Origin of the sequence: Paraburkholderia sp. CI3 (genome assembly GCF_050436505.1) — a bacterium.
Lineage (GTDB): Bacteria > Pseudomonadota > Gammaproteobacteria > Burkholderiales > Burkholderiaceae > Paraburkholderia > Paraburkholderia tuberum.
This window is the reverse complement of record NZ_JBNDMI010000002.1, coordinates 115,344-173,014: the sequence shown is the minus strand read 5'-3', so window position 1 is coordinate 173,014 and position 57,671 is coordinate 115,344. Positions and strand designations below refer to the sequence as shown.

The 57,671-nt window shown below is 64.9% G+C and carries 45 protein-coding genes and 2 pseudogenes (2 of these 47 cut by a window edge); 26 read left to right on the top strand and 21 right to left on the bottom strand.

Annotated elements, in window-relative coordinates; all coding sequences use genetic code 11:
* Positions 1–782: the start of a hypothetical protein gene (locus tag OKW29_RS03645; RefSeq protein WP_429290018.1), read on the bottom strand. The gene continues 1,015 nt to the left of window position 1, outside the view; only the first 782 of its 1,797 coding nucleotides appear in the window; its start codon is at positions 780–782; the stop codon falls past the left edge of the window.
* 381 nt (positions 783–1,163) lie between these two features.
* Between OKW29_RS03645 and OKW29_RS03640 the strand changes: the two are divergent.
* The 3 genes and pseudogenes from OKW29_RS03640 to OKW29_RS03630 form a co-directional block, all read left to right on the top strand.
* Positions 1,164–1,412 (top strand): annotated as a pseudogene (locus OKW29_RS03640) (alpha/beta fold hydrolase); the annotation flags it as partial.
* Positions 1,413–1,417: 5 nt separating this feature from the next.
* The gene (gene lipA, locus OKW29_RS03635) at positions 1,418–2,386 is read left to right on the top strand and encodes a lipoyl synthase (protein ID WP_429290017.1); all 969 of its coding nucleotides are present in this window, start codon (positions 1,418–1,420) and stop codon (positions 2,384–2,386) included.
* Positions 2,387–2,574: 188 nt separating this feature from the next.
* Positions 2,575–3,978: a DNA-binding protein gene (locus tag OKW29_RS03630; RefSeq protein ID WP_429290016.1), complete on the top strand. Its 1,404-nt coding sequence runs from the start codon at positions 2,575–2,577 to the stop codon at positions 3,976–3,978.
* A 180-nt stretch (positions 3,979–4,158) separates the two neighbouring features.
* Here OKW29_RS03630 and OKW29_RS03625 read toward each other — a convergent pair whose 3' ends face one another.
* The 6 genes from OKW29_RS03625 to OKW29_RS03600 all read right to left on the bottom strand — a co-directional run bounded on the left by OKW29_RS03625 (position 4,159) and on the right by OKW29_RS03600 (position 10,602).
* The gene (locus OKW29_RS03625; RefSeq protein ID WP_429290015.1) at positions 4,159–5,571 is read right to left on the bottom strand and encodes a purine-cytosine permease family protein; all 1,413 of its coding nucleotides are present in this window, start codon (positions 5,569–5,571) and stop codon (positions 4,159–4,161) included.
* 148 nt (positions 5,572–5,719) lie between these two features.
* Positions 5,720–7,189 (bottom strand): aldehyde dehydrogenase, encoded by a 1,470-nt coding sequence (locus OKW29_RS03620; protein WP_429290014.1) that lies wholly within the window; start codon positions 7,187–7,189, stop codon positions 5,720–5,722.
* A gap of 12 nt (positions 7,190–7,201) precedes the next feature.
* Entirely contained in the window at positions 7,202–8,239 is a 1,038-nt protein-coding gene (locus tag OKW29_RS03615; RefSeq protein ID WP_429290013.1) for an LLM class flavin-dependent oxidoreductase, read from the bottom strand.
* Positions 8,240–8,251: 12 nt separating this feature from the next.
* On the bottom strand, positions 8,252–9,211 hold the full coding sequence (locus OKW29_RS03610) for a flavin reductase (RefSeq protein ID WP_429290012.1): 960 nt from the start codon (positions 9,209–9,211) through the stop codon (positions 8,252–8,254).
* A 1-nt stretch (position 9,212) separates the two neighbouring features.
* On the bottom strand, positions 9,213–10,031 hold the full coding sequence (locus OKW29_RS03605; RefSeq protein ID WP_429290011.1) for an alpha/beta fold hydrolase: 819 nt from the start codon (positions 10,029–10,031) through the stop codon (positions 9,213–9,215).
* Positions 10,000–10,602 carry an amino acid synthesis family protein gene (locus tag OKW29_RS03600; RefSeq protein WP_429290010.1) on the bottom strand — a complete coding sequence of 201 codons (603 nt, stop codon included), beginning with the start codon at positions 10,600–10,602 and terminating at the stop codon, positions 10,000–10,002. The genes OKW29_RS03605 and OKW29_RS03600 overlap by 32 nt, the downstream gene beginning before the upstream one ends.
* Before the next feature lie 235 nt (positions 10,603–10,837).
* Between OKW29_RS03600 and OKW29_RS03595 the strand changes: the two genes are divergently transcribed.
* The 15 genes from OKW29_RS03595 to OKW29_RS03525 all read left to right on the top strand — a co-directional run bounded on the left by OKW29_RS03595 (position 10,838) and on the right by OKW29_RS03525 (position 26,950).
* Positions 10,838–11,128, top strand: coding sequence for a DUF1330 domain-containing protein (locus OKW29_RS03595; protein WP_429290009.1), 291 nt, complete (start codon positions 10,838–10,840; stop codon positions 11,126–11,128).
* 101 nt (positions 11,129–11,229) lie between these two features.
* Complete coding sequence (locus OKW29_RS03590) at positions 11,230–11,916, top strand: GntR family transcriptional regulator (protein WP_429290008.1); 687 nt, start codon at positions 11,230–11,232, stop codon at positions 11,914–11,916.
* Between the two features lie 286 nt (positions 11,917–12,202).
* Complete coding sequence (locus OKW29_RS03585) at positions 12,203–13,114, top strand: alpha/beta fold hydrolase (RefSeq protein ID WP_429290007.1); 912 nt, start codon at positions 12,203–12,205, stop codon at positions 13,112–13,114.
* Positions 13,107–14,075 carry a flavin reductase family protein gene (locus OKW29_RS03580; RefSeq protein WP_429290006.1) on the top strand — a complete coding sequence of 323 codons (969 nt, stop codon included), beginning with the start codon at positions 13,107–13,109 and terminating at the stop codon, positions 14,073–14,075. The genes OKW29_RS03585 and OKW29_RS03580 overlap by 8 nt, the downstream gene beginning before the upstream one ends.
* Before the next feature lie 124 nt (positions 14,076–14,199).
* Entirely contained in the window at positions 14,200–15,231 is a 1,032-nt protein-coding gene (locus OKW29_RS03575; RefSeq protein ID WP_429290005.1) for a polyamine ABC transporter substrate-binding protein, read from the top strand.
* Between the two features lie 75 nt (positions 15,232–15,306).
* Positions 15,307–16,191, top strand: a complete 885-nt coding sequence (locus tag OKW29_RS03570) for an ABC transporter permease (RefSeq protein WP_429290004.1) — start codon at positions 15,307–15,309, stop codon at positions 16,189–16,191.
* Position 16,192: 1 nt separating this feature from the next.
* Positions 16,193–16,987, top strand: a complete 795-nt coding sequence (locus OKW29_RS03565) for an ABC transporter permease (RefSeq protein WP_429290003.1) — start codon at positions 16,193–16,195, stop codon at positions 16,985–16,987.
* 16 nt (positions 16,988–17,003) lie between these two features.
* Complete coding sequence (locus tag OKW29_RS03560) at positions 17,004–18,101, top strand: ABC transporter ATP-binding protein (protein ID WP_429290002.1); 1,098 nt, start codon at positions 17,004–17,006, stop codon at positions 18,099–18,101.
* Positions 18,102–18,112: 11 nt separating this feature from the next.
* Positions 18,113–18,820 carry a GntR family transcriptional regulator gene (locus OKW29_RS03555; RefSeq protein ID WP_429290001.1) on the top strand — a complete coding sequence of 236 codons (708 nt, stop codon included), beginning with the start codon at positions 18,113–18,115 and terminating at the stop codon, positions 18,818–18,820.
* Positions 18,821–18,890: 70 nt separating this feature from the next.
* On the top strand, positions 18,891–20,351 hold the full coding sequence (locus tag OKW29_RS03550; protein WP_429290000.1) for an NAD-dependent succinate-semialdehyde dehydrogenase: 1,461 nt from the start codon (positions 18,891–18,893) through the stop codon (positions 20,349–20,351).
* A 94-nt stretch (positions 20,352–20,445) separates the two neighbouring features.
* Positions 20,446–21,360 carry a LysR substrate-binding domain-containing protein gene (locus tag OKW29_RS03545; RefSeq protein ID WP_090811571.1) on the top strand — a complete coding sequence of 305 codons (915 nt, stop codon included), beginning with the start codon at positions 20,446–20,448 and terminating at the stop codon, positions 21,358–21,360.
* 122 nt (positions 21,361–21,482) lie between these two features.
* The gene (locus OKW29_RS03540; RefSeq protein ID WP_184073154.1) at positions 21,483–22,778 is read left to right on the top strand and encodes a dicarboxylate/amino acid:cation symporter; all 1,296 of its coding nucleotides are present in this window, start codon (positions 21,483–21,485) and stop codon (positions 22,776–22,778) included.
* A complete protein-coding gene (locus OKW29_RS03535; RefSeq protein WP_429289999.1) occupies positions 22,775–24,241 on the top strand; it encodes an aspartate/glutamate racemase family protein in 1,467 nt (488 codons plus the stop codon). The genes OKW29_RS03540 and OKW29_RS03535 overlap by 4 nt, the downstream gene beginning before the upstream one ends.
* 95 nt (positions 24,242–24,336) lie before the next feature.
* Positions 24,337–25,755, top strand: coding sequence for an aspartate ammonia-lyase (gene aspA, locus OKW29_RS03530; protein ID WP_429289998.1), 1,419 nt, complete (start codon positions 24,337–24,339; stop codon positions 25,753–25,755).
* 73 nt (positions 25,756–25,828) lie between these two features.
* Positions 25,829–26,950: an asparaginase gene (locus tag OKW29_RS03525; protein WP_429289997.1), complete on the top strand. Its 1,122-nt coding sequence runs from the start codon at positions 25,829–25,831 to the stop codon at positions 26,948–26,950.
* 36 nt (positions 26,951–26,986) lie between these two features.
* On the opposite strand, the pseudogene OKW29_RS03520 reads toward OKW29_RS03525, so the two are convergent.
* Positions 26,987–29,226, bottom strand: a pseudogene (locus OKW29_RS03520) (SulP family inorganic anion transporter).
* Positions 29,227–29,474: 248 nt separating this feature from the next.
* Between OKW29_RS03520 and OKW29_RS03515 the strand changes: the two are divergent.
* Positions 29,475–32,768 carry an adenylate/guanylate cyclase domain-containing protein gene (locus OKW29_RS03515; RefSeq protein ID WP_429289996.1) on the top strand — a complete coding sequence of 1,098 codons (3,294 nt, stop codon included), beginning with the start codon at positions 29,475–29,477 and terminating at the stop codon, positions 32,766–32,768.
* Between the two features lie 20 nt (positions 32,769–32,788).
* Here OKW29_RS03515 and OKW29_RS03510 read toward each other — a convergent pair whose 3' ends face one another.
* Positions 32,789–33,094 (bottom strand): hypothetical protein, encoded by a 306-nt coding sequence (locus tag OKW29_RS03510; RefSeq protein ID WP_184073165.1) that lies wholly within the window; start codon positions 33,092–33,094, stop codon positions 32,789–32,791.
* Positions 33,095–33,379: 285 nt separating this feature from the next.
* Here OKW29_RS03510 and OKW29_RS03505 point away from each other — a divergent pair, with 285 nt between their 5' ends.
* The gene (locus OKW29_RS03505) at positions 33,380–34,168 is read left to right on the top strand and encodes a class I SAM-dependent methyltransferase (RefSeq protein WP_429289995.1); all 789 of its coding nucleotides are present in this window, start codon (positions 33,380–33,382) and stop codon (positions 34,166–34,168) included.
* 34 nt (positions 34,169–34,202) lie between these two features.
* Here OKW29_RS03505 and OKW29_RS03500 read toward each other — a convergent pair whose 3' ends face one another.
* From OKW29_RS03500 to OKW29_RS03450, 11 genes are read right to left on the bottom strand one after another with little or no spacing between them, the layout of a single operon-like run.
* The gene (locus OKW29_RS03500) at positions 34,203–35,762 is read right to left on the bottom strand and encodes an efflux transporter outer membrane subunit (protein WP_429289994.1); all 1,560 of its coding nucleotides are present in this window, start codon (positions 35,760–35,762) and stop codon (positions 34,203–34,205) included.
* A gap of 2 nt (positions 35,763–35,764) precedes the next feature.
* Positions 35,765–39,019 carry an efflux RND transporter permease subunit gene (locus OKW29_RS03495; RefSeq protein WP_429289993.1) on the bottom strand — a complete coding sequence of 1,085 codons (3,255 nt, stop codon included), beginning with the start codon at positions 39,017–39,019 and terminating at the stop codon, positions 35,765–35,767.
* Entirely contained in the window at positions 39,016–40,119 is a 1,104-nt protein-coding gene (locus OKW29_RS03490) for an efflux RND transporter periplasmic adaptor subunit (RefSeq protein ID WP_429290726.1), read from the bottom strand. Before OKW29_RS03490 ends, OKW29_RS03495 begins: the two co-directional genes overlap by 4 nt.
* 2 nt (positions 40,120–40,121) lie before the next feature.
* A complete protein-coding gene (locus OKW29_RS03485; protein WP_429289992.1) occupies positions 40,122–41,792 on the bottom strand; it encodes a fatty acyl-AMP ligase in 1,671 nt (556 codons plus the stop codon).
* A 31-nt stretch (positions 41,793–41,823) separates the two neighbouring features.
* The gene (locus OKW29_RS03480; protein ID WP_184033318.1) at positions 41,824–42,813 is read right to left on the bottom strand and encodes a fatty acid desaturase; all 990 of its coding nucleotides are present in this window, start codon (positions 42,811–42,813) and stop codon (positions 41,824–41,826) included.
* 51 nt (positions 42,814–42,864) lie between these two features.
* The gene (locus OKW29_RS03475; protein ID WP_429289991.1) at positions 42,865–45,609 is read right to left on the bottom strand and encodes a phosphoenolpyruvate synthase; all 2,745 of its coding nucleotides are present in this window, start codon (positions 45,607–45,609) and stop codon (positions 42,865–42,867) included.
* A 15-nt stretch (positions 45,610–45,624) separates the two neighbouring features.
* Positions 45,625–47,286 (bottom strand): nucleotidyltransferase domain-containing protein, encoded by a 1,662-nt coding sequence (locus tag OKW29_RS03470; protein WP_429289990.1) that lies wholly within the window; start codon positions 47,284–47,286, stop codon positions 45,625–45,627.
* An 18-nt stretch (positions 47,287–47,304) separates the two neighbouring features.
* Entirely contained in the window at positions 47,305–48,387 is a 1,083-nt protein-coding gene (locus tag OKW29_RS03465) for an SDR family oxidoreductase (protein ID WP_187615755.1), read from the bottom strand.
* Positions 48,388–48,413: 26 nt separating this feature from the next.
* Positions 48,414–49,331: a hypothetical protein gene (locus tag OKW29_RS03460; RefSeq protein ID WP_429289989.1), complete on the bottom strand. Its 918-nt coding sequence runs from the start codon at positions 49,329–49,331 to the stop codon at positions 48,414–48,416.
* Positions 49,328–49,657, bottom strand: a complete 330-nt coding sequence (locus OKW29_RS03455; RefSeq protein ID WP_429289988.1) for an acyl carrier protein — start codon at positions 49,655–49,657, stop codon at positions 49,328–49,330. The genes OKW29_RS03460 and OKW29_RS03455 overlap by 4 nt, the downstream gene beginning before the upstream one ends.
* Before the next feature lie 17 nt (positions 49,658–49,674).
* Positions 49,675–50,445, bottom strand: coding sequence for a Coq4 family protein (locus tag OKW29_RS03450; protein WP_429289987.1), 771 nt, complete (start codon positions 50,443–50,445; stop codon positions 49,675–49,677).
* Between the two features lie 592 nt (positions 50,446–51,037).
* Here OKW29_RS03450 and OKW29_RS03445 point away from each other — a divergent pair.
* From OKW29_RS03445 to OKW29_RS03425, 5 genes are all read left to right on the top strand, one after another.
* Positions 51,038–52,147: a hypothetical protein gene (locus OKW29_RS03445; RefSeq protein WP_184073184.1), complete on the top strand. Its 1,110-nt coding sequence runs from the start codon at positions 51,038–51,040 to the stop codon at positions 52,145–52,147.
* Between the two features lie 49 nt (positions 52,148–52,196).
* Positions 52,197–53,729 (top strand): B12-binding domain-containing radical SAM protein, encoded by a 1,533-nt coding sequence (locus tag OKW29_RS03440; RefSeq protein WP_429289986.1) that lies wholly within the window; start codon positions 52,197–52,199, stop codon positions 53,727–53,729.
* A gap of 68 nt (positions 53,730–53,797) precedes the next feature.
* Positions 53,798–55,225: a tryptophanase gene (locus tag OKW29_RS03435; RefSeq protein WP_429289985.1), complete on the top strand. Its 1,428-nt coding sequence runs from the start codon at positions 53,798–53,800 to the stop codon at positions 55,223–55,225.
* A gap of 9 nt (positions 55,226–55,234) precedes the next feature.
* Complete coding sequence (locus tag OKW29_RS03430; RefSeq protein ID WP_429289984.1) at positions 55,235–55,987, top strand: dTMP kinase; 753 nt, start codon at positions 55,235–55,237, stop codon at positions 55,985–55,987.
* A 136-nt stretch (positions 55,988–56,123) separates the two neighbouring features.
* Positions 56,124–56,321 carry a hypothetical protein gene (locus OKW29_RS03425; RefSeq protein ID WP_429290725.1) on the top strand — a complete coding sequence of 66 codons (198 nt, stop codon included), beginning with the start codon at positions 56,124–56,126 and terminating at the stop codon, positions 56,319–56,321.
* A gap of 259 nt (positions 56,322–56,580) precedes the next feature.
* On the opposite strand, the gene OKW29_RS03420 is transcribed toward OKW29_RS03425, so the two are convergent.
* Positions 56,581–57,054: an Lrp/AsnC family transcriptional regulator gene (locus OKW29_RS03420; protein WP_187629301.1), complete on the bottom strand. Its 474-nt coding sequence runs from the start codon at positions 57,052–57,054 to the stop codon at positions 56,581–56,583.
* 270 nt (positions 57,055–57,324) lie between these two features.
* Between OKW29_RS03420 and hppD the strand changes: the two genes are divergently transcribed.
* A protein-coding gene (gene hppD / locus OKW29_RS03415) for a 4-hydroxyphenylpyruvate dioxygenase (protein ID WP_184073194.1) crosses the window boundary here: on the top strand, positions 57,325–57,671 show its start. 727 nt of this gene lie beyond the right edge of the window; only the first 347 of its 1,074 coding nucleotides appear in the window; it begins with the start codon at positions 57,325–57,327; its stop codon lies beyond the right edge, outside the window.

Sequence of the window (57,671 nt, the reverse complement as noted above, 5' to 3'; positions counted from 1 at the left end):
GCCCAGAACTTGCCGCCGTACCACAGCAGAAGCGCAGCATTCGACATTGTGCCGACGGCACTCCGATTGCGGTACACGACACCGTTCACGACGGTCCATATCGCGCCGACCTTGTCGATCAGATACGACGCGGGCGGGATCATGGTGCCGTCGACGGAGGTGCCGCCCAAACGTGGGTCATTGCACGACTGCCATCCCGAACCATTCCATCCGTAAAATTGGCCGCCGGTTCCCTCGTGATAGATCGTACCCCCGTACCAGAGTATCAACGAGACGTTGTAGGTGTTGCCCGCCGCGACACCGTTCCTGTAGACAGATCCGCCGACCAGGGTCCACGACGCGTTCTGGCTGTCGATAATCACCGTCGCCGGGGGGATGGTCGTGTTCTGTGGCGAAGCGTTCGAAGCGTTGCCGGGTGACCCCGAGTTCGGGTCCGATGGAGCGCCAGAACTGTCGCCCGAGGTCGAGCCGGACGTACCGGTGGAGGCCGTTCCAGTCGAGGCGGTCGGCGACGAGCCGTTCGCCACCGTCGTCGTGCCGCTAGTCGAAGTCGTAATACCGGAGCTGGTCGTGCCCGTCGAGGTCGCGATACCGGAGGTTGCCGTGCCCGTAGAGGGTGCCGCCGTCGTGCTCGACGGGTTCGTGGAATTGCCCGTGGAAGAGCCGCCGGCATCCGCAGTACCGCTATCACCACCACTACCGCCACCACCGCCGCACGCGCTCAAGACGACGCTTCCGCCGAGCGCAGTGAGACAACCAAGAAATTGACGTCGCGCAATCATGACAATAGCGCGAGCTGCCGCGAGGCGGCCCGCAAGGAATCCGGAGAGAAGTTGGGGAGTCCTTCGGGTCGCGAGTGCGTCGCGTGAGCCGTTCAGGACATTCGATGCGCGGTCGTGGGTGGTCTCTCGTTGCGACCGATCACTGAGTCCGGCAAGTCATGCCTGTCTGTCGGCACAAACTGCGCATGGGAGCAGGGTTGTGCCGAAATAGAGTCTTTTCGCTCGCGATGGACGAACTGCGAAAAGATTTCACTCTGCGGGTGAGGGCGTGGGAATCGGACGCTGTCTGCACAGTGGCAGACTCAGACGGGCGATCGCGATGCCGCTTATGTGCGATGCGGCCCGACGATGCCCAGCCGCGCGATGCGCCGGTACAGCGTCGCGCTTCGCAAGATTGCCGCGTCCGCGTTCGAAGGCGGGGTGCAAAGCCGCGTCTATCGCGAGCGGCTCGACACGCTCGCGCCTCGCACGCTGGTGATCTGGGGGGCGCAGGACCAGATCATTCCTGCCGCGCACGCGCAGGGGCTGCCCGCTCAGGTGCGTGTGCACGTGATCGACGGCAAAGGACACATGGTGCAGATGGAGGCTGCATCGGAGGTGAACCGCCTGCTCAACGAGTTCTTCGGATAACCGCGATGGACGCCGCTCCTCATACCGACAGCCTCACGGCGCTTGGCCAGCATGGCAAGCGCAACCGCGACAAGCTCGCCCGCATTCCGGTGAAGATCGTGCCGGCGGACCATTCGACCGTATTGCCGAAGCCGCCCTGGCTGCACGCGCGGCCGATGATGAGCGAAACCGTCGCGGGCATGGCGGCGGTGCTGCGCGAGCACAGCTTGCATTCGGTCTGCGAAGAGGCGATGTGTCCGAACATCGGCGAGTGTTTCGCGCAGCGCACCGCGACATTCATGATCATGGGAGGGATCTGCACGCGGCGCTGTGCGTTCTGCGACGTCGCGCACGGACGGCCGCAAGCGCTCGACGACGACGAGCCCGCGCGGCTTGCCGACGCCGTCGCGGCGCTCGGGCTGCGCTACGTCGTGATTACATCGGTGGACCGCGACGATCTGCGCGACGGCGCCGCCGCGCACTTCGCGCGTTGTATTGCGCTCGTGCGCGAGCGCGTGCCGGGCATTCGCGTGGAAATCCTGACGCCGGATTTTCGCGGGCGAATCGACCGCGCGCTCGATGCTCTGTCCGTGGCGTGGCCAGACGTTTTTAATCACAACATCGAGACGGTGCCGTCGCTGTATCGGGCGGCACGGGCCGGCGCGGACTACCTCGGCTCGCTCGAACTGCTATCGCGCGCGAAACGCCAGAACGCGACGGTGTTGACCAAATCCGGCCTGATGGCCGGGCTCGGCGAGACCGACAGCGAACTGCTCGCGACGATGCGCGATCTGCGTGCCCATGACGTCGACGTGCTGACGATCGGCCAGTATCTCGCGCCGTCGCGGTTTCACATGGCGGTGCGGCGATACGTGCCGCCCGCGACGTTCGACATGCTACGCGACGAAGGTTTGAAGATGGGGTTCATGGAAGTGGTGTCGGGGCCGCTCGTGCGGTCGTCGTATCACGCGGATCGGATCGCCGGGAAGCTCTGAATGCATGTGTGCCGGACCTTTGGTGGCGCAATCCGACGAATACCTCCCCGTAACCTCGGCTTTTCGAACGATTGACCGCCGGGGAAGTACTCGACAATTCGTAGGTATGCGAGGCGAGTCCCAGCGCGGGGCCGCCTCCCGAACGACGAAACGGTATTCGTCACCACGTGCACTTTGTCGAGGCAGGCATGTCAAGCAACATTACGATCACGGACGAACTCGTCGCTGAAATCGCAAACCGGATGGCCGAAGAGGGCGAGAAGGTGTCTCCGGTAGCCATCTGGTCCGAAGTCCATACAGGCTCGGTGGTCGCGGTGGCAGCGGCATTGCGCAAGTGGCGTGAAACGCGCGCCCCGCGGGTGCCGCAGGTCGTCGAACGTCCTGCGTTGCCGGAAGCCGTGACCGACACCATGCGCGATGCGCTCGACCGGCTGTGGAGCTCAGCGCAGGATGAAGCTGAACGCGCAGTGGCGCGACGCCTCGCCGCGATGCGCCAGCGTGTCGAGGATGCCAGCGACGAGCGCGACGACGCGCTTGCGGAACTGCAAACCACCGTCCAGGAACTCGATGCGCTGCAAGTCCAACTGGATAAGATGACGAGCGCCTACGACGAGAAAGTCGACGCAGTCGCCGGTCTCGAAGAGGACATTGCGCTCGCCGTGCAACGGACCGACGCGGCGGAGAAGCGCGCGCAGGAACTTGCTGAGCGCGTTTCGCTCCTCGAAGCGGAACTGCAGAGCGCGGAACTGGCCGCAGAGCGCCGAGCGGTTTCGCACGAGGAGACCGACGCCGCGGGCGAGGGCGAGGTGGCGAACGAGTCGGCTGGGTCAGTCGTCGAAACGCCGGCCGACGAAACGGAGCGTGCGGGGCTGGAAGCGGCGCATTCCGAAGCGGTCGCTCGTCTTCAAAGCGAGCTCGAAGCGATTCGCGCGGAGCTGCAGGCCGAGCAGGAAGCGCACGCGGCCCGCCGGGAAGAGGTCGCGGGCGCGCAGGCTGAACGCAATGCCGCCGCACTTGAATTGCAGAATGTCCAGACGCAGATCGCCAGCCTGACCGATGAGCGTGACGCGGGCGCCTCCGAAATCGCGAGACTGTCGGCCAGCTTGTCGGAGGCGCAGGAGCGTGCCGACGCGGAGCAGCAGCGCGCGGCCGAACTGGCCGAAAGCGCGGTGGCGAGCGAGAACGTCGCGGGCCTGGAGTCGGCGTCGCCGGTGACTGCCGACTCTCAGCAGCTCGAGGCATTGAAGGCGCAGATGACGCGCGACGCGGACGCGCATGCCGCCGCGATTGCCGAAGCGCGGGAGACAGTCAGGAAATGGTCCGACTACTCGAACGCACTGAAGCAGCAACTGGCTCAGGCGAATGAAAAAATGGTCGTCGTCCTTGCCCGTGGCGCAGGTGAAGCGACATTGAGCCGCCGGCTTGCCGCTGAACTGGGCCAGATCAAGCCGGAGCATGCATTGCTGCGCAAGGAGATTCAGCAGCAAGTGGTCGTCGAAACGATCAACGCTCACCTCGAGAAACAAGGCTACCGCTACGACGAGAAGACGGGTTTGGTGTCAAAGCTGAACACCGAAAGCTCGCCGGCGTGACGGGATCGTTGATGGGATGGCGCGCGTCGCGAGCATGGCGACGCGCAATGGGCTCGTAGGGAGGGCGGGGATGTTGGGTCGTTCGCATCGGCGATACGGCTCGGCAGCGCCGATTGGTTTTCCATCGCCGCGAAGTCGCCGGGATATGGCGTTCTGTTGAGCGAATAGAGCTGGGTCCGCTCATTCGGAAGCGGCAACACCTGCCGGAGCAGTGTGGCGGGAGCGCGAACCGTCGTTCGATCCAAACAGGTAGTAGGTCACTGCCGTCGCCACCAGTCCGACGATCCAGGAGACGTCCGCACCGCCCATGATCGATGCCCACGGACCGTGGAAGAAGCTCTCTTCCATGAACGGGACCTGAATCGCAATGCCGAAGATGTAAATCCCGATGGCCTTGAAATTGAACGAGCCGTACACGCCACCGTTACTGCTGATGATCTCGGACACGCGGTAGCGCCGGTTGCTGATCAGGTAGAAGTCGACCAGATTGATCGCTACCCAGGGCGCGAGCACGATACGCATCGCGAAGATCGCGGTCAGGAAGATCGCGATAAAGTTGCTCGAAGCCCACAACGCGGTGACGGTAGACGAAACCAGCAGCACCGCCGACACGACGATGCGAACGTTGCGGCACGGCACCCAGTTCGGACGGAACGTTTGCGCGGCGGTAATGAACGACAACACTCCGCCATACAGATTCATGCCGTTGTGGCCGATGATATTGACCAGGAACAGCAAGATCAGAACGTAGCCGAACAGGCCGGTTTGCGCGCGGATGGCTTCCATCGCATCGGTGGCGTGGCTGGTGCTGATCGCCAGTACGCCGAACAGGAACGCGAAGATCGTGCCGAGCGACGTGCCGAAATACGTGAACGCGAAGGTCTTCGCGAAGCCGGTGGTGGCCGGAAGGTATCGCGAATAGTCGGACGTGTAGGGCGCAAAGCTGATTTGCCAAACGGCGCACAGTCCAAACATCGCGAACCAGTTCGACACATCGAAATGGCCTTGCTGGAAAATCCGCGCGTCGAGACCAGGCGCCATCATGATCATGCCGATCAGCAGCGCGCTGCCCATGAACCATGCGCCCACCTTGTTGAAGCGGTGGATGAAGTGATAGCCGATTACGCCGACCAGCGTGGCGAGAATCGCGCCGAGCACCGTGCCGACCGCCACGGGCACCGCGGGGGCAGCGGTGTGCAGCGTCTTGCCCGCGAGAATGATGTTCGAGACGAAGAAACCGAGATAAATCAGCGTGGTGAAACCGACCACGAGCAGGGAGCCGTAACGGCCGAACTGGGCGCGGCTTTGAATCATCTGCGGCACGCCGACGAGAGGACCTTGCGCGGAGGTCAGCGCATGGAAAATGGCGCCGAACAACTGGCCAGCGGCGATCGCGAGAATCGCGCTCACCACGTCGAGGTGAAAGACCAGTACCGAAGTCGCACCGGAAATCACCGCAAGCGGCGCGACGTTCGTGCAGAACCACAGGGTGAATAGATCGACGGGATTGCCATGCCGATCCGCGGGAGCGACGTACTCGATCGAGTTGCTTTCAATGGTCAGAACGCTGTTGTCGTTCGACTGGTTTTTCATAGTGTCTCCATCTTTACTACACAGGCTGCGCCATGCCACGTTCGATAGACGTGACACAGCGTTGCCCTCTACGGCTTTGAAACGGTGCAGCGGGGGAATGGATCGCGGCCCGTTGCTCGTGACAATGAGCGCGGACCGCGCGCTGAGCTCAACGCATCACGAACGGATCGCCGATCGGCTCGTCCGAGGTGCGCAGCCATACCGACTTCGTCGTCGTGTATTCGAGCGCGGCGGCCATGCCGCCTTCGCGACCGTGGCCGGAAAGACCGAAGCCGCCGAACGGCACGAGCGGCGACACAGCGCGATAGGTGTTGATCCAGACGATCCCCGAGCGCACGCGCCTCGAAACGCGATGCGCGCGAGTCAGGTTGGTGGTGAAAATGCCCGCGGCGAGGCCGTAGGCGGTGCTGTTCGCCTTCTCGACCGCTTCCTGCTCCGTGGCGAACGTATCCACCGAAAGCACCGGCCCGAACAGCTCCGTCGTGATGCTGTCCGCGTTGCTCACGCCGGTGCAGTCGAGAATCGTCGGCGCGTAATAGTAGCCGTCGCGCTCCAGCGCCTTGCCGCCGGCGAGCACCCTGGCGCCCTGGCGCACTGAGTTCGCGACGACCTTCTCGATGTTGCGCAGTTGCCTCTCGGTGCAAAGCGGCCCGTATTCGGTCGTCATCTCGTTGGGTGAACCCACGCGTATGCGCGACACGCGCTCCACGAGCAGTGCGAGAAACGGCTCTTTCAGGGAGGCTTCGATCAGCAGCCGCGAGCCCGCCACGCAGCTTTGCCCGCTCGCCGCGAAAATGGCCGCGACCTGCGCGTTCACGGCGCTCTGAATGTCAGTATCGGCGAACACGATGAAGGGCGACTTGCCGCCTAGTTCCAGCGATACCTTCGCGAGGTTGTTCGACGTGTTCGAGACGATGTGCCGCGCAGTTTCCGGGCCGCCCGTGAAGGCGACCTTGTCGACCTTCGGATGGCTGCTGAGGACCGCGCCGCATTCCGGCCCGAAGCCGGTAATCACGTTGACGACGCCCGGCGGGAAGCCGGCCTCGTGCACGAGCTTCGCGAATTCGAGCAGCGGACCCGGCGCTTCCTCGGAAGCCTTGAGCACGACCGTGCAACCGGCGGCGAGCGCCGGCCCGAGCTTGACGGCGGATAGAAACAGCTGGCTGTTCCATGGAACGATGGCGGCGACCACGCCGACGGGCTGCCGTTCCAGCCAGACCTGCATGTCCGGCTTGTCGACGGGAATGCTGCTCCCTTCGAGCTTGTCGGCGATCCCCGCGTAGTAGCGATAGTACTCGGCGACGTAAGCGATCTGGCTGGACGTCTCGCGAATGATCTTGCCGGTGTCGTTCGTTTCAATTTCAGCGAGTCGCGACGCAGCCTTTTCGACGACCCCGGCCAGCTTGTAGAGCAGCTTGCCGCGCGCCGAGGCGGTGAGGCCGGCCCATGCGGAATCGGTGAGCGCGCGCTTGGCCGCCTCGACCGCGCGGTTGACCTGCTCCGTGCGCGCTTCGGGCATCTGGGCCCACGCTTGGCCGGTGGCCGGGTTCACGCTCGCGAACGTGGCGGCGCCGGGTTCGAACTGTCCGTCGATATACAGCTGAAAATGAGAATCCATGGAGTCAGCCCCTTACTTGAACGCAGGCATCACGTCGTTGATCATGCGTTCGAGGGACGCCTTCTTGCGCTCGAAGCTCATGCCGGTATCGATCCAGAACGAGTACTCGTCGAAGCCGAGCGCCTCGTATGCCTGCAGGCGCGCAATCACTTCCCCGGGTGTGCCGATCACGTTGTTCTTGCGCATCGCCGCGGGCGTGTAGAACGGATGAGCGGCGATCTCTTGCGGGCTCAGCGTCTTGATCATGCCGCGGCTTACCGGTCTCTCGTTCTTGAACCACGCACCGAAGTAGTTGTAGAACGTGTTCACTTCGTCGGCCGCGATCTGCGCGTCGTCCTCGCTGCTCGCGACATAGGTGTGACGCAGCAGCATGATCTGCGGGCGCGGCATGTTGCTGAACTTCTCGCACGCGGCGTTGAAGTGGCCAACCAGCTTCTCGACCTCTTCGTCGCCCAGATGCAGCGGCGTCACCTGCACGTTACAGCCGTTGGACACCGCGAACTCGTGGCTGTTCGGGTCGCGCGCGGCCACCCAGATCGGCGGGTGCGGGCGCTGCAGCGGCCGCGGTGAAGAGGTCGTGGAAGGGAATTTCCAGAACTCGCCTTCGTGCGCGTAGTCGCCTTCCCAGAGCCTTTTCACGGCCGGAATCAGTTCGCGCATGCATTGACCCGCGCCCCACGCGTCGAGCCCCGGATGGAGGCGTTCGTATTCGAACGAATACGCGCCGCGCGCGATGCCCAACTCGAGGCGGCCGTTCGAAATGATGTCGGTCATCGCGGCTTCGCCGGCGAGCTTGATCGGATGCCAGAACGGCGCCACCACCGTGCCGGTGCCGAGCCTCACGTTCTTCGTCTTGTTCGCGAGGTCCGCGAGGTTGATGAACGGATTCGGCGCGATCGTGAAGTCCATGCCGTGGTGCTCGCCGGTCCAGACGGCGTGCATGCCGCCGCGATCGGCAATCTGGCAAAGTTCGATCATTTCGTCATACAACTGCTTCTGACTGGTGTGCTCGGAGACGCGCTCCATGTGAACGAAGAGGGAAAATCGCATGATGTGGACCTTTCAGGAATGAAGCGGGCGGACTGTGCCGTTGCTATGGTCGCCGAAATACAACCCGTAGCTCTTCAACTGGCTTTCCTTGCGGTAGCGGTGGAGCATGCTGGCCAATGTGCTGTCCTGCAACGCTTCGGTCTCGATGTCGTCGAGGCTGATGAATTTGCCCGAGGCGTCACCCGAAGCGGCGAGTTCGTCCGGCGCGCTGCACAGGAACGAGATGTACTGGTAGTGGGTTTCGGTGTTGTTGTAGGCCGAATAGATGAAGCTTGCCGATGCGTCGGGCCGGTACTTGCCGAAGATCTCGGCGAGTGCTTTGTCGGCGCCTTCCTTGCCGATCTCCTTCGACGGGAGTCCCCATTTGTCGTCTGCTGTTTTCACGAGCAGCACTTTGTCGTCGCGCGCGATGATCGCGCTGACGATGACCTTCGGGCCCGCGATGACCTCGGCCGACACCCTGGCCGGCGTGAAATAGCCGCCGCGGTAGTAGCCGAGGCCCGCGTATCCGGCCGAATGGAACGCCTCGACCTTGCCGACGATCAGCGCATGGTCGCCCGCGTCGATCACCGCGTGCGTCGTGCAGTCGAACCACGCGCTGACATCGTCGAGCAGCGGGTTGCGGTTTTGGCTCAGGTGCCAGCCCAGGTTGGCGAAGCGATCGTGGCTCGGTCGCGCGAACGTGTTGGACAGATCTTTTTGCCCTTCCGCGAGAATGTTGATCGCGAAATGCCCGGTGCTGGAAAACGTCTGGTAGTTGCTCGACGTCTTCGCGATGCTCACCAGTAGCAACGCGGGGTCGAGCGAAACCGACGAAAACGAATTGGCGGTGAAGCCGAGCGGCTTGCCGTCGTCACCGGCGGTGGTCACGATCGTCACGCCGGTCATGAATGCACCGAATGCGTCGCGCAGCTCGCGCATGTTGAGTCTCGCTGCTTCCAGGCTGGCTACCTGGCTCGTCTGTTGGCTCATTTCACACTTCCACTTCGTGGTTTTCCGCCTGCGGCGCCGTCTGCAACCAGACGCGCAGCGCGCGATTGACTTCCTGAGGAGCGGTCAGATTCACCATGTGGCGCTCGTTCTCGATCACGACGGCGCGGCCGTGATGGGCGGCTTGCGCCATCTGTCTGGCCATCGCCGGCGTCGAGTTCGGATCGTCGGTACCGGTGAGCACGAGGGCAGGGCAGGCGATCGTGTTCCAGCCGTCGGCATACACGTCGTCGCCGTTCGCGAAGGCCGTGTAGGCGGTCGCGTAGCCACAGAGGTTCACCGACTTCAGCCACGACTCGACCCGTAGCGCGGCAACCCGTTGCGACTCCTCGGCCGTGAACCAGCGCTGCAACGGCGTTGCAACATCGATGGCGCCCGAGCGCAGTCCGGCCGCGCGATGCAGCACGGCGTCACGCGCTTGCGCGGTGCGCCGATACACGCCGTTCAACACGGCGACGCGCTTGACCAGATCGGCGCGCGTGAGCGCGACGCCCGCGGCGATCAGCGAGCCCATCGAATGGCCGGCCAGATTGACGGAGCCCAAGTCCAGCGCCTCGATGAAACTCGCTGCCCACTCGACGAACTGCGGCAAGCCGGCGCCCGGCTCGAGCGGATCGCTTCGACCGTGGCCCGGCATATCGACCGAGATCACCCGGAATTCGGGCGACAGGTCTTCGATTTGCGGATACCAGGCCAGCGCCTGCATGCCCACGCCGTGGATCAGGACCAGCGGTTCGCCGGTGCCCTTCTCCAGATAGTGCGCGACGCGCTTATTTGACAGCCGCAGGGTTCTTGAGGTCATTTCCGAGCTCTGCGAGGTCTTTGTAGCGATCGCCGATGCGGTGATGCGGACGGCCACCGGTGGCGGCGCCAATCGCGATCACGAGTTCGTCCGCGGCCGGCGCGTCCGCAATCGCAAACTGCAGCGTCAGGTAGTGCGAACGGCGGCCTTCGTCGTTCTTGTCCATCATCGGAATCAGCAGCGGCGCGTTGGCGGGGCCGCGCGTGTTGTTGAACGCCAGATACGACTTCGCACCGACGGCCGACCGATACGTGTTGCCGAAGTGCAGCGTGTGGATCAGCGCGGACGCATGTTCGATCTCACCCGCAAGGCCGACGATGGCGCTCTTGCCGAACGCTTCGACCGCTTCGCCCGAACCGGCTTCGTCGATGATCAGCCTGGTCAGGTGCTCGCTCAGTTGCGGCGCGAGCGCGCGAATCTCCGGCGACAGGTCTTCCACATAGCCGCGGCCCGCCCACGGGTTCTTGATCACGGCGGCCGCGCCGATCATTTTCAGCGGCTTGGCGGCGGCCTTGTCGCCGTCGACGAAGACGGTCTCGACATGGAGGATGGATTTGCGAATCACGCTCATGGCAACTTCCTGAGTGGGTTGGATGTGTGAGGCATTGTGGTATACCATCTTACGGCATGCCATGAGTGTTAACCCAGGGCGTCGCTGCGAGCCGCGTCCGGTGGGGAACCAGGGCGTTTTTGCGAAGGATTTGATGACGATCTTCGACGCCCAAAAGACGTGGCGCGCGGTTCGTCAGACCATCCGCGAAGCGGCAGGCATTGCGCAAACCATTCTGGATTTAGACGGAGGAGATATGACTGCATATTGGATCGCCCACGTGAGCGTGCTTGACGCCGCGAAATACAAGGACTACACGGACATCGCACCACACGCGTTCAACAGGTACGGCGCCGTGTTTCTCGCGCGCGGGGGTGCTGCGGAGGTTCTGGAAGGCGAGTCGTTCGAACGGCACGTCGTGATCCAGTTCAAGGACATGCAAACGGCGCTCGATTGCTATCACTCGCCCGAGTATCAGGCCGCCAAACAGAAGCGCGATGGACATTGCCGGGCCCAGATCACGATCGTCGAGGGCCTGGGCGGCTGATTTTGCCCTTGCGTGCAAGCCTGGATGTCAGATAAGTCATAATATGGCATCCCACGCCCGCCCCTGTGTGCGGGCCTTCGTCCATCGTCCCACTGCCGCCTATGCAAGACCTCAAAATCGACCGCAATGTCAAAACCTTGCGTGAGCTCACGCTCGACAAACTGCGCGCCGCGATAGTCCAGGGATATTTCCGGCCGGGCACGCGCCTCGTCGAACGCACGCTGTGCGACGAGCTTGGCGTGAGCCGAACCGTCGTGCGCGAGGTGCTGCGGCATCTGGAGACCGAAGGACTGGTCGAGATCGTCGCGCGGCAAGGACCGATCGTTGCACGCCTCGACCCCGCCCAAGTCGGCGAGATTTATGAATTGCGCGGGCTTCTCGAAGCGAACGCCGCGCGTGCCTGCGCCGAGGGTGCCACCCCTGAAGTGGTGCGGCAACTGCGCGAGATCCGCGCGATCATCGAAGATGCGTTCGAGAAACGCGATCTGCCGCGCGTGCTGGAGTTCACCGAGCGCTTCTACGAGATGCTTTTCGAAGCCGCGAACAAGCAGGTGTCGCTGGCGGTCGTCACGTCGCTCAACGCACGCATCAATCGCCTGCGCGCGTTGACCATCGCGACGCCGGGGCGAGGCAGCGACTCGAACCGCGAAATGAACCTGCTGCTCGATGCGATCGAGCGGCGCGACGGCGACGCGGCTGCCGCAGCGTCGTTCGCGCATATCAAGCGGGTGTCGGAACTGGCCTTGACGGTTCTTGCCTCGCAGAACGAGGCGGCCGGCGACGCCTGAGCCCGTCTGTAGCCCTCCCCATCAAGGCCGCCGGCACATGCCGGCGGCCTTTTCTTTGGTCTGTTTGACCGGGCAAACACGCGCGTAGCCCAAAGCGTGCCAGCGCAACTCTCCGCAATATCATGGTATTCCATAATACGTTGGACATTGTTGAGGGCAATAATATGGAATACCATAATCTCATCGATTGTGATTTGCGGCTCGAAGCCTGAAAGGAGAACCCTATGACGTTGGAAGCGTGCACGCTGCCTGGCTGCGGTCCGCATCGCCATCTGGAGCGTGTCTGATGAAGCCCGATCTGTCGCCGACGCGCGCGACTTCGCATGGCCAGCGGGGTCGAACCGCGGGCACCTGCTACAGCGTGTACGCGCCGCAATCGGACGCCGCCCCCGAAACCGTCGTGCTGATCCACGGCGTGGGCATGAATCAGAGCGTGTGGGCGCCGCAGATCGATGCGCTATCCGAATCGTTTCGCGTCGTTGTGTACGACATGCTGGGGCACGGCGACAGCGTGCTGCCGAGCGCGGAGCCCACGCTCGACGAATACGCGGCGCAGCTCGCGTCGCTGCTCGACGCACTGCAGATCGACCGCGCGCACGTGGTGGGGCATTCGATGGGCGCGTTAGTCGCGCTCGAATTCGCGCTGACCCACCCCGAGCGCACGCTGAGCGTCGTCGCGTTGAACGCGGTGTACGACCGCACGCCGGCACAGCGCGAGGCGGTGATGACGCGCGCGGCCTTGCTGAGCGATGCGCCCGCCGACACTGGGGTGGACGGAACGCTGTCGCGCTGGTTCGGCGATCCCATTCCAGGACACCTGACGCAGGCCGCGCGGGCGGTGCGTGCGCTGCTGCTTGCCGTCGATCCGGTGGGCTACGTGCGCACCTACCGTCTGTTCGCATGCTCGGACGACGCGCATGTCGGGCGTCTCGCGAGTCTCGCTGTTCCCGCGCTATTTCTGACGGGCGAGCGCGATCTGAATTCGAGCGCGCAGATGTCGCGGGCGATGGCGGCAGCGGCACCACGCGGCCACGCCGAAGTCATCGCGAACGCGCGCCACATGATGAACGTCACCGACCCGGAGCGCGTGAACGCAAGCCTGCTCGCGTTCCTTGTCGAAGCTTCGCCGGGGCAGGGGACGAATGCAGCAACGAACGTGACAACTACCGCAGTACCAACCGGAGAACGCCATGGCTGAGTCGATCACCGCCCCAAGGGCGGTACCCGCTTTCGATATCGCCGAATTTCGTCGCGCGCTCGGCGCATTCGTGACGGGCGTGACCGTCGTCACGACGATCCAGGCAGACGGCTCGCCGCGCGGCTTCACGGCGAACTCGTTCACGTCGGTGTCGCTCGATCCGCCGCTGATTCTCGTGTGCATCGCGAAGACGGCGGCGAGTTATGCGGTGTTCTCGGATACCCGCCGCTTCGCGGTGAGCGTGCTCGCCGAAGACCAGAAGCAGGTGTCGGGCGTGTTCGCATCGAAGGCCACGGACAAGTTCGCGCAAGTGCCATGGAGCACGCGCAAAACGGGCGCGCCGGTGATGGACGGCGCGGCGGCGAGCTTCGACTGCACGACGCATGAAGTGGTCGATGCGGGCGATCACATCATCCTGATCGGTCGCGTGGTGGACTTCGTGCAAACGAGCTCGTCGCCGCTTGGCTATTGCCGCGGCGCGTACGTGAACTTCAGCCTGTCGCAGGACGCGCTGGCCGCGGCCGGTGCGCGCGCGAGAGTCGGCGCCATCCTCGAGCATCGCGACGGGCTCGTGCTCGTCGACACGGGCAAAGGCTTGGGGCTGCCAACGGGCCTCAAGCTCGAACCGGCCAGCGACCCCGCGAGCCTGCACGGCGTGCTCGCCAAGCTGGGCCTGCGCGTGCATCTCGACTTTCTATTCGCGGTGTTCGAGGACGGCAGCGGCAAGGAGCCCGGCGTGCAAATCTACTATCGCGGCCGCGTGATTCCCAACGGCTCGCCGTGGCTCGACAGCAGCGTGCGCATCGTGCCGCTGTCCCAGATTCCGTGGGACGAAGTGAGCGACGCCGCCGTGTGCTCGATGCTCGAACGCTATGAGCGCGAACGCAGACAGGACGCGTTCGGCATTTATGTCGGCGATTGCGAAGCCGGCACCGTGCAGCCGCTCGGCCTCGCTCAATGAGAGCGCGGCACCGCGGCAACCAGGCATCGAAGTGCTGCAACCCGCAACTTACAAAGATGAAGCCGGCGCGTTTTCTCGCCGCTGGACCGACCAGGCAACACCCAACCGCATCCCGGAGACAGACATGAGCAGCAGAAGCATCCCGTTTATCGCGCCGTTGTTCGTTGCTTGCGCGACGACGCTCGCGGCAGCGCCCGCACTCGCGGCAGACCCGATCGTGTTTACCAGCTGGGGCGGCACCACGCAGTCGTCGCAACAGAAGAACTGGGCGCAGCCGTTCACGCAGGCGAGCGGCATCACCGTGTTGATGGATGGCCCGACCGACTACGGCAAGCTGAAGGCGATGGTCGATAGCGGCAACGTGAGCTGGGACGTCGTCGATGTGGAAGGCGACTTTGCATACGCTGCGCAAAAGGCCGACCTGATCGAGCCGATCGACTACTCGGTCGTCAAGAAGGACGAACTGGACCCGCGCTTTGCAACTCCCGACGCAGTGGGCAGCTTCTATTACTCGTTCGTGCTCGGCTACAACAAGTCGAAGTACACGGGCGCGCAGCCGCAGACGTGGGCAGATCTGTTCGACACGAAGAAATTCCCCGGCAAGCGCACGTTCTACAAGTGGTCGGCGCCGGGCGTGCTGGAAATCGCGCTGCTTGCCGATGGCGTGCCGCCGAACAAGCTCTACCCGCTCGACCTCGACCGCGCATTCAGGAAGCTCGACACGATCAAGGGCGACATCGTCTGGTGGAGCGGCGGCGCGCAGTCGCAGCAGCTGCTCGCGTCGGGTGAAGCGCCGATCGGGATGTTCTGGAACGGGCGATTGCACGCGCTCGCGCAGACCGGTGTGCCGGTGGCCATTTCGTGGAACCAGAACCTGACCGCCGCCGACATGCTCGTGATTCCGAAGGGCGCGAAGCATCGCGCGGAAGCGATGAAGTATCTGGCGGCCGCCACGAGCCCGCAGGCGCAGGCGAAATTCGCCGCCGAGACGGGGTACGCGCCGATCAACGTGAAGTCGGCCGCGCTGATGCCGGCCGCGATGGCGAAGACGCTGCCTGACCAGTACAAGGACTCGCAAATCAATCTCGACATGAAGTACTGGGCCGACAACCGTGACGCGATTGCGAAGCGCTGGTACGCGTGGCAATCGAAATAACCGGCACGGACCGAGGTTAGAGCCGAGCGCCGCGCAGTGAACCGGCGTGCAGAGAGACACCGAGCAGGAGACATCATGCCCAACGTAATGAGTACCGTCGCGCATCCGCCCGCGATGGCCGCGCGCAAGCGGCGCGACTGGCGCAGCATCTGGCTGCTGACGCCGGCCATGCTGCTGCTGCTGATCTTCTTCCTGCTCCCGGTACTGTCGCTGCTGTTGCGCAGCGTGCTCGAGCCGACCCTGGGACTGGAGAACTATCAGCAGCTGATTGGTTCGACCACGTATCTGCGTGTCTTCGGCAATACCTTCCTCGTCGCGACGGTCGTGACGCTCGTCACGGTGCTGGTGGGCTTTCCGATGGCGTGGCTGCTCGCGATCGCGCCGCGCAGGCTCAGCGCTGTGCTATTCGCGATCCTGCTGCTGTCGATGTGGACCAACCTGCTCGCACGGACTTTCGCCTGGATGGTGCTGTTGCAGGGCACGGGTCCGATCAACCGCGCGCTGATGGCGATCGGCCTGATTCACGAGCCGCTCGCGCTCGTGAACAACCTCACCGGCGTGACGATCGGCATGACGTACATCATGCTGCCGTTCCTCGTGATGCCGCTGCACGCGACGCTGCGCGGCATCGACCCGTCGACGCTGCGCGCCGCCGCGGTCTGCGGCGCGAGCCGCTGGCAGGCGTTCTGGCGCATCCTCGTGCCGCTCGCGATGCCGGGCGTGGCTTCCGGCGCGCTGATGGTATTCGTGATGGCGCTCGGCTATTTCGTCACGCCGGCGCTGCTCGGCGGTCCGTCTTACATGATGCTCGCCGAACTCATCGCACAGCTCGTGCAGGAACTGCTGAACTGGGGCCTGGCCGGTGCCGCCGCTTTCGTACTGCTGAGCGTGACGCTCGTGCTCTATGCGTTGCAATTGCGCTTCACCGGCAGTGCGCGCGCAATTCAGGGAGGACGTTGACATGTTGCTCGATTTCGATCGTCTCGGTGGGCTACGCTGGGCGCTGGTGGCCATAGGCGCGGCCGTCGCACTGTTTCTGTTGCTGCCGATCGTGTTCATCGTCGCGCTGTCGTTCGGCGATTCGCAGTGGCTGATCTTCCCGTCGCCGGGCTGGACGCTGGAGTGGTATCGGCAGCTTTTCACGGACCCGGGCTGGATCGACTCGCTGCTCACGAGCGCGAAGCTGGCAGTGATCGTGATGGCTCTGTCGGTGTTGCTCGGTTTTCTTGCGTCGCTTGCGCTGGTGCGCGGCAAGTTCCGCGGCCGCGAGGCGGTGAAAGGCTTCTTCCTGACACCGATGGTGCTGCCGGTCGTCGTTCTGGCCGTCGCGCTGTACGCGTTCTTTCTGCGCATCGGCCTGAACGGCACGATGACCGGCTTTGTGCTCGGTCATCTGATCATCGCGCTGCCGTTCTCGATCATCTCCATCAGCAACTCGCTGGTGAGCTTCGATACGGCGCTCGAAGATGCCGCGCTGATCTGTGGCGCGTCGCCGCTCACCGTGAAGCTGCGCGTGACCCTTCCCGCGATCCGGCTCGGTCTGTTCGCCGCCGCGATCTTCGCGTTTCTCGCGTCGTGGGATGAAGTCGTGGTGTCGATCTTCATGTCGAGCCCGACTCTGCAAACGCTGCCCGTGCGTATCTGGTCGACGCTGCGGCAGGACCTGACGCCCGTCGTTGCGGCGGCGTCCTCACTGCTGGTCGCATTGACGACCGTATTGATGCTGGCGGGCGCCGTACTGCGCCGCGCGCGCTAACCGAGGTAAGCAAGCCATGACTGCACTCCTGCAAATCCAGCGTCTGCGCAAGACCTACGACGATGTCGTCGCCATCGACCAGGTTTCTCTCGATGTGCGCAAGGGCGAATTCATGACGTTTCTCGGACCGTCCGGTTCGGGCAAGAGCACGACACTGTATATCGTCGCGGGCTTCCAGGAGCCTACCGATGGCCGCGTGCTGCTCGACGGCAAGCCGCTGCTGGCGGTCGCGCCGAACAAGCGCAACATCGGCATGGTGTTTCAGCGCTACACGCTGTTCCCGCATCTGACAGTAGGCGAGAACGTGGCGTTTCCGCTGCGCGTGCGCCGCCGCCCCGAAGCCGAAATCAAAGCAAAGGTCGACAAGATGCTCAAGCTCTTGCATCTGTCCGAGTGCCGCGACCGGATGCCCGCGCAGCTGTCGGGCGGGCAACAGCAACGCGTGGCGATCGCGCGCGCGCTGGCCTACGATCCGCCGGTGCTGCTGATGGACGAGCCGCTGTCCGCGCTCGACAAGAAGCTGCGCGAGGAAATCCAGCTCGAATTGCGCCGCATCCACCAGGAGACGGGCGTGACGATCCTCTACGTCACGCACGACCAGGAAGAGGCGCTGCGCCTGTCCGACCGCATCGCGGTGTTCAACAAAGGCCGCATCGAGCAGGTGGGCACCGGTGAGGAGCTTTACGCGAACCCCGAGTCGCGCTTTGTCGCGAGCTTCATCGGCAATTCGAATTTCTTGCCGGTGAAGGTCACGAAGAATAGCGAAGGCCGCATGAACGGCGTGTTTCCGAACGGTCATGAGATCGCCTCGGACGCCTTCAATCCCGGGCTGACCGCAGGCGACGACGGCACCTTGATGATCCGCCCTGAACAGATGCGCATCAGCACGCTGCAACGTGCAAGCGGGGTGAACGGCACCAGCGGCCTGCCTGTGACGGTGCGTGATATCACGTATCTCGGCGACGCGATGCACTACGCGGTGGCGACGCCGTGGCAGCAGGAAATCTCGATCCGGATGCCGGCCGCGCATCGCCACGACAGCGGCATCGCGATCGGCACCCAGGCGCTCGTCGACTGGGACGCGCGCGATGTGCGCCTGTTCTCCCAAGCATGACGGCGGCTGCCATGAGCGGCGCACTGCCATCGCTGAAGGTTCAACGCCCTACGGCCACCTTGCGCGAACTCGCGCTCGAGAAAATGCGCACGGCGATCCTGGAGGCCCATTTCCATCCCGGCGAGCGGCTCGTCGAGCGCACGCTGTGCGAGATTCTCGGCGTGAGCCGCACCGTGGTGCGCGAGGTGTTGCGGCATCTGGAAACGGAAGGGCTCGTCGACTCGATACCGAACCAGGGGCCGATCGTCGCCGTGCTCGACTTCGATACGGCGGCGGAGATTTACGAAATTCGCGCGCTGCTCGAAGGCGAGGCGGCGATGGCATGCGCGCAGCATGCCGACGAGCACACGATCGCGGATCTCGCTGCATTCATCGACCAGATCCAGACGGCCTTCGAAGCGCAGGATCATCAGGCCGTCAGAGCGCTCACTTCGGCCTTCTACGAACGCATGTTCATCAGCGGCAAAAAGCATGTGGCCTGGGAAATCGTGCAGTCGTTGACCGCGCGCATCAACCGCTTGAGAGCGCTGACGATCGCTTCCGACGACCGCGGCCGTCAGGCCGTCGACGAGATGCACCGGATCCTGTCGGCCATCGAGGCTCGCGATACCGCCGCCGCGCGCAAGGCCGCGATTGCGCATGTGCACAGAGTGGCCGAAATCGCCCGCAAGCTGCTGGCGGACGGGCCCGAGCAGGCGGTGTGGCGTCAGGCGGGCTAACCCGCGTTTCCAATTGACCGGCGGGTGGAAGGCGGCATCAACCGCATTTTGCGTATCGAAGGAAAGTAACGTGGAATTGAAGACCCTATTGAAGGACGCGGCGCTTCTGCGCAATCAGGCTTATATCGATGGGCAATGGTGCCCCGCCGACTCGGGCGCGAGTTTCGACGTGTCGGACCCGGCAACGGGCGCAGCGCTCGGCAGCGTGCCTTTGATGGGAGAAGCCGAAACGATGCGGGCAATCGATGCGGCCAACGCCGCATGGCCAGCATGGCGAGCCCGCACGGCCAAGGAGCGTGCGGGCGTGATGCGCCGCTGGTACGAGCTGATGATCGAGCACGCCGATGACCTTGCGCTGATCCTGACCGCGGAACAGGGCAAGCCGCTCGCGGAAGCGAAAGGCGAAATCGCTTATGGCGCATCGTTCATCGAATGGTTCGCCGAGGAAGGCAAACGCGTGGCCGGCGACACGCTCGCGACGCCGGCGTCGGACAAGCGGCTCGTCGTCATCAAGGAGCCGATCGGCGTGTGCGCCGCGATCACGCCGTGGAATTTTCCGAACGCAATGATTACCCGCAAGGTGGGCCCGGCGCTCGCGGCGGGCTGCCCGATCGTCGTGAAGCCCGCCGAAGCCACCCCGTTCTCCGCGCTCGCGCTCGCGGTTCTGGCCGAGCGGGCCGGCGTGCCCAGGGGCGTGCTCAACATCGTGACCGGCGAGCCGAAGGCGATCGGCGGCGCGATGACGAGTAGTCCCGTGGTTCGCAAGCTGTCGTTCACCGGATCGACGGGGGTGGGCAGACTGCTGATGGCGCAAAGCGCGCCCACGGTGAAGAAGGTCACGCTCGAACTGGGCGGCAATGCACCATTTATCGTATTCGACGACGCCGATCTCGACGCCGCGGTGGAAGGCGCGATTGCATCGAAGTACCGCAACAACGGACAAACGTGCGTGTGCACGAATCGCTTCTACGTGCATGAGCGGGTGTACGGCGCGTTCGCGGCGAAGCTGGCTACGGCAGTCGAAGCCCTGAAGGTCGGGCACGGCATGGAGGGCGGCGTCACGCTGGGTCCGCTGATCAACGACGCCGCGCTCAGCAAGATCGAAGCGCACATCGCCGATGCGCTCGGCAAAGGGGCGACGCTCGCCACCGGCGGCAAGCGCCACGCGCTCGGCCACGGCTTTTTCGAGCCCACGGTGCTGACCGACGTCACAGCGCAGATGGCTGTGGCGAAAGACGAGACGTTCGGCCCGCTCGCGCCGCTGTTCCGTTTCTCCAGCGACGAAGAAGTGGTGAGGCTCGCCAACGACACCGAGTTCGGCCTGGCCGCCTACTTCTACAGCCGCGATATCGGCCGCATCTGGCGCGTGGCGGAGCAACTCGAATATGGAATGGTGGGCATCAATACCGGCCTGATTTCTAATGAAGTCGCGCCCTTTGGCGGCGTGAAGCAGTCGGGTCTCGGCAGGGAGGGCTCGCACTACGGGATCGATGATTACCTTGTGATCAAGTACCTGTGCATAGCGGTTTGACGCCGGTCCCATAGTCAGCGGGCGGCACGGCCAAGCGTAGAATTGCGGGCGCATCGGCGAGTCCATTCGTCGCCGGACCGGAGACCGATGGCTGATGGAAATCAAGTGGATCGAAGACTTCATCGCGCTCGCCCGCTATCAGAGCTTTTCCCGGGCGGCGGAGTTTCGCAACGTCACGCAGTCGGGTTTCAGCAGACGGATCCAGTCGCTCGAACAGTGGGTCGGCGCCGATCTCGTCGATCGCAGCGGCTTTCCGCCGACCCTGACCCCGGCAGGGCAACTGTTTCGTGACGCGGCCGAAGACATCCTCGACAAGCTGTTCGACACGCGCGCCATCATTCGCACCGAACAGCGCATCGCCGGCACGAGCCTGCAGATCGCAGCCGGCCACACGATCGCGCTCAACTTCCTGCCCGCGTGGCTGCGCACGCTGTCCAAGCATGTCGGCGAAGTGCGCGCGCGCGTGATTCCGGCGAACGTGCACGATTCGATACTGATGCTGGTCAACGGCAACTGCGAGCTGATGTTCGCTTATCACCATCCGCAGCTGCCGTTGCATCTCGATCCGACCAGGTATGAATGCGTGACCGTGGGCGTCGATACTTTCATGCCGGTATGCAGGCCCAATCAGCGGCTTGCGCACGTGTACCGTCTGCCCGGCGTGATCGAACATCCGATGCCGTTCATCGCCTATACGGAGACGAGCTACTTTGGGCGCTGCTTCGCGTTGCTGATGGAGCAGAGCAAAGCGTCGCCCGCCTTGCATCTTCACTATGAATCCGACATGGCCGAGGTCGTGAAGAAGCTCGTGCTGGAAGGCGAGGGTGTCGCCTGGCTGCCGAAGAGCTCGATCGCCGCCGAACTCGACAGCGGCCAGCTTGTCGCCGCCGGCCGCTCCGAATGGCAACTGGAGCTGGAGTTGCGCGTGTATCGCGACCTCACGAACCGCACTGAACTGCTCGATACGCTGTGGCGGCATCTGCGGGCCTCGTCGGGGTCAGCCGAATAGCGCCGCTAGGGTTATCCCGCGTTATGCGAAACTTGCATAGCCGTATGCAACACTAGCATTCACGTCTTTTCTGCCGTCTCTAGAATTCCGTCCAGTCACAAATAATCTCAGGACGGAGACACATGAAGAATCGGCTTACCCTCTACATCCTCGCCGGCATGCTGCTCGGCGTGGCCGTCGGTTATGTCTGCCATCGCACGGCGGCCGATGCCGCGCAGGCGAAGGAGATCGCAGGCTACTTTTCCATCGTCACCGATATCTTCCTGCGGCTCGTGAAGATGATCATTGCGCCGCTGGTGTTCGCCACGCTCGTGTCAGGTCTCGCCGGCATGGAAGGCACGAGCGACGTGCGCCGCATCGGTCTGCGCTCGATCGCGTGGTTCCTGTGCGCGTCGCTGTTCTCACTCGCGCTCGGCCTCGTGCTCGCGAATCTGCTGCAACCGGGCGCGGGCTTGCACATGTCCCAGACGAGCGCTGACGTGGCCACCGGCCTCAACACGTCGAGCCTGAACTTCAAGGACTTCGTCACACACGCGTTCCCCACCAGCATCGTCGATGCGATGGCGCGCAACGATATCCTGCAGATCCTCGTGTTCTCGGTGATGTTCGGCATCGTGCTCAGCGTGATCAAGTCCGACCCGCGCGTCGCGCCGCTGATCGCGGGCGTCGAAGGGCTCGTGCCCACCATGCTGAAACTGACCGACTATGTGATGCGTCTCGCGCCCGTCGGTGTGTTCGGCGCGCTGGCATCGGCGATCACGGTGCATGGCCTCGACGTGCTGACGACGTACGGCAAGCTCGTCGCCAGCTTCTATACGGGGCTCGCGCTGCTGTGGGCGGCGCTGATCCTCGCCGGCTACGCGTTTCTCGGCAAGCCTGTCTGGGCTTTGCTCAAGGCGATCCGCGAACCCGCGATGCTGGCGTTCTCCACCGCGAGCAGCGAGGCGGCGTATCCGCGCCTGACGGAGAAGCTGGAGGAATTCGGCGTCGACAAGAAAGTGGTCGGCTTCACGTTGCCGCTCGGCTATGCGTTCAATCTCGACGGCTCGATGATGTATCAGGCCTTCGCCGCGATCTTCATCGCGCAGGCGTTCGGCATCGACATGCCGATCGGCACGCAGATCGTGATGCTGCTCGTGCTGATGGTGAGCAGCAAAGGCATGGCGGGTGTCGCGCGCGGCTCGGTGGTGGTCGTCGCGGCCGTGGCGCCGATGTTCCATTTGCCGCCATCGGGCGTCGTGCTGGTGCTCGCGATCGACCAGATTCTCGACATGGGGCGCACGGCGACCAACGTGATCGGCAACAGCATCGCGACGGCAGCCATCGCGAAGTGGGAGGGCCAGCGCGTGACGCGGCAGGAACGCCGCACGGCGATGGCGACGGCTTCGTTCGGCCGGCTCGAAGGCGAGACGAAATGAGCGGCATCGACGCAACGTCTGCCACGAGCGCGCGCAAGTTCGGTGTGGTGGGCGGGCTCGGCCCGCTCGCGAGCGCGGACGTGTTCTTCAAACTGATCAAATCGACGCCGGCCACGCGCGACGCCGAGCACTTCGATGCGATCTTCGAGCAGCAGCCGTTTCGCAGCGCCAATGCCGACAGCGAGACGTTGACGCAGCGCAAGCTGTACATCTTCGATCTGATCAGCAGCTTCGAGAAGCGCGGCGTGACGACGGTCGTGCTGCCGTGCTTCCTGAGTCACACGTTCATCGACGAACTGAAGGCCAATTCGCCGCTGCAGATCGTCGACATGATCGATGCGGTGCGCAGCCACGTGCGCAGAAGATTTCCCGCGGTGCGCCGCGTGGGCGTGCTCGCGTCGGCGCATACGCGGCGCAGGCGCCTGTTCGAGAAGTACTTCGCGGCGCCCGAGTTCGAAGTGATCCACCCGCGCATCGGCGACGGCATCGATTTCGTCACCGAGGCCGTTTATGGCGAGGATGGCGTGACGAGCGGCAATCTGCGTGGCCGTCCGGCCGAGTTGCTGCGGGCGGCGTGCGAGGACCTGATCGAACAGGGCGCCAACGTCATCGTGCCGGGGCTCACCGAGATCGCGCTGGTCGCGGACGAACTCGGTGCGTTGCGCGTGCCGCTCGTCGATTCGAACCTGGCTTATGCGCAGTACGTGGTGTCCGGCCAGTACCACACGCCCGAGACGATCTTCAAGGTCGGCGTGGTGGGCGGCGTGGGTCCGGCGGCCACCGTCGATTTCATTCACAAGATCGTGCGCGCGACGCCCGCGCGGCGCGATCAGGACCACATCAAGCTGCTCGTCGAGCAGAACCCGCAGATCCCGGATCGCACGGAGAATCTGATCGGCGATGGACCCGACCCGACCATCTCGCTCTATGCGACCTGCAAGAAACTCGAAACGGGCGGCGCGGATCTGATCGCGATCCCGTGCAATACGGCGCATGCCTTCGTCGAGCGGATACAGCCTTATCTCGGCGTGCCGATCATCAATATGCTGACGGTGACGGTGCGTTATCTGCGCGAGTCGTTTCCCGCGCTGCGCTCGGTCGGCGTGCTCGCGACTTCCGGCACGCTCGCGAGCGGCGTCTACGAAAAGGCGCTCGAATCGCACGGCTTGCGGCAGGTCGTCCCGGCACCCGCGCTGCAGGCGCGCGTGATGGACGCGATCTACGGCACGGAAGGCGTGAAGGCCGGATTCACGGCGGGGCAGTGCCAGCAAGACCTCGCCGCGGCGATCGACGGGCTTATCGCCGACGGCGTCGAAGTGATCGTTCTCGGCTGCACGGAACTGCCGCTGCTGATTCGCGAGCCGTATGTGATCGGCGCGAACGGCGCGCGCGTGAGCGTGGTCGATCCGACCGACGTGCTCGCGAAGCAGTGTGTCGCCTGCGCGACAGCGCCGCCTCGATAACCCAACCGCATCACCCAGTCAATGCGACGGACCTGCACACGAGGTGTGCCGGATGACCCCGCTCGCCTGTCGATTTCAGAACCTGAGAGGTAATCATGCTTGCACCGACCGAACGTATCGAACACGACCTTCTCGGCGATCTCGCCGTGCCCGCGACCGCGTACTACGGCGTACACACGCTGCGCGCGCTGCAAAACTTTCCCATCACGGGTATTCCGATCTGCGTGTATCCGAACCTCGTCAACGCACTGGCGAGCGTGAAAGAGGCCGCCGCGCTCGCGAATTACGATCTCGGCCTATTGAGCGCAGTGAAGATGCAGGCCATCGTGCACGCATGCAGGCAAGTGCGCTCAGGCACCGCGCACGAGCATTTCGTCGCCGACGTGATTCAGGGCGGCGCGGGCACGTCGACCAACATGAACGCGAACGAGGTCATCGCCAATCTCGCGCTCGAACATCTCGGGCAACAGCGCGGCGAATACGCGGTTCTCCATCCGAACGAGGACGTGAATCTCGGCCAGAGCACCAACGACGTCTATCCGACCGCGCTCAAGATCGCCACGTACGCGGGCATCATGCAACTGGTCGACGCGATGGGCGTGTTGCGCGCATCGTTCGAACGCAAGGCGGTGGAATTCGGCAACGACCTGAAGATGGGCCGCACGCAGCTTCAGGACGCCGTACCGATGACGCTCGGCCAGGAGTTCAGCACCTTCGCTGTGATGCTCGACGAAGACGAAGAGCGGCTGAAGGAAGCGGCCCAGCTCATCTGCGAGATCAATCTCGGCGCGACGGCGATCGGCACCGGCATCAATACACATCCGGAATACGCGCAGCTTGCATGCAGGCACTTGAGGGAAATAACCGGTATCGCGTTGACCACGTCGCCGAATCTGATCGAAGCGACGCAGGATGTCGGTTCGTTCGTGCAACTCTCCGGCGTACTGAAGCGCGTCGCCGTAAAACTCTCCAAGACCTGCAACGATCTTCGCCTGCTTTCGAGCGGTCCTCGCGCGGGCCTCGGCGAAATCAGCCTGCCGCCGGTGCAGGCGGGTTCGAGCATCATGCCGGGCAAGGTGAATCCGGTGATTCCGGAGGTCGTCAACCAGATCGCGTTCGAAGTCATCGGCAACGATGTGACGGTGAGCTTCGCCGCCGAAGCGGGGCAGCTCCAGCTCAACGCGTTCGAGCCCATCATTGCGCACAGCCTGTTCAAGAGCGTCGCGCATTTACGCGCAGGGTGCCTCACGCTCGCGTCGAAATGCGTCGACGGCATTACCGCGAATCGCGAGCGGCTGCGCGCGATCGTCGAGAGCTCGATCGGCATCGTGACCGCGCTGAACCCGTACATCGGCTATACGCACTCGACCGAAGTCGCGAAGGAAGCGCTTGCGTCGGGCAAAAGCGTCGCGCAGATCGTGATCGACAAAGGGCTGTTGAGTCAGGCGCAGCTCGACGAGATTCTTCAACCCGCCATGCTGACGCAACCAAGAAAGATGTCGTCGGCGGCGTGAGCGACGAAGGTTGTTCCGGTCACAGGTCGCGTGCATACGCACGCGACTCTTTTAAACGATGGAGGAGAGAAAGATGAACGGCAACACGATCGATCGAAAAGCAAGGCGGCTGTGCGGTTCGGCGGCACTGCTGATCGCGGCACTTGCCGCGGGTACCTGCGCACAGGCTGCCGACGCGCCATCGCAACAGGCAAGCGCTGTCACGGCAACGCCGCGTGTTCTGGTGCTGGCCACCGGCGGCACGATCTCGGGAACCGCCGATCCCCGTTCGGCGATCGGCTACAACTCGGGCAACGTGAAGGGGCAGGAACTGGTGCGCGGCGTGCCGGGCATCGAGAAGCTCGCGAGCATCAGCGCGGAGCAGATCTCGAACGTCGGCTCGCAGGACATGAACGACAAGATCTGGTTGCAGCTTGCGCGGCGGATCGACGAGGTCTTCGAGCGGAACGAGGCCGACGCCATCGTGATTACGCACGGCACCGATACGATCGAGGAAACGGCGTTCTTCCTGAGCAACGTGCTGCGCTCCGACAAGCCGGTGGTGCTGGTCGGCTCGATGCGACCGGGCGGTTCCGCGAGCGCCGACGGTCCCGGCAATCTGTACGAAGCCGTCGAAGTGGCGGCGAGCCCGCAGTCGCGTGGCCGAGGCGTGATGGTCGTGATGAACGACCAGATTCACGCGCCGCGCTGGATCACCAAGACCAATACCACGGCGGTACAGGCGTTCGCGTCGCCGAATGCCGGCGCGATCGGTTATGTCGATCCGGCGAGCGTGCGCTTCGTGATGCCGGCGGTGCAATCGACGCGCGCTGCGCTGAGCCTGCCCGCGAGTGGGCAATTGCCGCGCGTCGATATCGTCTACGCGCATAGCAACATGGATGGCCGCCAGATCGATCATGCGATCGCCGATGGCGCGAAGGGCATCGTCGTCGCCGGCGAAGGCGATGGTGACATGTCGAAGGAAGCCCTCGCGGCGCTCGACCGCGCGGCGGCAAAAGGCATCGTGGTGGTTCGCTCGACGCGCCTGGTGTCGGGGTTCGTGAACCGCAACGTCGAGGTGGACGACGACAAGCGCGGATTCGTCGCATCGCTCGATCTGAATCCGCAGAAGGCGCGATTGCTGACGCAATTGCTGGTGGCCAACGGCGTGACCGATCCCGTCAAGGTACAGCAGGCATTCAGCGGGACGTGGTGACGGGTTGGGGGCGCCGCCGGTCAGGGGCGCTGCCGCTTATAAAGCCGCGCGTAGTGCCTCATCGGCCACGGCAAGACGCAACGCAATGGTCTTCACGAGAAACCGATGCAACTGTTGTGCCGTCGCCGGATCCTGCTGTTCGAGTTCGAGCAGCCGGGAGATCGACAGGCGGTACACGCGCGTCGGTGCCTCGGCAATCACATCCGCGCTGCGCTGTTGCTGCGTGTACACCGCCATTTCCCCCACGACCGTGCCCGGGCCGAACGAGCGCAGACGCGCCGAGCGGCCATCGCCGAGCGGCAGCGAGATCGCGACACGTCCTTGCTCGACGAAATACAGCGCGTCGCCCGGCTCGCGATGACGAAACAGCGCCTGCCCCGAAAGCAGATCCTGCACCTCCAGACACGCGATCAAGCCGTTCAACGCGCCGGTCGTGAAATGCGGCTCGAGCATCGCCCGCAGATCGCCCCCATGCGCGATCGCGAGCGAGTTCGACGCGAGCAGTTTGTCTTCGATCCATTCGAGACCCGCATCGAGCGTATCGAATTCATGGATCTTCTCTTCAGATTGAGCGTGCCGGTCTTCACGAGCAGATCGCGCGAGCGCGGCGGCAGCGCGGTCAACACGAGGTCCACGCTTCTTGCGGCGCAGAGCTGCCTGAGTTTGACGAAGCTGATGGATACGGATGCATCCATGCCATGTGTCGCCGCAAAATCGAGCACGACGAAGCGGACCTGCGACGGATTCCCGGCGCCGAATCGCTCGCGAAGGCGCTGCAGAATCGAATTGGCCGTGCCGAAGAAGAGAAACCCTTGCAGGCACATTCCGCATACCTGGGGGCCGATTGCGCGCAGAGCCTGGGTGTCTTCGATGCTGCGCTCAACATTCGAGGTCCGCGCGCGCAGGTCGAACTCCATGCGTATGCAGCCGACCCGACCGTAGAGCAGCGTGAACATCACACACGCTGCAACGACGCCCACCCCTACGCCGACGATCACGCCGTACGCCGCCATAGTGCCGAGAATTACGGGCACGAGCAGATACTCATACCAGTTGAGCTTGGTCCAGGCGCCCGCGAGCCAATGCACGAGCAAGCGCAGCCCCATGAAGAGCTGAAGGCCGACCAGCACCGGCACCGGAAAGAGCGCCACGATGCCCGGCGAAGTGGCGAGCACGACCACACACGCGAGCGAGGCGAACACGCCCGCCACCCGGCTCGTCGCGCCCACCCGTGCGTTGAGCATCGAGCGATTGAACGACTGGTAGCCGACCATCCCGCCCAGCAGTCCGCTCGCGAGATTGGCGAGGCCGGCGGCGCGCATCTCGCGATTGAGGTCGACGTCCTCCCCGGTGGCCGCGCCGATCGCCGTTGAATTCATCAGGATCGTCACGGCCGACACCGAGGTCACCACCAGACTCTCGGGAAGATGCGCGCCGACCGCCGACCAGTCGATGCCGCCCTGTCCGAGCCTCGCGGCCAGGTGCAACTCCGGCAGCCCGGATAGGTGCAGCTCGACGCGCGGCAGCAGCAGACCCATGCCGCGCGCGTCGTCGATCGAAACTCCGGCAACCTGCAGCAGAACGTAGAAAAGCACGACGCCGAAGGCCAGCGTGAGCGGCAGCGCGGCAATGTGCTGCCAAGTGCGCATCAGCACCGTGGCCAGCACGCCCACCACCAGCGCCGGAACCCATGTGAGCCAGTGAAGGTGCGCGAGCAACGCGAGCGTGTGCCACTGCAGCGGCTGGCCCGTCAGCACGCGGAACGCCCCGGCGAGCAGCAGGTAGCCCGTGCCCGCGAGAAATCCGCCGAGTACCGGATAGGGCAGGAACTGCAAGGAGCGGCTGCGCTTCGACGAGCCGATCGCATAGAGCACGATGCCCGTCATGAGCGAACAGAGCGCGATGGCGATCAGCACAGTGAGGATCAGCGTCTGCGGTGAACCGCCGTCCGCGCGCACGCTGCTGGCCACCCCCGCCGCCACGCCGGCGAGAAAGGCGGCGGCGTTGCTGTCGGGGCCGCCAATGTTGACGCGCATCGAACTCGTCAAGGCGATCACGAGCGCCGTGACGACGCAGCTCACGAGCGCGGTGGGCACGCCCAGCATCGCGTAGCGGGCAAGATCGGCGCTAAAGATCATCGTGCCGAGGCTCATCGCATAGCACAGCATGACGAGCGTCGAAACGGCGCCCGCCGCCACGTCGCCTGGCAGACCCGCCAAACGCGAGCGCAGCGGAATCTCGGAGACGGAAACGGAAACGGTCTTGCCCGGCTTCACGTGGATTCCCGGTCGAATGCAAGGGCGCCGTGAGGCGCGCCAGCCAGTATCCTGCGCGGCTCGAACGGCTGTCAAACGCGATGCAGCGTGCTTATCGGACACCTACACTGGTTATTCATCGGCCCCGTACCTGGCGAACTCCACGCAAAGGACATGCAACTCCGGGCCGTTCACACCGCGGCCGGCAGCCGCGCGATTCGTCTGAGCTTTTGCCCGCGGGGCCACGCATCGGAGGCGGGGCGACGAACATGGATATCGAGAAATGGCTGCGGGACCTCGGGCTCGAGCAGTACGCCCACGCGTTCGCGGCAAACGACATCGACATGTCGCTGCTCGGGCAACTGACCGACGTGGACCTGAAAGAGCTGGGGGTACAGTCGCTCGGCCACCGTAAGCGCATTCTGGCCGCGGCGGCAGGCGCCCTAACGGCGGCCGCGCCGCTACCGCCCCAGACGTCCGCCGACAACGAGGTGCCCGCGGACGAGCGCAGGCAGGTCACGATTCTGTTCGCCGATCTCTGCGGCTACACGATGCTGTCGCGCTCGCTCGATCCCGAAGACTTGCGCGCGCTGATCGGACGCTACACGGCGTTGGTCGACGGGATCGTGCTCGCCTATGGCGGCACGATCGACAAGCACATCGGCGACGCGGTGATGGCGCTGTTCGGCGCGCCCCGCTCGCACGAGACGGACACGCTGCGCGCGGCCCGTGCCGCTCTCGACATTCACGACGGCCTGGCGCGGCTGGCCGCGCAGACCGGGCGGCCGTTGCAGGCGCACATCGGCATTGCGAGCGGCGAGGTCATCGCGGGCGCGCTGGGCCGCGCCGACGCGCAGGACTACACCGTGCATGGCGATCCGGTGAACCTGGCCGCTCGGCTCGTGGCAACCGCGGCCGCCGGCGAAACCTGGATATCCGACGACGCAGCGCGCACGCTCGGCGACGCCGCCAGTTGCGAAGCAATCGGCGAGCGGCGCTTCAAGGGCATCGACACGCCGGTGCGGGCATGGCGGCTCGTCGCGCTTGGCAGCGAGCCCGTCAGGACGAGCCGCAGCCGCTTCGTCGGACGCGAAGCCGAGCTCGAACAGTTTCACGGCATCCTTCATGCGTGCATGGCAAGGCGAGCAGGGCATGTCGTTCATGTGCGGGGCGAAGCCGGGATCGGCAAGACGCGGCTCGTCGACGAGATGCGCCGCCATGCGCAGACACAGGGCTTCACGCTCCATCGGAGCCTCGTGCTCGATTTCGGCGTCGGCAAGGGCCAGGATCCGGTGCGAACCATCATTGGAAGCCTGCTCGGCTTACCGGCCGGTGCATCGAGTGAAGCGCGGCAGGCCGCCGCCGCGCAGGTCGCGACCCAAGGTATCGTCAAGGCCGAGCAGATCGTGTTTCTGCACGACTTCCTCGATCTCCCGCAGGCCGCCGAATGGCAAACCATCTACGAGGCCATGGACCACGGCGCGCGCAAGCGCGGCAAGCAGGCGCTCGCCGTGAGGCTGACCGAGGACGCTTGCGCCCATGCGGCGACGCTCATCGTCGTCGAAGACCTGCATTGGGCCGATTCCGAAGTCATCGGCTACCTGTCGGCGTTCGCGTCAGGCATTGCCAACGGCACGGGCCTGCTGGTCACGACTTCGCGTGTGGAAGGCGATCCGATCGATGCAGGCTGGCGCGCACGTTGCCGCGACACCCCGTTCGCGACGATCGATCTCGGACCGCTTCGCAAGGACGAGGCCCTGAGCCTGGCGGGCAATTTCATCGATGCGACCCAGCGCGTCGCGCTCGCCTGCATCGAGCGCGCGGGCGGCAATCCGTTGTTTCTCGAACAACTGCTGCGCAACGCTGAAGAAGGCAGCGGCGGCAACGTGCCCGCGTCGATCCGCAGTCTCGTGCTCGCGCGGATGGACCGGCTCGCGCCCCGTGACCGCCTGGCGTTCCAGGCGGCCGCCGTGATCGGTCAGCGTTTCGACCTCGCGCTGCTGCGAGAGCTCGTGGACGATCCTGGCTACGCCTGCGACGGCCTGCTCGTCAATGCACTCGTGCTGCCGGAAGGCGACGACTTCCTGTTCGCCCACGCATTGATCCAGGAGAGCGCTTACTCGACGTTGTTGCGCGCGCGCCGCCGTGAACTTCATCTGCGCGCGGCCGAATGGTTCGCACAAAGCGATGTCACGCTGTACGCCCAGCACCTCGACCGCGCCGAAGACGAGCACGCGCCGCACGCCTACCTGGGCGCGGCGGCCGCACAGCGTGCCGCCCATCGTTTCGAAGCCGCGCTGCGGCTGGCCGAGCGCGGCATCGAAATCGCGCAGTCGGACGCGGACCGCCATGCACTGAGCTGCTGCAAGGGCGAACTTCAGCGCGACCTGGGCGACATCGCAGGATCGATCGTGACGTACCGCACTGCACTCGCCGCCGCCACCGACGACGCCGCCCGATGCGACTGCCAACTCGGGCTCGCGGAGGGTCTGCGTGTCAGCGAGGGTCTCGACGAAGCACTCGGCTTACTCGCGCAAGCGCAAAAGATCGCGGAGCGAGACAACCGGCTGGCCGAGCTTGCAAGCCTCCATCATCTGCGCGGCAACATTCTCTTTCCGCTCGGCAAGATCGACGCCTGCAGCGCCGAGCATGAGCGCGGTCTTGGCTACGCGCGGCGCCTCGGTCTGCCCGAGGCAGAGGCTCGCGCGCTCGGTGGCCTGGCGGATGCGGCGTATGCGCAGGGGCGCATGCGGACCGCGTTCCATCATTTCAGCGAATGCGTCGCGATGAGCCGCGAACACGGGTTCGGCCGCATCGAGGTCGCCAATCTGTCGATGCAGGGCTTCAGCCGCATTTATCTGAACGACGCAGGTCAGGCTCGCGAGGACGCAAGCGCCGCCGCCCGCGCCGCCGAGTTGATCGGGCAGCCTCGCGCGCAATTGCTGGGGGAGACGCTGGGGGTGTTCGCCTGCCAGGAACTGGGCGATGCGCAGGCGGCCAGCAAGCATCTGGTGCAGGAAATGCGTGTGATCCGGCAATTGGGTGCGCGCCGCTTCGAAGCGCAGAATCTGGAGATGCAGGGCCGCCTGTTACTGGACGAAGGATGCCGTAGTGAAGCAGTGGTGGCGCTGCGCGAAGCACTCGCCATCTCACGCGAGGTAGGGACTCAGTTTTCCGGGCCAAAGGCCTTGAGCGCACTGAGCCGCGCGGTTGACGACGAAGACGAGCGTACGCGGCTACTGGCTGAAGGCGAGGCGCTGTTGCGCCTCGGCGCGGTCGGCCACAATCACCTGTGGTTTTACCGCGACGCCATCGAAGCGATGCTGGGGGCGGGCGATCCTGCTGGCATGCTGCACTACGTGGACGCACTCGAGGCCTATACACAGCGCGAACCGTTGCCGTGGTCCGAGCTTTTCGCGGCGCGTGGCCGTGCGCTTGCACTCGCGCTTCAGGCGCCGCCCAGCGAAGCCACGCGACATGAACTGCTGCGACTGCGAGAGGCGTTGCAGCAGGCCGGCTTTCGCAATTACGTAAGCGCGGTCGAAGCGGCCCTTGCGGCTTGAGGCACGCGCGTAGCCGATCCTCAGCGTGGCGCGGAATCGTCGTCGGGCGGGTCCTTGTGGACGACCTCCATGTCGATGGTGCGGGCGTCGTCGCCATTCGCGACCGTCTGCCGGCGCAACGCGCGCATCTTCCACCACAGATACCCGACGACGATCGTGCCGACCGCGAACAGCACGGCGAACAGCACGATCGACAGCATCGCGGCCACCACGAACAGGATCGCGCTCAGGGCGATGGTCAGCAACCGGCCGAACCAGCCGGGGCCGCCGATCCGGATCCCTTTCTCATATGTCACCCGCCGCGGCGGCGGTCTGTCGTTTTGCATCGCTCGTCTCCCGGCCGCCGTCCGGCGGATGATGCGGGTAAGTCCTCATGCGTGGTCATTATGCAGGATGCGAACCGCTAACGTCACCGGCGCGGCTCAGCGTATAGTCGACTGACGTCGTTAAGAAGCCCACACGTTGACTCGTTTAACTTTGGTAGTAAGTTGCCGCTCAGCCAAGGCTGACAGGCCCTGGCGTGCAGGCCTTCTCTGTCTACCCGGTTGCACACTGCCAGGGCACGTTATGAAATCCGCCGGTTTTCAGTTACCTCGGTTGCCCGCGTGATCATGCGACGCCTGCATCTGCTCGAAATCGAAGACCAGCCGTGGTGCCCACGGGCGATCCGTGACGGCGGCACGGACTGGCTGCATTTCCTGGCGAATACCCTCAAGGGCTTCAACGTCATCGCGGGTAAGCTGCGCGAAGCGATGCGGCGGGTCGGCAACGACCGGATCGTCGATCTGTGCTCGGGCGGGGGCGGCCCGTGGCAGACGCTTGCACCGTTGCTCGCGCAGTCCGGACGCGTGACGGTGCAGCTGACCGACTTCTATCCCAATCGCGCCGCGTACGAGCGCGTATCCGCCGGGGCAGCCGGCCGCGTCACCTATGTGAGCGAACCGGTGGACGCGATGGACGTGCCATCGGGATTCGACGGTGTGCGCACGATGTTCAACGCTTTCCACCATTTTCGGCCGGACGATGCGCGGGCGATCCTCGCCGACGCGGTGACGAAGCGCCGCGCGATCGTCATCGTCGAGGGTGCCGACCACCGGCTGCTCGGTGTCGTGTTCATCCTGGCGATGCCGCTGATGATGCTCGCGCTGACTCCGCTGATCCGACCGTTTCGCTGGTCGCGACTAGCGCTCACTTATGTGCTGCCGGCTATCCCGCTGCTGTGTCTGTTCGACGGCATCGTGTCGATGCTGCGCATCTACAACCCCGACGAATTGCGTGAGATGGTGGCGAGTATCCCGGACCAGCAGAGCTTCGAATGGGACATCGGCACGCTGCCGGTGCAGGGCTCGCCGATCGGTCTGACTTACCTTGTGGGCGTTCCGCGCGGACGCGCCGGCTGAACGCAAGCGGGCGCCGTCGGCAGCAGCGGGCCGATCACTTGCCGGCCAGATGGTCAGGTGTCTGGCTGCTGCCCGCCGGCAGCTCGCCCATCGCCTGAAACAGCGTCGCCGTATCGGCCAGGCGCCGGCCGATCAGGCGGATTTCTTCGAGCCTCGCTGCTTCGTACTGCTGCTCGCCGCCGCGGGCGGATGCAGCGGGCAGCGCGCCGAGCCGGTGACGCGACGTGGCATCGTCGAACGCCTCGCGTGCCTCACGGGCAGCGCCGCTCGCGGCGTCGAGCGCCTGCGCGTCGTGTTCGAGCGACGCAAGCGTGTCCGCGACGTTTTCGAACGCCGCCAGCACGGTCTGCTTGTACTCGAACACGGCGGCCTCGTAGGTGTCGATTGCCGCGCGCCGCTGTGCGACGAGCGCGCCGCCATGAAAAAGCGCTTGCGACATCGTCGCGGCGATGCTCCAGATCGCGCCTGCGCCCGACAGCGCGAGCGGCCAGTTGAAGCCGCCTTGTCCCATCGAGGCGTTCAGCGTCAGGCTCGGAAACAGCTGTGCCGTCGCGACGCCGACGTCGTCTGCGGCGGCTTTCAGCGCCGACTCGGCGGCCGCGATATCGGGCCGCGCGCGCAACAGGTCCGATGGCAGCACGACGGGCAGGTCCTGCGGCAAGTGCAGGCTCGCCAGCTCGGGCTCGGGCGGCGCCGCGTCGGGCGTGCGGCCGAGCAGCACCGCAAGCGCATGTCTCGTCACCGTCAGCCGTTGCCGCAGATCGGCCACGCTGACCTCGAGCGCGGCGATGCTTTGCCGCGCAGTCGACACGTCGCCGCGCGTCAGCGATCCGAGTTCGTAATGCCGTTCGGTATCGTGAGCCTGATCGCCCGCAAGCGCGATCAATCGCTCGGTCGCGTCGATCTCGGCGCGCAACATCGCTGCCGCGATCGTCGCCGTGACGATGTTGGTGGCCAATGCGCGGCGCGCGGCTTCGCGTTGATACGCGTCGATCTCGACACGCGCTGATCGGGCCGCGTTGGCTTTACGCGCCGCGCCGAACAGGTCGAACGTATATTGCGCCTGGACTACGCCGATGAACTCGTTGTAAAGCAGTGTATTCGGGCCGCCGGGGACCGGAATGCCGAGATCGCGTCCGCGCGAGGCCTGCCCGACCAGATCGACCGACGGCAGCAGCGAGGCGCCGATCTGCGCCCGTAGTTGTTCGTGTGCCGCGGCCAGGTGCTTGTCGGCGGCAGCGAGCGTCGGGCTGTTGCGCAGACCTTCTTCGACGAGGTCATTCAACGCTGTCGATTCGAACAGCCGCCACCATTGCGGCACAGGTTGCGCGCCGGCGGTGAAATGCTGCGCGACACCGAGCGCGGCGACCGTTTGCGCGGGCTGAGGCTCGACGCCGTAATGGGCGGGAGAGGGCATCGCGGGCGGCTCGCCGTTTGGACCGAACGAGCATGCGCCAAGCGCGATCGTCGCGGCCGCGCCGAACGCCGCGCGCCAACCATGGATCGCCGCTGCCCGCGCTCGACCCGGTGCGCCGGCGAAATGCGGCGCGCTCGCGAGCGCCGGCCCGTCGACGGGGTTGCAGTCTGTGCCCACGATCAGCTCCACGTATATTCGATTGTCGGGGTCGCGGTTCGCACACCGCGTTCGAAGTGCCGCACCTTGAACGCGGTCGCGTACAGCGCGGGAACGAAGAACAGCGTCAGCACGGTGGCGCCCGTGATGCCGCCCATCAGTGCGGTCGCCATCGGTCCGAAGAAGGCCGAATGCAGCAGTGGGATCAGCGCGAGCACGGCTGCCGCCGCGGTCAGCATGATCGGGCGGAAGCGCCGGACCGTGGCACCCACGATCGCATCGAAGCGCCCCTGGCCCGCGGCGATATTGCGTTCGATCTGATCGACCAGAATCACCGAGTTGCGCATGATGATGCCGGACATCGCAATGACGCCGAGCATCGCCACGAAGCCGAACGGCTTGCCGAACAGCAGCAGTGCGGCGACCACGCCGATGAGCCCGAGCGGCGCGGTGAGTACGACCATCAGCACGCGTGCGAAGCTGCGCAGTTGAATCATCAGCAGCGTCAGCACCACGACGAGCATCAGCGGAAGCTGCGCGATCACCGACGCCTGCGCCTTGCCGCTGATCTCGCCGGCGCCGCCGGTCTCGATCCGGTAGCCGATCGGCAGCGACGCGCGTAGCGGCGCGAGCGTCCGATCGATCGCCTGGGTCACGTCGATATCCAACGCGTTGCCGCGCACGTCGGCCTGGACCGTGATCGTCGGTTGACGGTCGCGGTCCCAGATCACCGCGTATTCGAGCTCGTTGTTGAGGTGGGCGAGCGCGCCGAGCGCCACCGGGCCGTTCGGCGTCGGCATCGCGAGGTTCACGATCTCGTCGGGGTCGACCCGCTCGCGCTGGGGCGCACGCAGATCGACACTGATCAAGCGGTCGCGGACCCGGTACTGCGTGAACGTATAGCCCGACAGCGTCATTGCGAGGAAGCTCGCCACGTCTTCCGACGTGACGCCGAGCTCGCGCGCCTTCTGCTGGTCGATCTCGAAGCGCACCGAGCGTTCGCCGGGTTCGTCCCAGTCGAAATGGACGCCCGTTGTGCGGGCATCGGCTTTCATCGTCGCCGCGACCTTTTCCGCGATCTCCCGCACGGTGGCGAGGTCGCTTCCGCTGACGCGAAACTGCACCGGATAGCCGACCGAGGGGCCCGTCTGGAGCGGCGAAACGCGCGCGCGCACGGCGGGAAAGCTGTTTTGCAGCGTGCTCGCGAGCCAGCGTTCGAGCTTTGCGCGATCGTCGACGGACTTCGCGGTGATCACGAGCTGCGCGAAGTTGGGCTGGGGCAACTGCACGTCGAGCGGCAGGTAGAAGCGCGGTGCGCCCGTGCCGACGAAGTCGACCAGATGATCGATCTCGGGCCGGCCTGCCAGCGTCTTTTCGAGGCGCGCGGCTTCGCGCAGCGTCGCTTCGAACGACGCGCCTTCGGGCAGCCGCATGTCGACGAGCAGTTCGGGCCGCTCGGAGCTCGGGAAGAACTGTTGCGGCACGAGCGCGAAGCCGGCCAACGCGGCAACGAACAAGGCGGCCGTGACGCCGAGCACGACGAGGCGCCGCTTCACGCACCACGCGATGCAGTCGCGCAGGCGGTCATGAAAGCGGGTGGCGCGCGGCGCCGCCACCGGGGTCCGGCGCGTCTGCGCGTCGTCGCGCCGGCGGAGCTTGCGAAGCGCGCGCCGAGGCGTCTCGCGTGCGGTCGTGCCCTTACGTTCGGGTAGCAGGTGATAGCCGAGCAACGGAATCAGCATGACCGCCGCGAACCACGAAGCGATCAGCGCAATCGCGGACACCTGAAAGATCGAGCGCGTGTATTCGCCGGTGGCCGATTTCGCCAGCGCGATCGGCAGGAATCCCGCCACCGTGACGAGGGTTCCCGTCAGCATCGGAAATGCGGTACTGCTGTAGGCGAACGCCGCGGCCCTCGCGCGGCCCCAGCCCTGCTCGAGCTTCACGGCCATCATCTCGACCGCGATGATCGCATCGTCGACGAGCAGGCCCAGCGCGAGGACCAGCGTGCCGAGCGAGATCTTGTGCAGGCCGATGTCGAAGCCGTTCATGCATAGCGCGGTGACCGCGAGCACGACCGGAATCGAGATCGCCACCACCACGCCGGCGCGCCAGCCCAGTGAGATGAGGCTCACGGCCAGCACGATCACGATCGCTTCGGCGGCGGCCCGCAGAAAACCGTTGACCGAATGCGAGACCGCGTGCGGCATGCTCGACACCTCGACGAGTTCGAGCCCCGCGGGCAGACGCGCACGCAATTCCGCTGTCTGCGCATCGAGCCGCTTGCCGAGCTGAATCACATCGCCGCCAGCCTGCATCGTGATGCCGATGGCGAGCACCGCGCGGCCGCCGGTGCGAACCTGCGAGACCGGCGGATCGTCGTAGCCGCGCCTGATCGTGGCAATGTCACCGAGACGAACCAGGCGGTGATTGATGTCGATCAGCGTGTCGGCCATCGCCTTCAGGTCGGTGAACTGGCCGCTCGGACGCACGTACACGCGGTCGAACGCGGTGGTCAGCGTGCCGCTCGGCGTGACCGCGTTTTGCGCGTTGATCGCCCGCGCGAGCTGTTGTGGCGTGATACTGAGCCGCGTCAATTGCGCGTTGGGAATCTCGATCGTGATGTGCTCGTCGGGGTCGCCGAAATAATCGACTTTCGCGACCCCGGGCACGCGCAGCAGCACGCCGCGCAGTTCGTCGGCATAGTCGTGCAATTGCGCCGGCGAGAACCCGTCGCCGGCGAGCGTATAGATGTTCGTGTAGACGTCGCCGAACTCGTCGTCGAAGTACGGCCCCCGCACGCCGGGCGGAAGCGTATCCGCGATGTCGGCCATTTTCTTGCGTACCTGGTACCACGTCTCGCGCACTTGGTTCACCGGCGCGGAGTCTTTCATCGTAAAGACGATCAGCGATTCGCCGGGACGCGAGTAGCTGCGCAGATAGTCGAGATGAGGCGTTTCCTGGAGCTTGCGGCCGATCCGGTCGGTCACCTGTTCCTCGACCTGGCGTGCGGTCGCGCCGGGCCAGAAGGTCCGGATCACCATCGCGCGGAACGTGAACGGCGGGTCCTCGGATTGTCCGAGCCGGGAATAGGCGAGCCCGCCGAACAGCGTCGCGAGCACGACGGCGAAGATGACCAGCGCCTGGTTACGGATCGCCCACGCGGACAGATTGAAGCGGCCGCTATCGTCCGCTGCCGGCCGCCGCGGTCCGCCCGTTCCACCGGGTCCGCCGGGTCCGCCCGCTCCGTCGGGCCCCTGGCCGAACGGCGCTCTCATGATGCGAAGTCCTCGGGATGCAACGGCGCTACCGCGCGCACGGTTTCGCCGGCGCTGACGGTATGCACCCCTTGCAGCACGACGCGCTCGCCGTCGTTGAGGCCTCGCGCGACCGAGATCGTGCGGTCGTCGTAGCGGCCAACCTGAACCCGGCGCAGTTCCAGCGCCTGGTCGCCCGGCCGAACGACCCAGACGGCCGGCGCGTTGCCGTCGTGAAAGAGCGCGCTCGCGGGCAGCGTGATCGGGTCGTCCGCTTGCGCCTCGCCGGCCGCGGCGAACGTGACGGTGGCCGTCATGCCGAGGCGGACCTCGGGGCCTGGCGCATCGAGCGTCAGTTTCGCGCGATAGGTGCGGCTACCGGGGTCCGCGGCCGGCGACAGCTCCCGCACGTGTGCCGTGAAGCGTCTGCCCGTGGCGGCCGGCAGCGAGACGCTGGCCGCGCTGCCGATCGCCAGCGCGTTCAGCAGACTCTCGGGCACGTCGCAGAGAATATCGACCTCGCCGGACCAGGCGAGATGGTAGACCGCTTGTCCCGCCGCGACGTTCTGCCCGGTATCGGCGTCTTCGGCGGTGATGACGCCGGCATGGTCCGCCGTGAGGACCGTGTACTGCGTCTGATTCTGCAGCAGCGCGAACTGTTGTAGCGCCTGATCGCGCTGCGCGGCGGCCGCCACATACGCATCCTGGGTCTGCTCCAGCTGCGCTGTCGAGATCAGCTGTTCCTGCGCCTGCGCCCGGTCGCGATCGAGTTGCTGCTCGGCGAAGGTGAGCCGATGCTGCGCCGCCATCAATTGGGCCTGCGCGCTCGCGAGGCTGCGTTGCGCGTCGTCGGCATCGAGCCGCGCGATCGCCTGGCCGGCCGTGACCGTATCGCCGAGCCGCACCTTCCGCTCGATCAGCTTGCCCGCGATGCGAAACGACAGCGGCGTCGCATAGCGTGCGTTGACTTCGCCCGGCAGCGTCGCGAGCACGGGCTTGCTGTCCCGATGCACGACCACGGCGATGACCGGGCGCGGCAGCTTCACCTCGGCTTCTTTCGCGTGACAGGCGGCGAGCGTGAGCGCGCCCGACAGCGTCAGCATGATCTCGCGCCAGCGCATGCTCACGAGTGTTCCTCCAGCTCGCCGGCTTCGAACTGTGCCTTGGTCCGGCGGCGCTGCACCTTGCCGCTCGAGGTCCGCGGCAAGCTGCCCGCCTGCACGATCGCAACGTGACCGACCTGCAGGCCCGCGCATTCGGCGACCTTCTGCGCGATCGCACGCCGCAGCGCCGTGGCCTCCGCCGGCTTGCCCTCGGCACAGACGACCAGTGTCTCGTCGCCGTCGCGCATCACGCTGAACGCGATGACACCGCGGCTTTGCACGCTCGGCAACTCGGCCACCGCCCATTCGATGTCCTGCGGATAGAGGTTCGAGCCGTGAATGACGATCAGGTCCTTGCTGCGGCCGCAGATATAGAGCTGGTCGCCGGCGAGGTAGCCGAGATCGCCGGTCTGCAGCCAGCCGTCGCGGTACGCGTCGGCGCTCGCGTCGGCCTGGCCGTAATAGCCCACGGTGATGCTGGGCCCGCGCGTGACGATTTCGCCGACGCAGCGTTCGGGCAACGCGCGCCCGGATTCGTCGACGATCCGTAACTCGTGGCCGGGAAAGCAATGGCCGCAGCCGACCAGTTCGATCGTGCGTAAGCCGTTATCACGCGCAGCCGGTATCGCTCGACCAAGCCCCAGCGCGGCCGCATAGACGACGTCGGTGACGAGCGGCTGGCCGTGGTCGTGAAACGTGATCGCGAGTGTTGCTTCGGCCATCCCGTAGCACGGCAGCAGCGCTTCGGCACGAAAACCGGCCGGCTCGAAGCGCGCGCAGAACTGGCGCAGCGCTTGCGCGTTGATCGGCTCGGCACCGCAGCCGGCGACGCGCAGCCGCCGCAGATCGAGGCCTTCGAGGTCCTGGTCGCGGCTACGGCGAGCGGCGAGCGCGTACGCGAAGTTCGGCGCGAAGCTGATGGTGCCGCGGTATTTCGTGATCGCCTCCATCCAGAGGCCGGGCCGGCGCACGAACGCTTCGGTTGCCAGCAGTACGCACGGCAAGTCGCAGATCAGCGCGCCGAGCACGCTGATGAGCCCCATGTCGTGGTGCAGCGGCAGCCAGCTGACATAGACGTCCTGCTCGCGCAGATCGATGCCGCGGGGTCCGAGGAACGCTGTCGCATTCGCGACCAGATTGCGATGCGTGACCATCACGCCTTTCGGCAGCGACGTGCTGCCCGACGTGTATTGCAGGAAGCACAGGTCATCGGGATGCAGCGTGGGCAAATCGCACGCGGGCGGCTCGCCGTCGAGCAGCGCTTCAATGGTCACGACACGTTCGAGGCCGGTGTCGACGGCGAGCACGTCCTCGATGGTCTCTCTTGTCGAGTTCGACGTGAGCAGCATCCGGGCGCCTGCCGAGCGCACGATGTGACTGACGGTTTCGGCGTAACGTGTGCGGGTCCTGAAGTTCAGGCTTCCGCGCGGAAATATCGGTACCGGGACGAGACCGGCGAACGAGGCGCCGAGGAAGCTCAGGATGAACGCTTCCGGGTCGAGGATCACGAGCGCGACGCGCTCGCCCTTGTTCAGCCCCAGCGCCACGAGCTTTTTCGCGTGGTTGCGCGCCTCGCGCTCGAGCGCCTCGTAAGGATAGTAGTGCTCGTCGCCGTGCGTGGAGACGAAGCGAAGGCCTCGAGCGTCGCCGCGCGGCAGCGCTGCAACGGCATCGACTAGCGTCTGGTTCATGGTGACAGGTCCCCGGTCAGGTAATCGAGATTCAGTGATCGAGCGAAGCAGCGGGCGTCCAGTCGCGGATCGGCTGCAGACGGCGACGCAGCAGCGCGATCACCTCGTCGTCGCTGCGCACCGGCGCGCCCGGCAAGCGCACGAAATGCGTGGCGAGCTTGCGGTGCTGGCGCGTGACGAGCAGCAGCCAGATCTGCGCGATGTCGATGCGATCGAACACGACCGCGTCCTCGCGACCGTACTTCTCGAGGTTCGCCGCGAATTCCTTCGTGAGCTCGCTGAAGTGCGTGCCTTTGCGGACGTGGTGGTAGATGTGATAGCCGGCGTTGAAGACGCGCGCATTGAAACGCGAGTCGATCGTATTGGTGCTGCTCGTGTACGGGTTGTCAGGTTGATCGGGGTCGATGAACGCGTGCTGGACCCAGTTGCCGATCATCATCATCAGCCGCACGAACACGAACGGAAACACGAACACGACGAGCGTCGCCCGCAGGTTCCAGTACGCGGCGGCGGCAACCGCCGCGTAGAACGCGACCTCACCCACGAGCAGTTGCCTGATCAGCTTCGTATTGCGCGAGCGCCACAGATAGACGGACAGATCGAGCGGCACCAGCGCGGCGAAGCGCAGGTAGTAGTGCAGAAAACCGATGACGCTATCGCGCTGAAACCGCATCGTGGAGCTCAGGTCGCGTGGCAGGTTGTCGTCGATGTGATGCATGCCCATGTGATGGACATAGAACGTGCCCGGCGTCTGACCGAAGAACGGACATAGCACCCAGTCGAGCAGGATCTCGAGCGCCCGGTACTGCTTCCTGAAGAGCCGCCGATGCAGCGTGCAGTGGTAGCTCATCGTGAAACGGTCGCCGAACGCGTTCCAGACGAGCACGTATGCAACGCCTAACCACCAGGGAAAGCGGCCGAGCCCAAACAGCACGGCTGCGGCGGGAATGAATATCAGCGCGCACTGGAGGTAGAGCCGCAGATGCGGCAGGTCGCGACGATCGTTGAGCAGGCGGTACATGGTGGTTTCCTTCAGGGGCGGTTTCAGTGGTCAACGGGCGGTCAATTCATGTCAGGTCGGCTCGGGCAGTTCGATCACGCCGCTATGGCCATCGACCTTGAGCTGCATGCCCGACTGCACGCGCGTGGTGAGGCCCGGAATCTGGACGACGGTCGGGATGCCGATTTCGCGGGCGACGATCGCGGCGTGGGTCAACGGACTGCCACGCTCGATCAGCAGCCCGGTCGCCGACGCGAATACGGGCACCCAGCCGGGGTCGGTCCGATAGGTGACGAGGATGCCGCCGTCGAACTCGTTCGCTTCGCGCACCACCTTCGCCCGTCCTTCGGCGAAGCCCGGCGAGCAGGGCGTGCCGCGCAGCGTCGCGCCGGCCGCGTGGGCAGGCGCCGCGCGCAACGCGGCGAGGTTCGCCGGGTTGCTGAGCCAGGCCGCCACCGGGCCATGCGTGACGAAGCGTGGCGGCAGGTCAGCCATGTCGCGATAGCTGGCATCGTCGCGCTTGCGCTGCTCGATGAGCGGGCGCAGTTCGCGGTGGGAGACGGTGCCTTCGAAGCACCCGCGAATTTCCTCGAGGCGCAGATGGAAGATGTCGCGGCCCGTCGCCAGCACGCCGTCGGCGGCAAGACCCTCGCCGATTGCGCGGAACATCCGGCGCGCGACCCCGAACGCGCGCGAACGGCAAAAGCGCACGGTCTCGCGCGCCCGGATCGCGGCGCGCACGCGGCCGCGCGCGCGTGCAAAAATCCAGCGCTGCAGCGGATTGAGCCGCTCACGCAACAACGCATCGATGTGCGCTTCGGTGGCGCTGCGATCGATCGACGCGGCACCATGCGCGAGCGCGGCCTTCAACATATCGAACAGCACGCCCGGGTCTTCGCGCAGATCGGGCTCTTCGAGCTTCAGTTCGTTGTTGCTGCGGTACGCGAAGTCGGCGAGGTAGCGCTCGATGTCGGCGACGATCTCGGGCGCGCCGCATCCGCGCAGCGCCGCATACGCAACGGCAGACGGCGTGTTGCGGATCAGCGCTTCGACCTGAGGCTTCGCCCGCACGGCTTGCGCAATCGCGGTCAGCCTGCGGACCGGCTCGATCGACTCGATGTCGTCCATGCCACCGATCACCGCCACTTCGAGCCAGTCGGGCGCACCGGGCATCCACCGCTTGATCAGCCGCCGGACGACGCCGTAACTGAGCCCGATCGCCGACTCGAGCACGATCATCATGCCCCAGCGTGCTAGCAGCGCCTGCTCGAAGCGGCAGTAGTGCGCATAGACGGCGTCGGCGGGAAGCGAGCGATAGTCGAGCGCGTTGAACTCGTCGTAGACCGGATAGAAAAACGCGCGGAAGCACTCGACGTTGCGCACGAGACGCGCGAAGTGCCACGCGAACTTCGTGCCGCTCAAGGCCCGGATGCAGGCGAGTCCGGCGCGCGAGCCGGTCTTGTACGGCGCGATCAGCGCGGCGAAGCTCGCCAGATCGAGCGGCTCGTCGACGCCCATCTGGACTTCCATCATTTTGCGCCCGAGGTTTTGGAACGGCGCGAGCCCGGAAAGCTTGTACCAGTGCAGCAGGTTGTAGTACACGCGCCCGTTCAGGAACGCGAGCGTCGAGCCGAGGAAGCCATCCATCTCGCGTCGCTGCTTGTGCGGAATCGCGAGCAGCCGGCAGAACTCGCGGAACACCTGCGCATAGACGTGCTGCGCGAAGGTGAAGGTCAGTTGCGTCGTCACGCCGGGATAGTTCTCGACGATGTTGGAGTTGTCCCACAGCTGAAATTCGCCGGTCCGCGATGGGGCCGGTGCGATCGGCGTGGTCACGGGGCGCGCCTGCAGAATCCACAGCTGGTGCTCCGCGATACACCATTCGATATCGAGCGGCTCGCCGAGCTCGCTTTCGAGCGTGCGGGCTGCCGCGACGACGCGCTCGATCTCGTCGTTAGAGAGGGCCGCTGCGTTGCGCAGCGCGGCCGGCACCTCGCGGATGTGGCGGCCGTCATGACGCTCGTGTTTTTCACCGATCACCACCTGCCTGGGCTGTCCGGTGTGGCGGTCCACGGTGATCGTGTCGGCGTCGACCGCGCCCGACACGAGTCCCTCGCCGAGCCCGTAGACGGCGCTCAGCACGAGCTCGTCGCGGTTGCCGTTGGCCGGGTTGATCGTGAACACGACGCCGCTCGTGTCCGCCTGAACGAGACGCTGCAGGATCACGGCCATACCGGCGCCGGCGATATCGAGTCCGTGCTGATGCCGGTAGCGCAGCGAGCGCTCGGAATACGCGGAAGCCCAGCACCGGCGTACGTGTTCGAGCGTCGAGTCGAGCCCGCGGACGTCGAGGAACGTGTCGAACTGGCCTGCGAACGAGAAGCTGGCGCTGTCTTCTTCGATGCCGGACGAGCGCACCGCGAGGGGGCCGTCTCCAATGATGTCGTGCGCGCGTGCGATGTCGGCGCGCAACGCGGCGCTGATGTCGCACGTCAGCACGGCCTCGCGGATCGCGCTCGCGATCGCGGCGGCGTTCGCAGGCGTGAAGTCGCGCAATAGCGCGGCGATGGTCTGATCGAGGCCGCCGTCGCGGCGGAACTCCGCGAAGCAGTCGGTGCCGAGAATCGCCCAGTGCGGCACCGCCACGCCGAGGTTCGCAAGCCGATGGAGCGATCGTCCCTTGTTGCCGGCGAGCCGCTCGATCGTTTCGGCCGGACTCGCCGCGGTCAGGATCAGGCGTGGCGATGCTGTCGGGGCGGCGCAGTTTTCGGCCGATTCGAATTTGCCGCGTGCGTGCGTAATGGTGTCGAAAGTCATTGAGGTCCCCGTTGCTCAGGTGCTCGACGAAGCGAGCAGGTCTCTTGCTTCCTCGGCTGTACCGCGCCCGCCGTGAGCGGTCTGCGGGAAGCGCGCGTGCAGATGCGCGCCGAGGTTGATCCAGTCGTAGGCGGCGTGGATCGTCCCGCGCCAGCCCGACGCCGTATCGAAGCTCGCCGGAAACTGCGGGTCGCCGCCGAGGTCGCGCAGACGCTGCGCGAGTTCATCGGCGAGCGCGACGTAACGCTGTGCATCGCGAGCCGATCCGATCGAGCACTGTTCGAGTTCGCGGATGCCGTCGATCAGCGCCGCATCGAGAGGTAGCAACCGGATCGCGTCGAGCGTCGCTTCTTCCATCGTCGACTGCGGCGTCACGCCATGCGCGCCGAGCGTGACCATGCAGGCGGTCTGCATCATCCGTTGCAGCGCGTACTCGAGCACCTTCCATTGGCCGCGCTGGAGTGCGCCCTGGGCATCCTCGCGCGCGTTCTCGAGACCGATGTTGGCCCAGATGATCTCGAGACCCGCTTCGGCGAAGCGCCCGGCGGGCATCGGCAGCAACTGGGCACCGCTCGCGCGGCCGCCCGCGAGGCGCGCGCCGTCGATCGAAATCAACGGCGCGCGCGACGCCGGCATCGACGTCGCCTGCTGACGTGCGTGGATTTCTCCGCTGCCCTTCCAGCGCAGGCTGACGAGACCCAGCCGGCTGAAGTCCGCGATCAGCGCGCGCTGCCGGCTCGCCGCTTGCGCGTCACCACGGCTGGCGATGGCCGTGCATGGCGTGTCGAAGGTGATCGCTCGCCAGGCCTCGGCCGCTTCGTCGTCGAGCGCAAAGACGTCGCTACCTCGCAGCACGTGGACCCGTTCGCCGATCTGCCAGGTCGTCGTGTCCTTGCCGGGGCCAATCAGCACGTTGTCGGCCATGAGGCTCACACCGTTGACGCCGAACTCGCGGATCAGCGCGACCCCCGCCGCGAGGAACCCGCTTTCGGCGCCATGCTCGCGCGGCGCGTGCAGCAGGCTCCACAGACGGCCGACGCGGCCGGCGTCGACGGACGCGCGTTCGAGTTGCAGCGACAGCCATTTCGGGCTCATGTAGCACTCGCCGAGGCGCGCCACGTGACTCTTCGCCGCATGAAACGCGGCGGTCCTGATCCAGGCGCGTGCGTAGTCGGGCTCGCCGAGCGCGAACATCGCCACCGCATAACGGCCGGTCTGACGCGCGAAATCCTCGAACCAGAGCGCCACCGCCTCGCAGAGCGCCTCGCGACCAAGCTCCGCTTGCAGCGTCTCGATCAACGCCGGGTTGTCGATCGGCAGCGCGCCGATAAAGCGCTGGCACCGTTCGAGCAGATTCCACGACAGACGCGCGACCGCGCGCCGGCCTTTGCCGAGCGCTGCGCGAACCTGCGCGAGTTCGCGGCGCAGCCGCGCCGGACTCAGCAACCTGACCTCGACGCGGCGGCCGTCGATGAACAGGATGTACGGCATCGTGGCTGGCTCCAGCCCGCTATCGACGATCGCGACGAAGTCGACGTCGGAGCGCTCGTTGCCAAAGCCTTCGGCGATCGAGCCTTCGAGAAACACGGCGCTCGGTGCCCGCTGTTCGAACTGGGCGCCGAGCGCGGCCCGCGCTTTTTGCCAGAGCTCGGCGAGCATCGGATCAGTCATCAACATAATTAGGCTCCCTGAGCGTCAAGCCGTGCGCGGCACGAAGTAGCCCGCCGCGATCCCGTAACGAAAGATCCTGCGCAGCAGCGTTTTGCCCGTCGCGCGAGGCAGGGCCGGCAGGATCGCGGCGGTCGCGTCGCGTGCAAAGCGCACCTGGCGCGTCAGGTACGACTCGTACAGTTTCACGACCTCGTCGTAGTAACGCCGCTCGAGCGGTTTCATCGCGGCGGCGTCGAAGACATGCCGCGGCACATAGCGAGGCACGTGAAACGAGGGAAACTCCGCGCAGACGTCATTGATTTCGCGCAGCGTCGTCGGCGTGCCCGAGGTCAGATGCAGCGTGCGTCCGCGCACGAGCGGAAACTTCGCCAGCGCTTCGACGACGCAGTCCGCGACCCAGTCGATCGGCACGATGTTCAGCGTCGCGCCGTAGTCGCCCGGCATCGTGCGCACGAGTCCCGCGGCCGTCAGGCGCACGACGGTGTACAGCGTGTCGAACTTGCGGATCACGCCGCTCGCCGAGTCGCCGACGATGATCGACGGGCGCAGCACCGCGGCCGGCAGACCGCTGCGCATCGCCGCTCGCACCGACTGTTCCGCGCGGTACTTGCTCTGCTCATACGGGTTGCCCAGACGCTGACCGAGCTCGAGATCGTCCTCGCTGAACACGCCGGGGCGCTCGCCGCAGACATAGGCGGTGCTCACGTAGAGCAGCGGAATCGGCGCGTCGCCGCTACCTTGCGCGAACTCGACGATGCGCTCGGTGCCGCGAAAGTTGATCGCGTCGTAGACCTCGGGCTTGCGCCCGAAGCTGGTTAGCGCGGCACAGTGGACGATCGCGCCCGTTGCCGCGCGCAGTGCCTCGTAGGTGTGTGGATCGAGCCCAAGCCGGGGCTCGGCGACGTCGCCCCGCACACATGCGAAGGTTCCGGCAGCGGGCGTGTGGCCGCCGTACGGTGTTGCAGCGAGCGGTGTGCCGTCGTTGCGGACAACCGGTCCATCGGAGCGCAAGAATGCGACGACCGGGTACCCCATTGCCGTCAGCCGGGCGATCACTTCGGCGCCCAACAGACCTCGCGCACCGGTGACGAGAACGTGCTTATCCATCGTGGGTGACCATCCAGGGTTGCGTGTCATTTGAGGAGAAGCCCGGCCAGCAGTCCGAGCTCGACGGCGACGATGAAGCGGGTGCCAGCCCAGCGTGGCCGGCCCGGTCTGCTCGCGGGGCCCGGCCAGCTCGCGTTGAGCCACACGAGCCATACGAGCGGCAGCGTTGCGGCATAGATCGAATACGTTTGCGACAGGCTTGCCAGGCGCGAGAGCGACACGTTGATGCCGAGCGCCAGAATCAGCAGGGCATTCAGCGTGACCCGAATGGCGCGCGCCGACAGGAGATAGGGCTGCAGTGCGGTGGTGCCGACCTTGCGCGAGAACTTCCAGAACTCGTAGCCGGTCCACATCGAACCCGCTACGCACACCACGACGTAGAAGCTCAGTTCGCGCCCAGCAACGTCGCGCCACAAGAAAAAGCCGTACATGAAGATGGCGAAGGGCGCGCCCTCGAAAACGGGTAGGCACAGCAGCGGGTGGGTCGGGAGCAGCCGCTTGAAGACGAACGGCGCAGCGAAGGCCAGTGCGGTGGCGGCAGCGGCGGCCGTCCTCGCGTGCCCCATGCCGGTGTTCAGCGCAACGAGCAGGATCGCGCTTGCCGCGAGGCTGGCGACGAGGCCTGTGCGTCGCGCCTCGCGTCGCGCCAACAGCGCGTGCCCGACGGGACAGTCGCGTTCGAGGTCGTCGAGGTCGTCGATCAGGCGAAGCTGGACGAACAGCAAAAAAAACGACGCAAGACCGGCCAGCAAGCGCCAGCCCGGTTCAATGGCGACGCCGGCTATCCGTCCGTATAGCAGCAGCGAGCAGACGAACGCGCCGGCGATCGGCACCGCCTCGGCCGCCAGAGGCAAGCGGCCGAGCGTGTTGCCGAAAGCGGCTGCCGCGGCGGCAAGCCGGCCACGTCTCGGATGCGGGGTGACCAGCGAAAGGCGCGAGCTCATGTGCGCATCCCCTCATTGGCGTCTATACGGACCGCCGCGTGCCGGATGCACAGGTCCACTAGCGAGCCGACCGTGAAATGCGCTTCGGCGCGTTCTTCGTTCAACGCTTCCAGAGGCAGACGCTCGATGCCAAACGCCTGCTCGATTGCGACCACGGCTTCGACGAGCGACAGCGAGTCGAGGCCAAGATCGGCGATCAGCGAACTGTCGAGGTGAATCTCAGTGTTGAAGTCACGCTGATGCTCGCGGCAGACGCGCAGTAACTGCGTGCGTACGACTCCGAATACGGTGTTGCGCGTCGACGCATTTTTCGATGTGCTGGCCATGCTGGATCCCCTTCCGGTCACGCGTTGCTCGACGCGGCGTAGCGCCACGGCAGTGTCTGGCCGCCGGCCAGGATGCCCTGTGGATGCGCGAGCGCGACAGGCTCGATAGCCAGTTCCGCGCGGACGGCTTCGAGTGGCCGCTGCAACGCTTCTTCCCAGCGGTAGGAAAGGGGAATGCGCGCGCGCTTGCCACGCAGCCACGCGCGGCGCAGAAAGCGATGGACCCAGAAGTTCGGCCACCACGGCGCGGTTAGCGCGGTGCCGAGCAGACCGACGATGCGCGCGCGCATCGGTTCGAGCCCGCAGTCGAATGCGAGAAGCGAGGTCTCGCCGGCCCAGTCCTGGCCATAGCCCGTCAACACGTGCAGCAGGTCATGAATGCAACCGGTGCGCTCGATGAACCACTGACGGTCCGGGCCGGGGAGGATTTCTTCGAGGCCCGCGGCAAGTCGGCTCGCCTGCAGCAGACCATCGGCGCTGTAGCCGCTGTGCTCCATCATCGCCATGTAAGCGCGGCCGAACGATCCCGGCGGCAAGCGCAGCAGCGTGTCGGAATCCGCGAGCGTGCCGAGCAGTGACGGCTGCTCGGCAAGCAGCGCGCCGGCGCCGGGCTCGCCGAGAAAACGCTGGTACATCGCCTCCATCTGGCCGCCGTCGAGCGCGATCATCACTTCGTAGGCATGCTGAATATCGTCTACGTTCGCCCTCAATGCCTTGATCGCCCGCAAGGCGCGCGGCCAATCGATGTGGCGTCGCGCCAGCGCGTCGTCCTTCAAGGTTGCTGTCATCTGCGGCTCCCGGCAAAGATCAAGAGGGCGAGTCACGAGTGGCAATCGACCGGTGCCTCGCGATTCGGGTTCGGCTACGGCAAAGAGGAATCAAGGCAGGTCGGCCACCAGCTGTGGATGCTTTTTGCAGGGTTCATGCCAGTCGTGCGTCGGCAGCACGAAGGTCGTCCTCATTCCCTGCAAGAACGGACCGAAGTGCCCAGATCTCAAAAGGCCGCGCGGGTTTCGCGCCGATTGAAGCGGAGTCTGCGATTTGCCGACGCACGTTCGGGGCGAGCCCGTCGCGGCCTGCTGGATGTCGGTGCCGGGCCAACAGGTGAAGCGCATCTGTTGGTTGCAGATCGACTGCGGGACATTCGATACCGGCCCGGTACGCATGCCGACGTCCAAACATCTAAACGTGCGCATGTATCGCGCTGCCCTTTGAAATCTGGCTGCCCGCTTGCGTCATTGCTTCTGACGAGGACTCACGTCGCGCTGCAAGAGCGTGCCTGGCACGAACCGTGCGCCAGGAGCGCGAACAGTGAGTGGTGCGCATTGATGGTCGCGAAGCGTATCGCTTGGGAATACTCACGAGGATGGAGGTAGAGCAATGAATCAGGCATGGAAGGCGAAAGCGGGGCAGTTCCTGCCGGGTGCGAATCTGACTGTGCTGCCGCACTGGGAGCGCGACGCGGTACCGAGCTACGATCGTGCCGAGGTCTCGGTGCCAGGGCGCCTTCACTTCGCGGTATTCGACTTTATGCAAATGGCGCCCGGCTTCGGCGGCGGCGGACTCGGCGTATCGACGAGCACGGTCGGACACCGGATCACCGTCACGAAGACGACCAACGGCGAGGGCGGCTGCGACGTCCCGAGCGGGCGGCACATGCTCGAGTTGTTCAAGCGAGCCGTCGGCTACGCACGTGACGACATCCGCGTCGATCGGGTGCGCAGCATCCAGCACCAGCACAGCGGCTTCGGCTCGAATGTCTCGTTCAATACCGCGACGCTCGCCGGCTTGAACGCGTTGTTCGGCTCACCGTTTTCGCCGCACGACATGTGGGAAATGATCACCCGCAACTACGTCGAGACCGCGAAGGATGACGAGCACGTGTATTTCGGACTGGAGACCGGCGTCGGCGAAGCGTGCCTGTTCTTCGGCGGTCTGGTCTGGGTCGACGAGAAGCACGGCAACGGCCGTTTCCTCGGCAACCTGAGTTCGGAAAACCTGTGGGTGACCACCGCCGTTGGCAACTACGACACGCTATCGACCGAAGCGCTGCGCGCCCATGGCGAAGGCGCGGACATGTCCGGCACCACCGAGGCGGGCTTCGTGCCGACGCATTTTGTCGAGTGGCAGAAGCGCTACGGCATCGCGTGGCGCAACTTCATCGAGCAGAAGTTGCGGCCGGCACTGCATCGCAACGACCTGTTCGCGTTTCTGAAGCACGGCTGGGAACTCAACAGCATGAGCAACATGAAGGTGCTCGAAGGCATTTTCCGGACCGACGTGATGCGTGAGTTCGACGAGACGATGCAACGCGAGGGCGCGGTGTACGCGGGGATGAGCAGCGCGGGTCCGGGCTTCTATGCATTCTCCGACTGCGAGGACAAGGCGAAGCACCTCGCGGCGGTGATGATGCATCGGTTCGGTGAATTCATGAGTGAGATGACGGTGGCCCGCGCGGGCCAGAAGATGTCCATCGACGTCGCCGTCTAGGCGCATTCCTGCGAGCCCTCGCGAACCTTTCCACTGAGACCGATCGAACATGGCCAAGCGCGTCACCTTCGTGAACACGAACCAGATTAAACCGGCGATCGCGCCGATTGCATTCGACTACCTGTCGGCGCCGATGGAGCGAGCCGGGTTCGAGCTCGATTTGCTCGACCTCTGCTTCTCCGACGATTGCGCGGCGGCCATTGCCGCGCACTGCCGCACCGCCGCGCCGGATTACTGGGGGGTGACGCTGCGAAATACCGACGACGTCTATTTTTCCAGCGGCTACAGCTTTCTCGACAGAATCAGGGACATCGTCGCGTTGCTTCGGCGCGCGCGCGCGGTTCCGGTCGTGATGGGCGGCGCGGGCTACTCGGTGATGCCGGAAAAACTGCTTGCTTACCTCGACGCCGACTTCGGCATCGTCAGGGAAGGCGAATTCAGCTTTCCCGAGCTGCTGACCTGCCTCGAAGAAGGCAGGAGTTTCACGCACATACCCGGCGTGGTCTACCGCGATACGGCCGGGGTGCGCGCTACGCCGCTCGCCCCGAACGCATGCGGACCGCTGGCCGGCATCGGGCCTCACAAACGCGAGCTGGTCGACAACCCCCACTACTTCGCCAAAGGCGGCCAGATCGGCATCGAAACGAAGCGCGGTTGCAATCGCTCCTGCATCTATTGCGTCGAGCCGCTGATCAAAGGCCGCACGGTGCGCATGCGCGAACCCGATGATGTCGTCGCCGAGATGGCATCGCTCGAAGAACGCGGGGTCAACGTCTTTCACATCAACGACTCGGAATTCAATCTGAGCGTCGCGCATCCTCTTGCGCTGTGCGCGGCCATCATCCGGCACGGGCTCGCCGGCAAAATCCAGTGGTATGCGTACGGGATGCCGCGGCCGTTTCCCGATGAACTCGCGGCCGCGATGAAAGCAGCCGGTTGCGTCGGCATGAACTTCGGCGTCGACACCGCCAGCGAAACGATGCTGAAGATACTGCGCCGCACCTTTAGCGCCCACGACATCGAGCATGCGGTCAATACGGCGAAGCGCCACGGCCTCGAGCACATCATCGAGCTGCTGTTCGGCGCCCCCGGCGAGACGCAGGAAACCGCGCGCGAGACGATCGAGTTCATCAAGCGGGTCGATCCGGAGCGCGTTTCGGTGACGGTCGGGCTGAGGATTTTCCCCGGCACCGAGCTCGAGCAGATGATTCGCCGCGAAGGCCTGCACGTCGGAAATCCGAATCTTCACGGCCATATCGAAGGCAACGACCATCTGCTGCATCCGGTGTTCTATCTGCCGACCGCATTGGGCCCGGACCCGCAGCAATTCATTGCCGATCTGATCGGCCATGATCGGCGGTTCTTCGGGACCAATGCGAGTCTGTTCAACTACAACGCGAACGACGCGCTGGTCGAAGCGATCGCGCAAGGCGAACGGGGCGCGTATTGGTCGATCCTGAACCGGATCGAGAAACGCTTCGAAGCGGCCCACGACGCTCGCGGTTGTCACCGCACGTCCGCGGCCGGCGGCGATGCGGATCGGGCACCGATCGAGGTTGTGCCGATCGAGCAAAGTGCCTGATGCGGTGTGCGATGCCCGAAGCGGCCAGTCATCCAGTGGCCTGCGTACTTTCAACCCAGGAGGAGTGCATGCTTTTAGAAAACAGCCAGCCTGAGCCGTACAGGATCAAGATGGTCGAGCCGATCAGGCTGATCGACCGCGAGCAACGGCAGGCGCGGCTTGTCGCCGCCGGGTACAACGTCTTTCGCCTCGAAGCAGACGACGTCTACATCGATCTGATGACGGACAGCGGCACCTCCGCGATGAGCGCGAACCAGTGGGCAGGCATCATGACCGGCGACGAATCATATGCCGGTTCCCGCAGTTTCACGAAGTTGACGCAGGCCGTGCGGGACATGCTCGGCTTCGACTACGTATTGCCAACCCATCAGGGCCGGCCGGCCGAGCACTTCCTGTTCCGGACCCTCGTGCGCCCAGGCCAGGTGGTGCCATTCAACGCGCCGTTCGATTCGACCGAGGCACACGTATCGATTGCCGGCGGGACCGCGATACCGTGCGTCGCCGAAATCGGCTATCAGCCCGCTGTCGAGCACCCGTTCAAGGGCGACGTGGATGTGCAGAAGCTGCGCAACGTGATCGAAAGCGAAGGGCGCGACAATATTCCGCTGATCATGGTCTCGCTGACGAACAACGCGGGCGGCGGCCAGCCGGTATCGATGGCGAACCTGCGCGCGGTGAGGGCGTTGGCCGATGAGTTTGCGATTCCGGTCTACTTCGATGCGGCGCGCTGCGCGGAGAATGCTTACTTCATCCAGCAGCGCGAGAGCGGCTATGCGAACCGGTCCGTGGCGGAAATTCTGAAGGAGCAGTTTTCCTATGCCGAGGGCTGCACGTTCAGCTGCAAGAAGGACGCGCTGGTCAACATCGGCGGCTTGCTCGCGACACGGTCGCGCACGCTCTATGAGCAGGTCGTGCCGCTGCTCGTGCTGCACGAAGGTTTCGTCACCTACGGAGGGATGGCGGGCCGCGATCTCGAGGCACTCGCGATCGGTCTGCGCGAGATGGTCGACGACCGATACCTGCAACACCGCGTAGGTCAGGTCGAACGGCTAGGGGACACACTGCTTGCCGGTGGCGTTCCGATACTGAGGCCGACCGGTGGACACGCGGTGTACGTCGATGCGGCCGCCTTCCTGCCGCACCTGCCGCGCTCGCAGTTCCCGGCCGAGGCGCTGGCTGCCGAGCTTTATCTGGAGGGCGGCGTGCGCGCCGTCGGTCTGGGCTCGTTGGCGTTCCTGAAAGAAGATCCGTCGACGGGCACTGTCAGCGCCCCGAGGCTGGAACTGCTGAGGCTGGCCATTCCTCGCCGCGTCTACACCGATAGCCACCTCGCGGCGGCTGCCGCCGCGTTGATCCGGGTCTACCAACGACGCGATGCGATCCGGGGAATGCGCATCGTCTCGGCACCGTCGATGCTCAAGCACTTCACCGCGGTCCTCGCGCCGATCGAGGCCCCTGACGAGATGCTCGCGGAGTCTCGGGAAGTTATGGTCTGAGGTGATTTCATGTCGAATGGTGTCTTCGAAACGCTCGAGCTCAAACCGCATGCTTATCCGGGGGTTCTGGTCACGTTGTGCGGTGTGGATGGGGCGGGGAAGTCGTCACTGATGGAAAGGCTCGAAAGCGCGTGCACGCGTGCGGGGCTCAACTGCGTGACGACGTTTACGCCGACCCGTAGGATCCGCAAAGATGCGCTGTTCCGGGATATGGTGGACAGCCACTGGCATACATCGAGCGCCGGTTCCGGACTCGACGCAAACCGACGGCGCGTCGACATGCTGGGCATTCTGCTGTCCATCATGGGAGACCTCGTCCAGCATCTGACCGACACGGTCATACCGGCACTGGAACGCGGCGACGTCGTTTTCTGCGACCGCTACGTGTTCACCTCTCAGGCTGAAATCGGCACGCGTTCCGATCCCGCTGAGACTGCGCCTGTGCTCCGCAGCATCGCTGGTCATTTGCTGCGTCCCGACGTCGCCTTTGGTCTGAACGTTTCCGGCGCGACTTCACACCGTCGCGTGCGGGCAAGGAACGACGAGAACGACCAGCCGCCGCCGATGAGCTTTCTGACGCGTCAGGTGGCGGCCTACCGCGCCGTGTTCGAGGTCAACGGCGTGGTCGCGCTGGATGCGGAGCGCAGTCTCGACGAGACGTTCTGTCAGGCACTCAGTCATCTCGTGGCTATCGACCGTGTTGCGGGGCGGTTGGGCTCTATCGGGGCGGAAGGTCCTACACGAAGCGTGGCGGCATGCTGAGGCTTCGACCTGCCCCCGGGAAGCCGGATTCGGGCATCGAGGTATGCGACAAAATGCGCGTCGACACGTTTTGATGAGCATCTATCCTTCGAGGAAGGACCATGATGCATGGAACATCAGAGCCAGGGAGACGACGATGCTTAGCCCACATGAGATCGCAACGCTCATGCTTCTCGAGACAAACCCCCGTCCAGAAAATTTCGATCCCGGCGATCTCGACGCGTTGTGCGAGCGCCAACTTGTATTTCTGGAAAAGCTCGCGTCTGGATACGCGCGAGGGCGTCTGACTGCGCAAGGACGCTCGGTATTGCGGTCGGTCGGGAGGGTGAACTAGTGCCTCGCTCTGCATCGCCTGGGAGCTGTGACCTTCAGGAGCAATCACATGCAATACCCAGTCGCGCGGCGGGCGGTGCAGACCATTGTTCGCGAACATCAACACGAGGCGTTCGGCGCCAATCGCGATCCGTTCAGCGGCAGCGAGATCGAAGGTGAAATGGACCGTTTGTTTTCGTTGATCGTCAGTACCGTTTCCGAGTCGATTCATAAGAGTGGGCAGCACCGGAATGTGACGGGCGACGCTCGCGCTCAGCGGGCTAGGCCGCCAACGGGACAGCGCCCGTACATTTGATTTCATCGAGGCAAACGCTGGACTTGACTCCGCTCACGCCCGGAATGCGCATCAGCGTATCCAGCAGAAACTCCGACAGCGCTTTCAGGTCTTGCGCCACGACCTTGAGCATGTAATCGATATCACCCGTTACGACGAAGCATTCCTGAACCTGGGTGAGTTCCGAGATCATTCGCTTGAACTTCGACAGGTCGCGGACATGGCCTCGCTCCATCGTCACCTGGATGAAGGCCACTACGCCAAAGCCCAGTAGCTGCGCGTCGAGCCGCGTCTCGTAGCATTTGATCACACCCATTTCCTCGAGCCGGCGATGCCGCCTCAGCGTTTGCGCGGGCGACAGTTTGATCGCCTCCGCAAGTTCGAGATTGGAGATGCGCCCCTGGGACTGAAGAATCTCCAGTAAACGCACGTCGATACGGTCGATGTCGATTGTATGCACTTTTATTTCCCCATTCGCCAGTGAAATGAAATGTTAATGCACAAATCAGGGTTTGTCTGCGTCTGCAAGGAAATCCAATTGCGTCGATAAAAACTTACACTGAATCCAGATGTCGCTGCGAGGCCTCCGGCTAATGCGTTGAGAGAGTGGTCCGAGGACGCTGCCTGCGTGGCGATTGGAGAAATTTTCTTTCATTGTTCCGACACCCAGCGCCACTCGGTGCCGGTTGCTCGCCACCAATCATTCACCCTCTGCTGAACCTGAGAGATCATGGCCGACCTGTTTGACAATCCAATGCAACTGATGGGCTTCGAATTCGTTGAATTTGCCTCGCCCGTACCCAATGTCCTTGAACCGCTGTTCGAGCAGATGGGCTTCACTCTGGTGGCTCGCCACCGTTCGAAGGACGTGCTGCTTTACCGCCAGGGCGAAATCAACTTCATCGTCAATCGCGAGCGCAACAGTGCGGCCGCTTACTTTGCCGCCGAGCATGGCCCGAGTGCGTGCGGCATGGCATTTCGCGTGAAGGATTCGCACAAGGCCTACGCCCGCGCGCTGTCGCTAGGGGCTCAGCCGATCGAAATCGCAACCGGTCCAATGGAGCTGAGATTGCCGGC

What these genes read in the sequence shown, in the direction of transcription:
- lipA (WP_429290017.1), top strand. Translation starts at nt 1,418, where the DNA reads ATGGACGCCGCTCCTCATACCGACAGCCTCACGGCGCTTGGCCAGCAT.
- OKW29_RS03630 (WP_429290016.1), top strand. Translation starts at nt 2,575, where the DNA reads ATGTCAAGCAACATTACGATCACGGACGAACTCGTCGCTGAAATCGCA.
- OKW29_RS03625 (WP_429290015.1), bottom strand. Translation starts at nt 5,571, where the DNA reads ATGAAAAACCAGTCGAACGACAACAGCGTTCTGACCATTGAAAGCAAC.
- OKW29_RS03620 (WP_429290014.1), bottom strand. Translation starts at nt 7,189, where the DNA reads ATGGATTCTCATTTTCAGCTGTATATCGACGGACAGTTCGAACCCGGC.
- OKW29_RS03615 (WP_429290013.1), bottom strand. Translation starts at nt 8,239, where the DNA reads ATGCGATTTTCCCTCTTCGTTCACATGGAGCGCGTCTCCGAGCACACC.
- OKW29_RS03610 (WP_429290012.1), bottom strand. Translation starts at nt 9,211, where the DNA reads ATGAGCCAACAGACGAGCCAGGTAGCCAGCCTGGAAGCAGCGAGACTC.
- OKW29_RS03605 (WP_429290011.1), bottom strand. Translation starts at nt 10,031, where the DNA reads ATGACCTCAAGAACCCTGCGGCTGTCAAATAAGCGCGTCGCGCACTAT.
- OKW29_RS03600 (WP_429290010.1), bottom strand. Translation starts at nt 10,602, where the DNA reads ATGAGCGTGATTCGCAAATCCATCCTCCATGTCGAGACCGTCTTCGTC.
- OKW29_RS03595 (WP_429290009.1), top strand. Translation starts at nt 10,838, where the DNA reads ATGACTGCATATTGGATCGCCCACGTGAGCGTGCTTGACGCCGCGAAA.
- OKW29_RS03590 (WP_429290008.1), top strand. Translation starts at nt 11,230, where the DNA reads ATGCAAGACCTCAAAATCGACCGCAATGTCAAAACCTTGCGTGAGCTC.
- OKW29_RS03585 (WP_429290007.1), top strand. Translation starts at nt 12,203, where the DNA reads ATGAAGCCCGATCTGTCGCCGACGCGCGCGACTTCGCATGGCCAGCGG.
- OKW29_RS03580 (WP_429290006.1), top strand. Translation starts at nt 13,107, where the DNA reads ATGGCTGAGTCGATCACCGCCCCAAGGGCGGTACCCGCTTTCGATATC.
- OKW29_RS03575 (WP_429290005.1), top strand. Translation starts at nt 14,200, where the DNA reads ATGAGCAGCAGAAGCATCCCGTTTATCGCGCCGTTGTTCGTTGCTTGC.
- OKW29_RS03570 (WP_429290004.1), top strand. Translation starts at nt 15,307, where the DNA reads ATGCCCAACGTAATGAGTACCGTCGCGCATCCGCCCGCGATGGCCGCG.
- OKW29_RS03565 (WP_429290003.1), top strand. Translation starts at nt 16,193, where the DNA reads ATGTTGCTCGATTTCGATCGTCTCGGTGGGCTACGCTGGGCGCTGGTG.
- OKW29_RS03560 (WP_429290002.1), top strand. Translation starts at nt 17,004, where the DNA reads ATGACTGCACTCCTGCAAATCCAGCGTCTGCGCAAGACCTACGACGAT.
- OKW29_RS03555 (WP_429290001.1), top strand. Translation starts at nt 18,113, where the DNA reads ATGAGCGGCGCACTGCCATCGCTGAAGGTTCAACGCCCTACGGCCACC.
- OKW29_RS03545 (WP_090811571.1), top strand. Translation starts at nt 20,446, where the DNA reads ATGGAAATCAAGTGGATCGAAGACTTCATCGCGCTCGCCCGCTATCAG.
- OKW29_RS03540 (WP_184073154.1), top strand. Translation starts at nt 21,483, where the DNA reads ATGAAGAATCGGCTTACCCTCTACATCCTCGCCGGCATGCTGCTCGGC.
- OKW29_RS03535 (WP_429289999.1), top strand. Translation starts at nt 22,775, where the DNA reads ATGAGCGGCATCGACGCAACGTCTGCCACGAGCGCGCGCAAGTTCGGT.
- aspA (WP_429289998.1), top strand. Translation starts at nt 24,337, where the DNA reads ATGCTTGCACCGACCGAACGTATCGAACACGACCTTCTCGGCGATCTC.
- OKW29_RS03525 (WP_429289997.1), top strand. Translation starts at nt 25,829, where the DNA reads ATGAACGGCAACACGATCGATCGAAAAGCAAGGCGGCTGTGCGGTTCG.
- OKW29_RS03515 (WP_429289996.1), top strand. Translation starts at nt 29,475, where the DNA reads ATGGATATCGAGAAATGGCTGCGGGACCTCGGGCTCGAGCAGTACGCC.
- OKW29_RS03510 (WP_184073165.1), bottom strand. Translation starts at nt 33,094, where the DNA reads ATGCAAAACGACAGACCGCCGCCGCGGCGGGTGACATATGAGAAAGGG.
- OKW29_RS03505 (WP_429289995.1), top strand. Translation starts at nt 33,380, where the DNA reads ATGCGACGCCTGCATCTGCTCGAAATCGAAGACCAGCCGTGGTGCCCA.
- OKW29_RS03495 (WP_429289993.1), bottom strand. Translation starts at nt 39,019, where the DNA reads ATGAGAGCGCCGTTCGGCCAGGGGCCCGACGGAGCGGGCGGACCCGGC.
- OKW29_RS03490 (WP_429290726.1), bottom strand. Translation starts at nt 40,119, where the DNA reads ATGCGCTGGCGCGAGATCATGCTGACGCTGTCGGGCGCGCTCACGCTC.
- OKW29_RS03485 (WP_429289992.1), bottom strand. Translation starts at nt 41,792, where the DNA reads ATGAACCAGACGCTAGTCGATGCCGTTGCAGCGCTGCCGCGCGGCGAC.
- OKW29_RS03480 (WP_184033318.1), bottom strand. Translation starts at nt 42,813, where the DNA reads ATGTACCGCCTGCTCAACGATCGTCGCGACCTGCCGCATCTGCGGCTC.
- OKW29_RS03475 (WP_429289991.1), bottom strand. Translation starts at nt 45,609, where the DNA reads ATGACTTTCGACACCATTACGCACGCACGCGGCAAATTCGAATCGGCC.
- OKW29_RS03470 (WP_429289990.1), bottom strand. Translation starts at nt 47,286, where the DNA reads ATGTTGATGACTGATCCGATGCTCGCCGAGCTCTGGCAAAAAGCGCGG.
- OKW29_RS03465 (WP_187615755.1), bottom strand. Translation starts at nt 48,387, where the DNA reads ATGGATAAGCACGTTCTCGTCACCGGTGCGCGAGGTCTGTTGGGCGCC.
- OKW29_RS03460 (WP_429289989.1), bottom strand. Translation starts at nt 49,331, where the DNA reads ATGAGCTCGCGCCTTTCGCTGGTCACCCCGCATCCGAGACGTGGCCGG.
- OKW29_RS03455 (WP_429289988.1), bottom strand. Translation starts at nt 49,657, where the DNA reads ATGGCCAGCACATCGAAAAATGCGTCGACGCGCAACACCGTATTCGGA.
- OKW29_RS03450 (WP_429289987.1), bottom strand. Translation starts at nt 50,445, where the DNA reads ATGACAGCAACCTTGAAGGACGACGCGCTGGCGCGACGCCACATCGAT.
- OKW29_RS03445 (WP_184073184.1), top strand. Translation starts at nt 51,038, where the DNA reads ATGAATCAGGCATGGAAGGCGAAAGCGGGGCAGTTCCTGCCGGGTGCG.
- OKW29_RS03440 (WP_429289986.1), top strand. Translation starts at nt 52,197, where the DNA reads ATGGCCAAGCGCGTCACCTTCGTGAACACGAACCAGATTAAACCGGCG.
- OKW29_RS03435 (WP_429289985.1), top strand. Translation starts at nt 53,798, where the DNA reads ATGCTTTTAGAAAACAGCCAGCCTGAGCCGTACAGGATCAAGATGGTC.
- OKW29_RS03430 (WP_429289984.1), top strand. Translation starts at nt 55,235, where the DNA reads ATGTCGAATGGTGTCTTCGAAACGCTCGAGCTCAAACCGCATGCTTAT.
- OKW29_RS03425 (WP_429290725.1), top strand. Translation starts at nt 56,124, where the DNA reads ATGCTTAGCCCACATGAGATCGCAACGCTCATGCTTCTCGAGACAAAC.